At 50.1% G+C, this 56995-nt stretch carries 60 protein-coding genes, 1 tRNA gene and 5 pseudogenes (2 of these 66 cut by a window edge); 36 read left to right on the top strand and 30 right to left on the bottom strand.

The features are described from left to right. The 9 genes from atpG to KCG54_RS00815 form a co-directional block, all read right to left on the bottom strand. On the bottom strand, positions 1-629 hold the 5' portion of the coding sequence (atpG, locus tag KCG54_RS00855) for a F0F1 ATP synthase subunit gamma (protein WP_254324363.1). It extends 247 nt beyond the left edge of the window; the window shows 629 of its 876 coding nt (coding positions 1-629); its start codon is at positions 627-629; its stop codon lies off the left edge, out of view. 24 nt (positions 630-653) lie between these two features. After that, entirely contained in the window at positions 654-2201 is a 1548-nt protein-coding gene (gene atpA, locus KCG54_RS00850) for a F0F1 ATP synthase subunit alpha (protein WP_003676111.1), read from the bottom strand. A 10-nt stretch (positions 2202-2211) separates the two neighbouring features. Then, a complete protein-coding gene (locus tag KCG54_RS00845) occupies positions 2212-2745 on the bottom strand; it encodes a F0F1 ATP synthase subunit delta (protein ID WP_003683778.1) in 534 nt (177 codons plus the stop codon). A 4-nt stretch (positions 2746-2749) separates the two neighbouring features. Then, a complete protein-coding gene (locus tag KCG54_RS00840) occupies positions 2750-3220 on the bottom strand; it encodes a F0F1 ATP synthase subunit B (protein ID WP_004464459.1) in 471 nt (156 codons plus the stop codon). 73 nt (positions 3221-3293) lie between these two features. Then, positions 3294-3530, bottom strand: a complete 237-nt coding sequence (atpE, locus tag KCG54_RS00835) for a F0F1 ATP synthase subunit C (RefSeq protein ID WP_003676106.1) — start codon at positions 3528-3530, stop codon at positions 3294-3296. Between the two features lie 64 nt (positions 3531-3594). Continuing rightward, a complete protein-coding gene (atpB, locus tag KCG54_RS00830; RefSeq protein ID WP_254324362.1) occupies positions 3595-4461 on the bottom strand; it encodes a F0F1 ATP synthase subunit A in 867 nt (288 codons plus the stop codon). After that, positions 4451-4804, bottom strand: coding sequence for an ATP synthase subunit I (locus KCG54_RS00825; protein ID WP_254324361.1), 354 nt, complete (start codon positions 4802-4804; stop codon positions 4451-4453). Before KCG54_RS00825 ends, atpB begins: the two co-directional genes overlap by 11 nt. Before the next feature lie 275 nt (positions 4805-5079). Beyond that, on the bottom strand, positions 5080-5940 hold the full coding sequence (locus KCG54_RS00820) for a ParB/RepB/Spo0J family partition protein (RefSeq protein WP_039863743.1): 861 nt from the start codon (positions 5938-5940) through the stop codon (positions 5080-5082). Between the two features lie 101 nt (positions 5941-6041). After that, positions 6042-7826 carry a bifunctional chorismate-binding protein/class IV aminotransferase gene (locus tag KCG54_RS00815; RefSeq protein WP_254324360.1) on the bottom strand — a complete coding sequence of 595 codons (1785 nt, stop codon included), beginning with the start codon at positions 7824-7826 and terminating at the stop codon, positions 6042-6044. Between the two features lie 167 nt (positions 7827-7993). Between KCG54_RS00815 and ppk2 the strand changes: the two genes are divergently transcribed. Further along, the gene (gene ppk2, locus KCG54_RS00810) at positions 7994-8923 is read left to right on the top strand and encodes a polyphosphate kinase 2 (RefSeq protein ID WP_004519010.1); all 930 of its coding nucleotides are present in this window, start codon (positions 7994-7996) and stop codon (positions 8921-8923) included. 53 nt (positions 8924-8976) lie between these two features. Here ppk2 and KCG54_RS00805 read toward each other — a convergent pair whose 3' ends face one another. The 5 genes from KCG54_RS00805 to tpiA form a co-directional block, all read right to left on the bottom strand. Then, a complete protein-coding gene (locus tag KCG54_RS00805) occupies positions 8977-9411 on the bottom strand; it encodes a hypothetical protein (protein WP_254324359.1) in 435 nt (144 codons plus the stop codon). Positions 9412-9464: 53 nt separating this feature from the next. After that, entirely contained in the window at positions 9465-10022 is a 558-nt protein-coding gene (locus KCG54_RS00800) for a UbiX family flavin prenyltransferase (RefSeq protein WP_107848624.1), read from the bottom strand. Positions 10023-10112: 90 nt separating this feature from the next. Beyond that, positions 10113-10198: transfer RNA gene (locus KCG54_RS00795), tRNA-Leu, on the bottom strand. A 15-nt stretch (positions 10199-10213) separates the two neighbouring features. Next, positions 10214-10573: a preprotein translocase subunit SecG gene (secG, locus tag KCG54_RS00790; RefSeq protein ID WP_036492092.1), complete on the bottom strand. Its 360-nt coding sequence runs from the start codon at positions 10571-10573 to the stop codon at positions 10214-10216. A gap of 7 nt (positions 10574-10580) precedes the next feature. After that, positions 10581-11354: a triose-phosphate isomerase gene (gene tpiA / locus KCG54_RS00785; protein WP_254324358.1), complete on the bottom strand. Its 774-nt coding sequence runs from the start codon at positions 11352-11354 to the stop codon at positions 10581-10583. A 183-nt stretch (positions 11355-11537) separates the two neighbouring features. Between tpiA and KCG54_RS00780 the strand changes: the two genes are divergently transcribed. Together KCG54_RS00780 and KCG54_RS00775 are read left to right on the top strand one after the other, a co-directional pair. Then, the gene (locus KCG54_RS00780; protein WP_254324357.1) at positions 11538-12194 is read left to right on the top strand and encodes a protein-L-isoaspartate O-methyltransferase family protein; all 657 of its coding nucleotides are present in this window, start codon (positions 11538-11540) and stop codon (positions 12192-12194) included. Between the two features lie 52 nt (positions 12195-12246). Then, positions 12247-12576 (top strand): rhodanese-like domain-containing protein, encoded by a 330-nt coding sequence (locus tag KCG54_RS00775; RefSeq protein WP_003679997.1) that lies wholly within the window; start codon positions 12247-12249, stop codon positions 12574-12576. A gap of 66 nt (positions 12577-12642) precedes the next feature. Here the strand turns inward: KCG54_RS00775 and KCG54_RS00770 are convergent, their stop codons facing one another. The 9 genes from KCG54_RS00770 to KCG54_RS00730 all read right to left on the bottom strand — a co-directional run bounded on the left by KCG54_RS00770 (position 12643) and on the right by KCG54_RS00730 (position 22111). Then, positions 12643-14073, bottom strand: a complete 1431-nt coding sequence (locus tag KCG54_RS00770; RefSeq protein ID WP_254324356.1) for a basic amino acid/polyamine antiporter — start codon at positions 14071-14073, stop codon at positions 12643-12645. A gap of 98 nt (positions 14074-14171) precedes the next feature. Further along, positions 14172-15059: a homocysteine S-methyltransferase family protein gene (locus tag KCG54_RS00765; RefSeq protein ID WP_254324355.1), complete on the bottom strand. Its 888-nt coding sequence runs from the start codon at positions 15057-15059 to the stop codon at positions 14172-14174. Positions 15060-15200: 141 nt separating this feature from the next. After that, positions 15201-15893 (bottom strand): hypothetical protein, encoded by a 693-nt coding sequence (locus tag KCG54_RS00760; RefSeq protein WP_039861873.1) that lies wholly within the window; start codon positions 15891-15893, stop codon positions 15201-15203. A 179-nt stretch (positions 15894-16072) separates the two neighbouring features. Further along, positions 16073-17320 carry a beta-ketoacyl-ACP synthase II gene (fabF, locus tag KCG54_RS00755; protein ID WP_039861923.1) on the bottom strand — a complete coding sequence of 416 codons (1248 nt, stop codon included), beginning with the start codon at positions 17318-17320 and terminating at the stop codon, positions 16073-16075. Positions 17321-17483: 163 nt separating this feature from the next. After that, positions 17484-17720 carry an acyl carrier protein gene (acpP, locus tag KCG54_RS00750; RefSeq protein ID WP_003679644.1) on the bottom strand — a complete coding sequence of 79 codons (237 nt, stop codon included), beginning with the start codon at positions 17718-17720 and terminating at the stop codon, positions 17484-17486. 238 nt (positions 17721-17958) lie between these two features. Further along, the gene (locus KCG54_RS00745; RefSeq protein ID WP_254324354.1) at positions 17959-18324 is read right to left on the bottom strand and encodes a cupin domain-containing protein; all 366 of its coding nucleotides are present in this window, start codon (positions 18322-18324) and stop codon (positions 17959-17961) included. Between the two features lie 177 nt (positions 18325-18501). Beyond that, a complete protein-coding gene (tdfF, locus tag KCG54_RS00740; RefSeq protein WP_254324353.1) occupies positions 18502-20682 on the bottom strand; it encodes a TonB-dependent iron piracy receptor TdfF in 2181 nt (726 codons plus the stop codon). Positions 20683-20789: 107 nt separating this feature from the next. Further along, complete coding sequence (locus KCG54_RS00735) at positions 20790-21113, bottom strand: cupin domain-containing protein (protein ID WP_009425946.1); 324 nt, start codon at positions 21111-21113, stop codon at positions 20790-20792. Positions 21114-21145: 32 nt separating this feature from the next. After that, positions 21146-22111, bottom strand: coding sequence for a siderophore ABC transporter substrate-binding protein (locus tag KCG54_RS00730; RefSeq protein WP_254324352.1), 966 nt, complete (start codon positions 22109-22111; stop codon positions 21146-21148). A 235-nt stretch (positions 22112-22346) separates the two neighbouring features. Here KCG54_RS00730 and KCG54_RS00725 point away from each other — a divergent pair, with 235 nt between their 5' ends. Further along, positions 22347-23303, top strand: coding sequence for a helix-turn-helix transcriptional regulator (locus KCG54_RS00725; protein ID WP_254324351.1), 957 nt, complete (start codon positions 22347-22349; stop codon positions 23301-23303). A 62-nt stretch (positions 23304-23365) separates the two neighbouring features. Here KCG54_RS00725 and KCG54_RS12030 read toward each other — a convergent pair. Next, positions 23366-23431 (bottom strand): annotated as a pseudogene (locus KCG54_RS12030) (transposase); the annotation flags it as partial. A 44-nt stretch (positions 23432-23475) separates the two neighbouring features. Here KCG54_RS12030 and KCG54_RS00720 point away from each other — a divergent pair. Together KCG54_RS00720 and KCG54_RS00715 are read left to right on the top strand one after the other, a co-directional pair. Continuing rightward, positions 23476-24116, top strand: a pseudogene (locus KCG54_RS00720) (IS1595 family transposase). A gap of 283 nt (positions 24117-24399) precedes the next feature. Beyond that, on the top strand, positions 24400-25857 hold the full coding sequence (locus KCG54_RS00715) for a DUF389 domain-containing protein (protein WP_049335836.1): 1458 nt from the start codon (positions 24400-24402) through the stop codon (positions 25855-25857). A 44-nt stretch (positions 25858-25901) separates the two neighbouring features. Here KCG54_RS00715 and KCG54_RS00710 read toward each other — a convergent pair whose 3' ends face one another. From KCG54_RS00710 to ppk1, 3 genes are all read right to left on the bottom strand, one after another. Then, a complete protein-coding gene (locus KCG54_RS00710; protein ID WP_254324350.1) occupies positions 25902-26117 on the bottom strand; it encodes an aminotransferase class IV in 216 nt (71 codons plus the stop codon). A 420-nt stretch (positions 26118-26537) separates the two neighbouring features. Further along, complete coding sequence (locus KCG54_RS00705) at positions 26538-28553, bottom strand: prolyl oligopeptidase family serine peptidase (RefSeq protein ID WP_254324349.1); 2016 nt, start codon at positions 28551-28553, stop codon at positions 26538-26540. A gap of 102 nt (positions 28554-28655) precedes the next feature. Beyond that, entirely contained in the window at positions 28656-30713 is a 2058-nt protein-coding gene (ppk1, locus tag KCG54_RS00700; protein WP_254324348.1) for a polyphosphate kinase 1, read from the bottom strand. 208 nt (positions 30714-30921) lie between these two features. On the opposite strand from ppk1, the gene fabI reads away from it, so the two are divergent. Beyond that, complete coding sequence (gene fabI, locus KCG54_RS00695; RefSeq protein ID WP_003748060.1) at positions 30922-31710, top strand: enoyl-ACP reductase FabI; 789 nt, start codon at positions 30922-30924, stop codon at positions 31708-31710. A gap of 447 nt (positions 31711-32157) precedes the next feature. Continuing rightward, entirely contained in the window at positions 32158-32601 is a 444-nt protein-coding gene (mscL, locus tag KCG54_RS00690; protein ID WP_254324347.1) for a large conductance mechanosensitive channel protein MscL, read from the top strand. Positions 32602-32858: 257 nt separating this feature from the next. Here mscL and KCG54_RS00685 read toward each other — a convergent pair whose 3' ends face one another. After that, positions 32859-35741: an Rne/Rng family ribonuclease gene (locus tag KCG54_RS00685; RefSeq protein ID WP_254324346.1), complete on the bottom strand. Its 2883-nt coding sequence runs from the start codon at positions 35739-35741 to the stop codon at positions 32859-32861. A gap of 514 nt (positions 35742-36255) precedes the next feature. Between KCG54_RS00685 and KCG54_RS00680 the strand changes: the two genes are divergently transcribed. From KCG54_RS00680 to KCG54_RS00670, 3 genes are all read left to right on the top strand, one after another. Then, entirely contained in the window at positions 36256-37242 is a 987-nt protein-coding gene (locus tag KCG54_RS00680) for an RluA family pseudouridine synthase (RefSeq protein WP_070826669.1), read from the top strand. A 39-nt stretch (positions 37243-37281) separates the two neighbouring features. After that, positions 37282-37773 carry an SHOCT domain-containing protein gene (locus KCG54_RS00675; RefSeq protein ID WP_070826668.1) on the top strand — a complete coding sequence of 164 codons (492 nt, stop codon included), beginning with the start codon at positions 37282-37284 and terminating at the stop codon, positions 37771-37773. Positions 37774-37860: 87 nt separating this feature from the next. Beyond that, positions 37861-38511, top strand: coding sequence for an HAD-IA family hydrolase (locus KCG54_RS00670; protein WP_070826667.1), 651 nt, complete (start codon positions 37861-37863; stop codon positions 38509-38511). 66 nt (positions 38512-38577) lie between these two features. Here KCG54_RS00670 and KCG54_RS00665 read toward each other — a convergent pair whose 3' ends face one another. Then, the gene (locus KCG54_RS00665; RefSeq protein ID WP_070826666.1) at positions 38578-39384 is read right to left on the bottom strand and encodes a DNA ligase; all 807 of its coding nucleotides are present in this window, start codon (positions 39382-39384) and stop codon (positions 38578-38580) included. A gap of 111 nt (positions 39385-39495) precedes the next feature. Between KCG54_RS00665 and KCG54_RS00660 the strand changes: the two genes are divergently transcribed. From KCG54_RS00660 to KCG54_RS00620, 9 genes and pseudogenes are all read left to right on the top strand, one after another. Continuing rightward, a complete protein-coding gene (locus KCG54_RS00660) occupies positions 39496-40134 on the top strand; it encodes an MBL fold metallo-hydrolase (RefSeq protein WP_004519037.1) in 639 nt (212 codons plus the stop codon). A gap of 459 nt (positions 40135-40593) precedes the next feature. Continuing rightward, the gene (locus tag KCG54_RS00655) at positions 40594-41109 is read left to right on the top strand and encodes an outer membrane protein assembly factor BamE (protein WP_049332857.1); all 516 of its coding nucleotides are present in this window, start codon (positions 40594-40596) and stop codon (positions 41107-41109) included. Positions 41110-41117: 8 nt separating this feature from the next. After that, positions 41118-41546 carry a murein L,D-transpeptidase gene (locus KCG54_RS00650; protein ID WP_254324345.1) on the top strand — a complete coding sequence of 143 codons (429 nt, stop codon included), beginning with the start codon at positions 41118-41120 and terminating at the stop codon, positions 41544-41546. A gap of 300 nt (positions 41547-41846) precedes the next feature. Next, positions 41847-43063: pseudogene (locus KCG54_RS00645) on the top strand (MFS transporter). 164 nt (positions 43064-43227) lie between these two features. Further along, complete coding sequence (locus KCG54_RS00640) at positions 43228-43887, top strand: amino acid ABC transporter permease (RefSeq protein ID WP_003748035.1); 660 nt, start codon at positions 43228-43230, stop codon at positions 43885-43887. Further along, positions 43877-44545: an amino acid ABC transporter permease gene (locus KCG54_RS00635; protein WP_254324344.1), complete on the top strand. Its 669-nt coding sequence runs from the start codon at positions 43877-43879 to the stop codon at positions 44543-44545. Before KCG54_RS00640 ends, KCG54_RS00635 begins: the two co-directional genes overlap by 11 nt. A 1-nt stretch (position 44546) precedes the next feature. After that, positions 44547-45278, top strand: a complete 732-nt coding sequence (locus KCG54_RS00630; RefSeq protein ID WP_254324343.1) for an amino acid ABC transporter ATP-binding protein — start codon at positions 44547-44549, stop codon at positions 45276-45278. A 75-nt stretch (positions 45279-45353) separates the two neighbouring features. Beyond that, the gene (locus KCG54_RS00625) at positions 45354-46208 is read left to right on the top strand and encodes an amino acid ABC transporter substrate-binding protein (protein WP_070837101.1); all 855 of its coding nucleotides are present in this window, start codon (positions 45354-45356) and stop codon (positions 46206-46208) included. Positions 46209-46423: 215 nt separating this feature from the next. Beyond that, on the top strand, positions 46424-46879 hold the full coding sequence (locus KCG54_RS00620; RefSeq protein WP_101755769.1) for a four-helix bundle copper-binding protein: 456 nt from the start codon (positions 46424-46426) through the stop codon (positions 46877-46879). Between the two features lie 61 nt (positions 46880-46940). Here KCG54_RS00620 and KCG54_RS00615 read toward each other — a convergent pair whose 3' ends face one another. After that, on the bottom strand, positions 46941-47474 hold the full coding sequence (locus tag KCG54_RS00615) for an acyltransferase (protein ID WP_101755768.1): 534 nt from the start codon (positions 47472-47474) through the stop codon (positions 46941-46943). A gap of 281 nt (positions 47475-47755) precedes the next feature. On the opposite strand from KCG54_RS00615, the gene rpmE reads away from it, so the two are divergent. The 16 genes and pseudogenes from rpmE to KCG54_RS00545 all read left to right on the top strand — a co-directional run. Further along, complete coding sequence (gene rpmE / locus KCG54_RS00610; protein ID WP_003681847.1) at positions 47756-47971, top strand: 50S ribosomal protein L31; 216 nt, start codon at positions 47756-47758, stop codon at positions 47969-47971. Positions 47972-48206: 235 nt separating this feature from the next. Next, positions 48207-49865, top strand: coding sequence for an ArnT family glycosyltransferase (locus KCG54_RS00605; RefSeq protein ID WP_254324342.1), 1659 nt, complete (start codon positions 48207-48209; stop codon positions 49863-49865). A gap of 138 nt (positions 49866-50003) precedes the next feature. Then, positions 50004-50891 carry a hypothetical protein gene (locus KCG54_RS00600; protein WP_254324971.1) on the top strand — a complete coding sequence of 296 codons (888 nt, stop codon included), beginning with the start codon at positions 50004-50006 and terminating at the stop codon, positions 50889-50891. A 36-nt stretch (positions 50892-50927) separates the two neighbouring features. Next, positions 50928-51002 carry an HNH endonuclease gene (locus KCG54_RS12025; RefSeq protein WP_432761020.1) on the top strand — a complete coding sequence of 25 codons (75 nt, stop codon included), beginning with the start codon at positions 50928-50930 and terminating at the stop codon, positions 51000-51002. A 2-nt stretch (positions 51003-51004) separates the two neighbouring features. After that, a complete protein-coding gene (locus tag KCG54_RS00595; RefSeq protein WP_254324341.1) occupies positions 51005-51481 on the top strand; it encodes an SMI1/KNR4 family protein in 477 nt (158 codons plus the stop codon). A gap of 221 nt (positions 51482-51702) precedes the next feature. Then, a complete protein-coding gene (locus tag KCG54_RS00590; protein ID WP_254324340.1) occupies positions 51703-52098 on the top strand; it encodes a hypothetical protein in 396 nt (131 codons plus the stop codon). A 1-nt stretch (position 52099) separates the two neighbouring features. Beyond that, positions 52100-52282: pseudogene (locus tag KCG54_RS00585) on the top strand (hypothetical protein); the annotation flags it as partial. A 76-nt stretch (positions 52283-52358) separates the two neighbouring features. Further along, entirely contained in the window at positions 52359-52601 is a 243-nt protein-coding gene (locus tag KCG54_RS00580) for a hypothetical protein (protein WP_254324339.1), read from the top strand. An 11-nt stretch (positions 52602-52612) separates the two neighbouring features. Then, positions 52613-53047 carry a hypothetical protein gene (locus KCG54_RS00575; protein ID WP_254324338.1) on the top strand — a complete coding sequence of 145 codons (435 nt, stop codon included), beginning with the start codon at positions 52613-52615 and terminating at the stop codon, positions 53045-53047. Positions 53048-53311: 264 nt separating this feature from the next. After that, the gene (locus tag KCG54_RS00570; RefSeq protein WP_081456507.1) at positions 53312-53548 is read left to right on the top strand and encodes a YrhB domain-containing protein; all 237 of its coding nucleotides are present in this window, start codon (positions 53312-53314) and stop codon (positions 53546-53548) included. An 80-nt stretch (positions 53549-53628) separates the two neighbouring features. After that, positions 53629-53869 (top strand): annotated as a pseudogene (locus tag KCG54_RS11995) (hypothetical protein); the annotation flags it as partial. A 189-nt stretch (positions 53870-54058) separates the two neighbouring features. Further along, on the top strand, positions 54059-54859 hold the full coding sequence (locus KCG54_RS00565) for an ABC transporter ATP-binding protein (protein WP_254324337.1): 801 nt from the start codon (positions 54059-54061) through the stop codon (positions 54857-54859). Positions 54860-54924: 65 nt separating this feature from the next. Then, positions 54925-55701: a lipid asymmetry maintenance ABC transporter permease subunit MlaE gene (mlaE, locus tag KCG54_RS00560; RefSeq protein ID WP_107848613.1), complete on the top strand. Its 777-nt coding sequence runs from the start codon at positions 54925-54927 to the stop codon at positions 55699-55701. 49 nt (positions 55702-55750) lie between these two features. After that, complete coding sequence (gene mlaD, locus KCG54_RS00555; RefSeq protein ID WP_003681819.1) at positions 55751-56245, top strand: outer membrane lipid asymmetry maintenance protein MlaD; 495 nt, start codon at positions 55751-55753, stop codon at positions 56243-56245. A gap of 32 nt (positions 56246-56277) precedes the next feature. After that, entirely contained in the window at positions 56278-56868 is a 591-nt protein-coding gene (locus tag KCG54_RS00550) for an MlaC/ttg2D family ABC transporter substrate-binding protein (protein ID WP_049332874.1), read from the top strand. 63 nt (positions 56869-56931) lie between these two features. Further along, positions 56932-56995, top strand: the 5' end (the start) of a protein-coding gene (locus KCG54_RS00545; protein WP_036493932.1) for an STAS domain-containing protein. The gene runs 215 nt beyond the window's last position; only the first 64 of its 279 coding nucleotides appear in the window; the start codon lies at positions 56932-56934; its stop codon lies off the right edge, out of view.

The raw sequence follows: 56995 nt of genomic DNA, 5'->3' as shown, positions 1-56995 counted from the left end.
TATTCCCAAGCAAATGAAGAATGACCCGCCTCGTCGTCAATAACGTTTTCACCGATAGGCAGCAAAACTTCCATACGCGGCTCTTGGCGCATTGTATTGACGAAACGTGAGTAAACCATATGGATACGGTCTAATTCATGCTTCTCATAACGTTGGAAGATTTCGGTCAGAGGACCAAGCAGCAATTCCATTCTTGGGGTATCGCCCAAATTGGTTGCACTGGCAATAACATTCAAACCGATACTTTGGCATGCAGCCAAACCTTTACTACCCAGGCACACGACTTCGACTTCGATGCCTTGTTCCTGATACTCTTGAACTTGCGCCAAAAACTTTTTCAGTACGTTTGCGTTCAAGCCACCGCACAAACCTTTATCCGAGGTAATCAAAATGAAACCGGCACGACGCACTTCGCGGTGCGGCTCCAACAATTTGATACCATGATCGGCATGGGTCTGTGCAAGATGGCTCATCACTGTACGCACTTTTTCGGCGTACGGACGCGCTAAGCGCATCCGGTCTTGAGTCTTCCGCATTTTAGAGGTCGACACCATTTGCATCGCTTTAGTGATCTTTTGGGTATTTTGAACACTACGGATTTTGGTGAGAATCTCTTTTCCGACTGCCATTTCAGACTCCTTTCATCTCAATACTTATGCTTGGTAAGCGTAAGAAGATTTGAAAGATTTCATGGCTTCGGTCAATGCTTTTTCGCTTTCGTCAGACATTGCGCCTGATGCATTAATCGCTTCCAGAACCTCAGGATGTTGCGTACGTACGAAACTCAAGAATTCTGCTTCGAAAGCCAAGGCTTTGGATACCGGAACATCTGCGTAAGAACCGTTGTTGATCGCCCACAAAGTCAATGCCATTTCGGCAGTGTTCAATGTGCTGAATTGTTTTTGTTTCATCAATTCAGTAACCACTTCACCGTGTTGCAGCTGTTTGCGTGTTGCTTCGTCCAAATCGGAAGCAAATTGCGAGAACGCCGCCAATTCACGGTACTGTGCCAACGCCAAACGGATACCGCCACCCAATTTTTTGATGACTTTGGTTTGTGCTGCACCACCTACGCGCGATACGGAAATACCAGCATTGATTGCAGGACGGATACCGGCATTGAACAAGTCGGTTTCCAAGAAGATTTGGCCGTCTGTAATCGAAATTACGTTGGTTGGTACGAATGCGGATACGTCACCGGCTTGGGTTTCAATAATTGGCAACGCAGTCAGAGAACCGGTTTTGCCTTTTACTTCGCCATTGGTCAGTTTTTCAACTTCGTTTTCGCTGACGCGGGCCGCACGTTCCAACAGACGGGAGTGCAGATAGAATACGTCGCCAGGATATGCTTCACGGCCAGGAGGACGGCGCAACAGCAGGGAAATTTGACGGTATGCAACGGCTTGTTTAGACAAGTCATCGTATACGATCAATGCATCTTCACCACGGTCACGGAAGAATTCACCCATGGTACAACCGGAGTAAGGAGCGATGTATTGCAGTGCAGCGGCTTCAGAAGCAGTTGCAGCAACTACGATAGTGTGTTCCATCGCGCCATGCTCTTCCAATTTGCGTACTACGTTGGCAATAGAAGATGCTTTTTGACCGATAGCCACATAAATACAGATAACGCCTGTACCTTTTTGGTTAACGATGGCATCCAGTGCTACGGCAGTTTTACCGGTTTGACGGTCACCAATGATCAACTCACGTTGGCCACGACCAACCGGAACCATAGAGTCAATGGCTTTCAGGCCGGTTTGCATTGGTTGGTCAACCGATTTACGCGCAATCACACCTGGTGCAATTTTTTCGATTGGAGCAGTCAATGTTGTGTTGATTGGACCTTTACCATCGATAGGACGACCCAATGCATCAACTACGCGGCCAACCAGTTCGCGACCGATCGGCACTTCCAAAATACGGCCGGTACAGGTAACTGTATCGCCTTCTTTAATGTGTTCGTACTCACCCAACACTACGGCACCGACGGAGTCACGCTCCAAGTTCATGGCCAGACCGAAAGTGTTACCGGGGAATTCGAGCATCTCACCTTGCATCGCGTCTGACAAGCCATGAATGCGCACAATGCCGTCTGTAACAGAAACAACGGTACCACGGGTACGCACTTCTGCATTGACGGACAGATTTTCGATTTTGGCTTTAATCAAATCGCTAATTTCAGCAGGATTAAGCTGCATGAAAACTCTCCTAATTTGTCATAGTCGCATACAAAGCATTCAGTTTGCCTTGTACGGACAAATCCAAGACCTGATCACCCACTTCTACTTTGATGCCGCCAATTAATTCAGGGGCAACTTTAGTTACCACATCCAATTTGCTGTTGAAGCGTTTTGTCAGGATATCGGTAACATCGGCCAGCTGCTGAGAACTGAGTTCATACGCGCTGTAAATTACTGCCGATTTCGTATTGTTGTGTATCAAGGTCAAATCTTGATATTGGGCATAAATTTCCGGCAATACCAGCAAACGCTTTTGCTCGGCCAAAACGGTAATGAAATTTGCCAATTCGACATTTTTGATACCGACAAGACCTTTGAGCGTTTCTGCTTTTTCGGAAGCTCCCGTTTCCGGTTGCTCGATGAAAGCAATGACTTTCTCATCTTGAACAACCGCTGCGAGTTCTTTCAGTTCGCCCAACCAAGACTCGATTTGGTTTTTTTCCTGAGCCAGACTAAACAATGCTTTCGCATAAGGTCTGGCAATCGTTGCGAACTCTGCCATAAGATTACAGCTCCTGTTTTAAGGTACTGAGCAAATCTGCATGTTTGGAAGCATCAACTTCTTTACGCAAGATAGATTCCGCACCTTTAACAGCCAGTGTAGCAACCTGTTCGCGCAATACTTCGCGCGCACGGTTAACTTCTTGCTCCACGTCAGCTTTTGCTTGAGCTGCAATGCGTGCTGCTTCATGAGAAGCTTGCTCTTTGGCTTCTTCTACAATTTTTGCAGCACGTTTTTCGGCGTTGGCAACCATTTCGGTTACCTGATTACGCCCTTCGGCCATAAGTTCTGCAACTTTTTTCTCTGCCTGCTCAAAATCGCTCTTACCGCGCTCGGCAGCAGCCAAACCCTCGGCGATTTTTGCGGCACGCTCATCCAACGCTTTGGCAATCGGAGGCCATACGAATTTCATCGTAAACCAAACCAAGCCAAAGAAAACCAGGATTTGCGCAAATAAGGTTGCATTAATATTCACGTTACTTAACCTTCGTATCTGGGTTAATCAAACAGACTATAAGCCTGTATCTGAACGGATCGCTCCGTCTTGATTACGCAGCACCAAACGGGTTAACGAAGGCGAACAACAGGGCAATAGCCACACCGATCAAGAAGGCTGCGTCGATCAGACCAGCGATCAAGAACAGTTTGGTTTGCAGAGGACCGATCAGCTCAGGTTGGCGAGCAGAAGATTCCAAGTATTTAGAACCAACCATTGCGATACCGATAGAGGCACCCAATGCGCCCAAGGCAACGATCAAACCACATGCGATAGCAATCAAACCCATTTTTAAACTCCTTAAAATAGTAAAGGTTAAACTACAAAAAACAAACTACGAAAAAACTACTTGATTAGTGTGCATCATGCGCTTGTCCGATATATACGAACGCCAACGCCATGAAAATAAATGCCTGCAAGGTGATAACCAAGATGTGGAAAATCGCCCAAGCCAAACCGGCAATCAGATGGAACACAAATAAAATCGGATCCAAAGTTTCGATGCTGCCGGTTGATGCCCATGCACCGCCCAACAGAGCGATCAACAGGAACACCAGCTCACCGGCATACATATTACCAAACAACCGCATACCGTGGGATACGGTTTTGGACAAGAACTCTACCAAGTTGAGCAGGAAGTTGGCCGGAGCAAGCATTGGACCAAAAGGCGCGCTGAACAATTCGTGAATCCAACCGCCAAAGCCTTTGATTTTGATATTGTAATAAATACATACCAACAATACGCCAATTGCCAAAGCCAAAGTCGTATTCAAGTCAGCAGTCGGTACGACACGCAACAGTGCATGATGATTACCGGTAATGCCTTGCCATACCATCGGCAGCAAATCAACCGGCAACATATCCATGGCGTTCATCAGGAAAATCCAGACAAACAAGGTCAAACCCAAAGGCGCAACAGCTTTACGCGATTGTTCGTTATGGATAATGCTCTTACACATGTTATCCACGAATTCGAACAGAATTTCAACAGCTGCTTGAAAACGGCCAGGCACGCCAGCAGTTGCTTTTTTGGCACCGCGCCACAAAAGGAAGCTGCCGATTACGCCTAACAGAACAGCAAAAAAGATTGCATCAAGGTTAATGAACGAAAAATCAGCGATGTTTTTCAGTCCTTGACCCTGAGTAACATCCGACATACTGGTCAAGCTTTGCAAGTGGTGCTTGATGTAGTCGGCAGCGGTCATAGTTTCACCTGCCATAGTGTTTCACTCTCAACAATACTAAAAAAACCAAATGACTGACACTGAGTAACCCCAATAAGAATGGGAAAAATACCAGCGATTGATGCCATATCGCAAAAACGACCGACATAGATACCAGCGACAGCACTACTTTTAAAACCTCTCCACCGACAAACATTGAACTTTGCAGATCGGGATTTCGTCGGGAAAACTTTAAAAGTAAAACTGCAACCAGGGTAGGCAAAATATACGAAAATCCTCCCGCCAAAGCAGAGAGGAAGCCGGACAATCCGGAAAATAATGCACAAACAACTGAAATTATTAACAATACAATCACTTGCAATGGGACTATCTGATTCATTGTACTTCACACCCCAAAACGCAAGGCAAATTAATATAATCAAGAAGTTTGTTAACGTCAAGCAATATGTTAATCTTTGTGAACCTTTCACAGATAAATGATTAACACATATAAAACAAATCTTTGCAGGAACGGAGTTTAACACAAATTACATGTTGCTACACAGATTTTACAGAAGATTTTGATTTGTATTGTAAACATCTGTACGACCAGTCCTTTTATCAAAAACTCAGGCCGTCTGAAAATTTTTTTCAGACGGCCTGTTTATAAAACCGTTAAAACTCTTGATTGATGCCTAACTGTTTCAGCAGATATTCAAATGTTTCCGGCGTATCAAAATGCAGTACGATTTTGCCTTTTTTCTGATTGCTGGTTTTGACTTCGGCATTGACGCCCAAACGCTCGGTCAAGGCATCATTGATACGGCGAATATCCGGGCTGATGGTTTTGGCTGCTTCCGGCTTGGCTTTTTGATGAGCCAACTGGCTGCGGCGTTCTACCTCGCGCACCGACCAACCGTTTTTGACGGCTTTTTGCGCCAACTCCAACTGGTCAACCACATGCAAGGTCAGCAACGCACGGGCATGACCCATTTCCAGACGGCGTTGATAAAGCATTTCCTGAACCGGCTCAGGCAAACTCAACAGACGCAGGCTGTTGGAGATGGCACTACGGCTTTTACCGACAGCTTTTGCGATGGTTTCATGAGTCAGGCCGAATTCGTCGGCAAGGCGTTTCAAACCTTGAGCTTCTTCAATCGGATTGAGGTTTTCACGTTGCAGGTTTTCAATCAAACCCATGGCCAACGCGGTTTCGTCGCTGATGGTTTTGATAACGACGGGAATTTCGGTCAAACCGGCCAACTGGGAAGCGCGCCAACGGCGTTCGCCGGCAATCAATTCATATTGAGACAGACCACGTTCGCGTACGATAACCGGCTGGATAATGCCTTGCGCTTTAATGGAATCGGCCAATTCCTGCAAAGCTTCGTCATCAATTTGCACACGCGCCTGATAACGGCCGGGCTGAATATCGGCGATGGCAACCGTTGTCAGGCGGTCGCTACTGCTGCTGTCCACTGCATTGGAAATCAGCGAATCCAAACCGCGCCCCAATCCACCTTTTGCTTTTGCCATATTGTTTTCCCTTTCAGACGGCCTCATTGTTGAAATGACGTATTCTATCGGATATTGCTGCTTTACGACAATTTGAATCACTATGATTTGACTATTGCCATTTATTTACGGAGCGAAACCGCAAACATGCCCCTTAAAGCGTTACTCAAACGGATTTCTTCCGCATTTTCCAACATCGCGCGCGTGATGTGGGTTTCCTTGATTGTATCCACACCTAAATATAGCTGCGGCTGCTTCAATACCGCTTGGCGCATTACCCCGTTCAAAATATCCAAATCCAAAGACGGCGTGAGCCATTGTCCTTGATATTTGACGAACACATTGCTTCTTCCACCCTCTAACAAAAGGCCGTCTGAATTAAAAAACAGGCTGTCAAATGCGCCCTGCCCTTCTGCCGTTTTCCATGCTTGGTCAAAAATTTCACGGCGCGTGGTTTTGAAGCGGCGCAGATAATCGCGTTGGCTTAATGTGTGCACACTCAGGATGACGTATTGTTGCCCATCCAATTCAGAAACAGCCGCATGGCTCAATGCAAGGCCGTCTGAAAACAAAGCGGCTTTGACTCTAAATAATCCACTTGGCAACGCATCTATATAGTATTGGATTTGCTCTGCCGCATTTTCAGGCCAAGGCAGGTTGAGCGCTTGTGCCGAAATTTTTAGACGGTCTAAATGCAAATCGAGCAAACGGCATTGTTTGTCTTGCACGCGCATGGTTTCAAAAATACCGAAATCAGGCCTCAAGTCATTGAGGAAACGCGCCTTCCAACCGCACTCGCGATATTCGGCTTCAGGATCGCTATCAATCACAATCCCCGAACCGACACCATAAACACCTTGATAAAGGCCGTCTGAAACGGGCTTCAGGGATAAAGTGCGAATCACAACATTAAATACGCCTTCAAATCCCAAACCCGTATCGCACGGATGCAAAAAGCCGATGCTGCCGGTGTACAAACCGCGCGGTTCGGATTCAAGAGACTCAATAATCTGCATACTCATGCGTTTGGGCGCGCCGGTAATACTGCCGCACGGAAAGGCTGCGCGGAGAATATCGGCAACCGAAACATCAGGCAGCGCCTGCGCCTCGATGGCACTGGTCATCTGCCAAACACTGCCGAAACGGGAAACTTTAAACGGTTCAGGCACGCGTACTTTGCCCGTTTGCGCGATTTTGCCGAGATCGTTGCGCAACAAATCGACAATCATCACATTTTCGGCGCGGTTTTTCGGATCGTTTTGCAATTCAACGGCGCGGCGTTCATCTTGTCCGTCATGAAGAATCGGCGCAGTGCCTTTCATCGGCTCGGTTGTGATCAGGCCGTCTGAATCGATTTTGAGGAAAAGTTCGGGAGAAAAACACAAAGTCCACGCTTCCTGCCCTGCCCCGTCGGGCAGACAAGACAAAACGGCATACGGCACAGGCTGGCGCAAGCGGCGGTAAAGCTGAATCGGATTGCCGTAAGCTTGCAGGTGTAGGCGCTCTGTGTAATTGATTTGATAGGTATCTCCACGGCGGATGGCCTCGTGGATTTGGTTGATATGCTCGAGATAATCGGCTTCGGATACGGAGAATCGGGGAGTGGAGATACCTGCCGCCAGGCCGTCTGAATGATTGGCCAACCAGCTTTCGGCATCGATTTCAGAACAATCGGCAAACCAGTGCAAACGTAGACTGCCACTGCGGCCAGATGGAATATCCATCAGCGGCAACCCAAATTCGTAGTCTACAAACAACACTGCATGCAAACCCTTTTTCCAGCCGGCTTGCAAAATACTTGTTAACGAATCCAGTTCGTTATGATAAAACCGATGGCTTTCTACATGATTTTGATAGAGTTTTGCTCGGCCGCTCACGGCATCGTCGAACAGGGCGAAATAAGGCATGATGTATGATACAAATAGGCTGATTATACGCTGGTTTTACAAAAATTATCAAACAAGTCGGAAAAAATCGCTTATGTGTAATTTTATGTAGGCTAACACAGCATAAAGAGGTAAAATCAAGTCATACCACACCATATCATTTAAAACTTAATCGATAAGGAGACTTTATGGCAGACCACCAATTAGAACCGTTCGAGAATGTTGAACTGGGCGAGAAACAAGACCAGCTGCAAGTATTCGAAAAGGCTGTTTTGGAACACGAAGGACGCGGCACTGACGAAGATTCCAGCAGCGCACCGCTTCCTGCCAACTACCCGTACAAACAACGTATGCGCCGCTCTGTTTACGAAAAAGAAAAACAGAAGCTGCAAATCGAATTGTTGAAAGTACAAAGCTGGGTTAAAGATTCCGGTCAGCGTATCGTCAGCCTGTTTGAAGGCCGCGACGCAGCCGGTAAAGGCGGTACCATCAAACGTTTCATGGAACACCTGAATCCGCGTGGCGCGCGCGTGGTTGCTTTGGAAAAACCAACCACTACCGAACGCGGCCAATGGTATTTCCAACGCTACATCCAAAACCTGCCGACCGCAGGCGAAATGGTATTCTTCGACCGCTCATGGTACAACCGTGCCGGCGTAGAACGCGTAATGGGCTTCTGCGAACCTAACGAATACCTGCTCTTCATGCGTCAAACCCCTGAGTTGGAACGTATGCTTGTTGCCAGCGGCATCCATCTGTTCAAATTCTGGTTCTCCGTATCCCGTGAAGAACAACTCCGTCGCTTCATCTCCCGTCGTGACGACCCACTGAAACACTGGAAACTGTCTCCTGTGGATATCCAGTCGCTCGACCGCTGGGACGACTACACCGAAGCCAAAAACGCCATGTTCTTCCACACCCACACCGGCGACGCGCCTTGGGTCATCATCCGTTCCGACGACAAAAAACGTGCACGTTTGAACTGTATCCGCTACTTCCTGCACCAGCTGGACTATCCGGGCAAAGACGTGAAAGCCATCGGCAAAGTGGACGAGAAAATCGTTTTGGTTCCTGATACACGTTACAAAGACAAAACTGTCGAGCTCGGACACGATTAATTTGTAACATTACCAAAGGCCGTCTGAAATTTCATCTTTCAGACGGCCTTTTCTTAATCCTCGCGATTCCAGTACGTTTTTTGTGCGAATACCAATTTATTGTCAGTAAATTTTGCACTGTCCAAATTCAATGCCCAAACATCGCTTTTCATCACTCGAGCAGCAGGATGCGCTTTGTAGTACAAAGACTGCGCCGCTTTCAAATCCGCTTCATCCTCAATCAAAGCAGCGGTTGCCGCAAACTGAATGCCGCTGATTTTTGCGATGCTGTCAGGCTGACCGGCAATGGTACCGGCTACTTTGGCAGAACAGCTCATCATTCCGCCATGCTTCGTTTTCAAAGAAGTCAGCACAATTAGGCGGGCATTGGCCTCATCAAACACATAAAAACAACAAGCCGCCCAAATTTCGCCGTCTGCCGCAGCAGCAATACTGACGACATGATGATTGCTCAAAAACTTCACTATATTGGCAGGAATCGTTTGCATGGTTTTTATCTTCCTTCGCAGTAGACGAAATTATGCTCAGGCCGTCTGAAATATCAGCCCTGCCAGCGCGGCACATCGTTTTGAATGATGCCGAACAAGTCCAAAGCATGAGAGACGCTGTGTGTAATCATATCTTCGATGGATTCAGGCTTCTGATATAAAGCCGGCACGGGAGGAAACACAATACCGCCCATCTCTGTCACGCGGCGCATATTTTCAATGTGCGCCAAGTTTAACGGTGCTTCACGCACCATCAATACCAACTTGCGCCGCTCTTTCAACGTTACATCCGCCGCACGGCTGAGCAAATTATCGGCAAATCCATGGGCAACCGAAGCCAAGGTTTTCATTGAACACGGCGCAATTAACATTCCATCCGTCAAAAACGATCCGCTGGCAATACTTGCCCCGACATTACGGACAGAATGTACGACATCCGCCAAAGCATAAACGTCTTCTTTGGTGTAATCCGTTTCCAAAGCGCGGGTCATCTCCGCCCCTTGCGAAACCACCAAATGTGTTTCTACCTGATGCGCACGCAAAAGCTGCAAAGCCTTCACGCCATACTGAAAACCGCTGGCACCGCTGATGCCGACAACCAAACGCTTCATTGTATTTCCCTGTCTCGGCCTAAAAATAAAGGAAAGGCAGATTCTCAAGACGAAAAAATAACCGCTAAAAAGCGGTTAGATTTTCTAATGTGGTGCCGACAGCGAGATTTGAACTCGCACAGCCTACGGCCACTACCCCCTCAAGATAGCGTGTCTACCAATTCCACCATGTCGGCATAAATCAAATTGTCTTACTGCTGCTGAGGATTCGGAGCAACAGGAGTTGTATTGTTTTGTGCAGGCGTTGCAGGCTTAGGAGCCTGTTGGGTCTGCTTCACATCGCTGAAGTCTAAACCGTGCTTATTGGAGTGGGTGTGAATATACACCATTGCCATGCAGGTCGCAAAGAAAAAAGTTGCGGCAACGGCAGTCGAACGGCTGAGGAAGTTGGCATTACCGGCAGAACCGAATACGCCTTGCGCGCTACCGCTGCCGGAACCGAATGTTGCGCCGGCATCCGCACCTTTACCGTGTTGCAGCAATACTAACACGATTACGAATAGAGCGGAAATAATATTAATAATCCAGATAAGGGTTTTAAAGGCTTCCATATGTTTTCTACGAGGCTTGTGCTGCGTTGATGATGGCGGTAAAGGAGTCATATGATAATGACGCGCCACCAACCAATGCGCCGTCTACATGAGGTACTGCGAAGATGTCGGCTGCGTTATCCGCTTTCACACTTCCGCCGTAAAGAACGCGGATTTTAACATCGCTTCCGCACAAAGACAAGATTTCTTTGTAGATAAATTCGTGCATATCGGCGATTTGTTCGACGGTGGCGACTTTGCCTGTGCCGATCGCCCAAACAGGCTCGTAGGCAACGGCGATGTTTTGGGTGTTCAGACCTTGCAGGATGGAAAGCTGGTGTGCAATGACTTCGTGTTCTTTACCGGCTTCGCGCTCTTCCAGGCTTTCGCCGACGCACAACAATGGAATCAGGCCGACGTTGAGGACGTTTTCCATTTTGCGGCGTTGAATTTCGTTTTTCTCGCCGAAATAAAGGCTGCGCTCGGAGTGGCCGATGAGGACGATGTCTGTACCGATGTCGGCAAGCATTTCGGCGGACACTTCACCGGTGTACGCGCCATTATTGGGGAAACGGCTCACGTCTTGCGCACAGGTCAAGATGCGGTTGTTCAAAACAATCTGCATGGCGTTGTGCAGTTGCAACAGATAAACGGTCGGAGCGGCCAGGCCGATTAACACACGTTCTGCGGTTGGCATGACACGGAAGCGGTGCATAAGCGCATTGTTGTTTTGGAGTCGGCCGTTCATTTTCCAGTTGCCGATAACCCATTTTTGGTCCCACATTCCGATTTGGTGATACATCTTTATTGCTCCGTGTGTTGGTTGTTGCTTGCTGTAGCGTCGTGTAATGTGAAAGTTTAGTGGATATATGTGCGCTTGGCAATTATTAACGAGCCTCCGGGGCCGTCTGAAAGATGGCACACTCTCCGACAAGGATTTATAATGTATGCTTCGATAAAATTAAGAATTGAACGGAGCACAAATATGGACTTTGAAAAAGCGCGTTTCAATATGGTTGAACAGCAGATTCGTCCGTGGGATGTCTTGGACTTCGACATTTTGGATGCTTTGGAGGAGATCGAGCGCGAACATTTTGTCGGCGAGGCTTTTCAAGGTTTGGCCTATGCGGATATGGAGCTGCCGCTGACCAACGGCCATAAGATGTTGGAACCCAAAGTCGTTGCCCGCCTGGCTCAAGGCTTGAAACTGAAAAAAGACGAAACCGTCTTAGAAATCGGTACAGGCTCAGGCTATGCAACCGCCCTGCTGTCCAAACTGGCCGGCAAAGTCGTAACCGACGACATCGACGCCGAGCAGCAGCAACGCGCCAAAAAAGTTTTGGACGAATTGGGCTTTGCCAACGTCGATTATGTGCAAAACAACGGCCTGACCGAAGCATCTCAAGGCGCTCCTTTTGATGCGATTTATGTGGGCGGTGCAGTAGACCGTGTGCCTGAAATCTTAAAAGAGCAATTGAAAGACGGTGGTCGCATGGTCATCATTGTCGGCCGCAAACCGGTACAACACGCGCTTTTGCTAACGCGTAACGGCAACGAGTTTTCCGAAAAGGTATTGTTCGACACTGTCGTAGCCCACTTAGAAGATAAATCGGCCAATCCGTTCGGCGATTTCGATTTTTAAACAACAGGCCGTCTGAAAGTTCAGACGGCCTCATACTTTCATACCCAACCCTATGACCGACATCATCCAACTCTCGCCCACCGAATTGAAACAATGGCAGGACGAAGGCCGCGCATTTCATCTGCTCGACGTCCGCACCGATGAAGAACGCGCCATCTGCACCCTACCTGCCGCCATTCATATCCCGATGAACCTCATCCCCCTGCGTCAAAACGAGCTGCCCGACGACGATTTGCCCATTGTCGTTTACTGCCACCACGGCATCCGCAGCCTGCACACGGCAATGTATTTAGAAGACGCCGGATTTGAAAACCTCTACAACCTGCAAGGCGGTATTGATGCTTGGGCAATGCAGGTGGACAGCAAAATGATGCGGTACTGAATCGGTTTTATCAATAAAAGGCCGTCTGAAAATGGATTTCAGACGGCCTTTTTCAAACCTTTCTGCTTACGCTTGTAAGCTAGCGACAAACTGCTGTACGGCCGGCACAGCTAAAATCAACAGCAATACCAATACGGCTTTTTCCATACGGTTGAACTGACAATTTCCGTAGTGTTTCTTTTGCGAATAGAGAAACAGCAATACGCCGGGCAAATAGAGCAAGACTGAAAGCAGCAAATATTCCGTGCCTGCCGCATAGACAATCCAAGCCGCATAAAGCGTTGCTGCCGCGCCGATAAGACGGTATTTTGCCGCAGCCTTTTGTGTCAGCGATAATTTGAGCAGATATGCACCAATTAACAAATATGGTATCAAAATCATGGAAGTCGATACCATCAGCAAGGCAGAATAATCCTCGCCTTTTAACCACACCAGCAATAGGCAAAACTGCACGGTCAAGGTGGTAAACATCAACGAACCCTGCGGCACTTCGTTTTTATTCAACGGGATAAACGATTTTGGAAATGCGCCGTTTCTCGCACCCATGTGCGGAATCTCGGTCGCATACAGCGTCCAGCTTAAATAAGACGACAGCACAGACACAATCAGGCAGGAAGAAATCAACACTTTACCCCAAGAGCCGACCATGTGCGCCAACACGCCCGCCATAGACGGATTAGCCATTGCTGCAATATCCGCACGAGGCAAAATGCCTTGAGCCAAGACGGTAATTGCCACGTACATTGCCAGCGTCAAGCTGACTCCGATAATGGTTGCTCGACCGACATCAGCACGACTTCGCGCATGCTTGGACAAAACCGCCGCACCCTCAATACCGGTAAACACCCACAGCGTAATCAGCATTGTGTTTTTCACCTGCGTCATCAGGCTGATATCAGGATTTTCAGGCGTAGCAAGGCTCGCCCCTGTCCAATCGGACATAAACACTTCGGTTTGAAAGAAATAGGCTGCCATACCAATAAATAAAATCAGCGGAAATACTTTGACTGCCGTCGCAATCAGGTTCACTCCTGCCGCTTCTTTAATACCGCGCACTACCAACCAGTAAATCAGCCACACAATTACTGATTCTCCAACAAAAGCAGCAAATGTGTTGCCTTTGCCGAAAATCACGTTGTCCGGCGTATCGACAAATCCGCCTACTGCTTCAAACGCAACCACCAAATAGCCGACAATACCGACCGTGGTGCAAAGCCAATAGCCCCACGCCGAGAAAAAACCCATCAAATCGCCGAAGCCGTCGCGGGCGTACGTATAAATACCACCGTCCAATTCGGGCTTAAGTTTGGATAAGGCCGAAAATGACAGGCCGAGAAAGATAATGCCCACACCGGTAATCAGCCAACCCAACAGCAAAGCCTGCGAACCTGCAACGGCAGCCATATTCTGCGGCAGGCTGAAAATACCCGAACCAATCATGGAACTGATAACTAAGGCCGTCAGTGCAACCAAGCCGATTTGAGATTTTTGCGACATGTTTATTCCTGATTTTTATCATTATGTGTTTGTGAAGCGACGGCATTACCGGCTTTTTTAGCCTGTTCTAACCGTATCAAAATATTATGCAGCCACTTTCAGACGGCCTTAAATCCTTGCGCCAACGCACGGATATGTTCAGGTGCGATACCGCAGCACCCACCGATGATTTCAGCACCCAAATCCGCCCATTGTCTCGCCCACGCCAAATAATTTTCCGGCGTGGCATCAGTGCGAATCGGATCCAAACCGTCGTTAGCCTCGTTCATCTGTCCTTGTACCGGTTCAAATGCATTGGCGTAAACACCCAGTTTCAGACGGCTTTGGGCTTCATGTGCCACTTTCAAAGCTTCCGCCATTACTTCAGGCTGACTGCAATTGAACAACATTGCCGCCGCACCTATTTCTACCGCGAAATCCGCTGCCTCGTGCACGTTTTCCCCCGAACGCAACACCGGTACATCATGCGGCATCGTATCTTCCAAAGTAAACGACACCCAAAACGGCTTACCGTCATCAGGCAGACTGCTGCGCCAGAAACGCGCTTCTTCCAAGCTGGATACGGTTTCTACCAACCAAATATCAGCAAACGGCATCAAACCCGATATTAAAGGGCGAGCCAAAGCAGGTGCGACTTGTTTGTCAAACAAGTCAGGGCGGTAAGAACCGAATAACGGCGGCAGGCTTGCGGCCACTTTTGCAGAAGTCCCGCTTTGTTCCACTGCTTCACGCGCCAAACGGCCGGCCTGCCTTGCCCATTCGGCAGCTTGAGCATCAAAGCGCTCCTGCCCGATATGAAACGGTACAAGCGCATAGCTGTTGGTCGTAATCACCTGTGCGCCTGCGCGAAGAAAGTCCAAATGCGTTTCGCGTACAATCTCCGGCGCTTCCATCAAAGCCAAAGCAGACCATTCCGGCTGACGAAACGGTGCGCCGCGCCGATGCAGTTCACGCCCCATTCCGCCGTCTAAAATCGTTACCGTCATGATCGACCTCCAATGATGAATTTTTAAAATCGCCATTCTACGCTTTTTTAACTCCTTACCTTTAATCTATGAAAAACTAAACTTATGCAGTTTCGTTATATAAAAGGCCGTCTGAAGCAGGATTTCAGACGGCCTTTACAATTATTTCACAAACCGTGCATCTGCCATAAACGGCCGTGTAGCTGCCGGTTTGGCGGAATAGAAGCGGGAGAACGTGCTGTCGATTTTAGTCTGTATCGGCTTACCGTCCAATGTTGCCGATGCTTCCAATTTCACACCACCGCCACTGGTTTCGCCTAATTTCATATTTGGCAACGTCAGTTTGGCAATATTGAGTTTCACATTTCCCACTTTGGTATCGGGGGACATCAGCTGCTTACCGACCGGACGGATTTTTTCACCCTCATCATGAGGCGCAGCACCACCGTTATCGTCAACCACACCGATATTAATCAATCGGGCAGATGCCAAATCCATCTTGCCGTTTTTGACCGGAATACCGACAAACAGTTTTACGCCGCGATGAATGAACGTATTGTCCCGCCACTGAGTTTGGCCCTCTTTCGGCGGTTTGGTTTCTGCCGCCACCGAATAAGTGCGGCCCATAATCATCAATTTATAACCTGGAATTTTTTTCGAACCGAATCCATCAGTGATATCTTCGACCAGTTGCGGCGCAGTCAGGGTTTCGTTTGCCAAAATACGGGCTGAAGTTTCTGCCAGATGGGCAGGCTTGCCGTCTATGGTCAATGCCTGTTCATGGCCGAAATCAGACGCAAATGCGGGCACGGCGGCCAGTGCAGCGGCCAATGCTAGAATACGAATAGTTTTCATTGCAGACTCCTTAAAAATGTAATTGGGTTGATTACCCGATAAAATTCGGGCGATATTGATAGGAGTCGATATTTTTATATAAATGATACAGATTATCAAGAATATTTGTATTTTAAAATAAAAAAGGCCGTCTGAAACTTAGTTTCAGACGGCCTTTTCAATCTACTTAAAACCTTCTATCAGTCTTTGAAGCGTTTGAATACCAATGTGCCGTTGGTACCGCCAAAGCCGAAGGAATTGGAGATGGCAACGTCGATTTTCGCATCGCGTGCTTCGTTGGCGCAGTAGTCCAAATCGCAACCGGCTTCAACGTCTTGTTCAAAGATGTTGATGGTCGGTGGAGATTTTTGCTCGTGTACCGCCAACACGCTGTACAACGCTTCCACACCGCCGGCCGCGCCAAGCAAGTGGCCGGTCATGGATTTGGTGGAGTTAACAATGACTTTGCGCGCATGATCGCCTAAAGCGCGTTTGATGGCTTTAGTTTCGTTGGCATCGCCCAAAGGAGTCGAGGTACCGTGTGCGTTGACGTAATCTACGTCTTCAGGGTTCAGGCCAGCATCTTTCAGGGCGCGGGTAACGGCCAATGCAGGGCCTTCTTCGTTAGGCGCCGTAATGTGGTAAGCATCGGAGCTCATACCGAAACCGACGATTTCGGCGTAAATTTTCGCACCGCGTTTTTTCGCGTGTTCCAATTCTTCCAACACCAGCACGCCAGCGCCTTCGCCGATAACGAAACCGTCACGGCCTTTGTCCCACGGACGGGAAGCGGTAGCAGGGTCATCGTTTCGGGTGGAAAGTGCCTTCATGGCAGCAAAACCGCCAACACCCAAAGTGCTGATCGCGCCTTCCGCTCCGCCTGCAATCATCACATCTGCGTCGCCGTATTTAATCAATCGTGCAGAGTCACCGATAGAGTGTGCGCCGGTTGTACAAGCAGAAACCATGCCGTAGCTCGGGCCGCGGTAGCCTTTGAGGATGGTCACATGGCCGGAAATCAGGTTAATCAGCGAGCCTGGGATAAAGAAAGGATTGATTTTGCGCGCGCCGCCTTCGATGACGGCTTTACCGGTCGCTTCAATGCTCGGCAGGCCGCCGATACCGGAGCCGATATTGACACCGACGCGGTCTTTGTCGAGGGTTTCCAAATCATCCAAGCCTGAATCATTAATGGCCTGCAGGGCGGCGGCAATACCGTAGTGGATGAACACGTCCATACGGCGCGCTTCTTTCGCGCTGATGTATTGGCCGATGTCGAAATCGCGAACTTCGCCGGCGATTTGGCTGTTGATGTCGGATGCGTCAAAGCGGGTAATCCGTCCGATGCCGCTTTTGCCTGCGAGCAGATTGCTCCATGCGGTGGCGACGTCGTTGCCGACCGGTGATACTTGGCCAAGACCTGTGATGACTACTCTTCTCTGACTCATGATAATCTCGCTGTTGGTTGTCGGGATTTTCGCGGCAGCCTTGCTCTTTTTTCTTCGTGAAAACGGGCAAAACTCATGCCGTCTGAAATTTCAGGGGTTTAATAATAAGGTAAAAGCCTCTATTGCGATGGCGCAGCAGAGGCTGGATGTTTGGTGCGACCGATTAGCCTTGGTGGGCGTTGATGTAGTCGATAGCCAATTGTACGGTAGTGATTTTTTCAGCGTCTTCATCAGGGATTTCGCAGCCGAAAGCTTCTTCCAAAGCCATCACCAGTTCTACGGTGTCCAGAGAGTCAGCACCCAAATCGTCTTGGAAAGAAGATTCGTTTTTCACTTCGGCTTCGTTTACGCCCAGTTGTTCAGCAACAATTTTTTTAACTTGTTGTTCGATGTTTGACATGTCAGTCGTTCCTTTTCGCCTTGCGGCAGGTTGTTTAAGGGAAATAATTCGTCGGTATTGTACCGAATTCGGATAGAGTTTTCCATCTAATCCTGCATTTTAGCACAGATTATTCTGGAAAAACCTGTTGTTGCGCATATTAGCATAGGCTGATTTTAACCTACAAGCAGGAATTTGTTTTTGTTTGTTGTCAGACGGTTAGTATTTTTTTTGCAACCCACCCCGGCTTTTACGGATGTCATTTTCCGTTCCGACCGTTCTCTGCGTCCTTCACCAGCACAATCACCAATTCGCTGTCGTCAGTTATTTTGATGGCGACGTATTCTCTGCCGTCCGCCTTCAGAACGTTGCCCAGCCTCAATTCCTGCCTTTTTCCGCCATCAAACAAAAATACCGAGCTGCCTTTGGTTTGGGTAACCAGCAGGGTGTGGCCGGGGTGGTTGTGGCGGGGGATTTCCTTGCCTTTGGGCAGGGTTTCGCGGATGACAGTGTAGTTTTCATCTTCAAAGACTTTGCCCGTGCCTTGGGCGGTTTCGGCAGCGGGCGCGGCTGCGGCGGAGAGGCCGATGAGGACGGTGAAAAGTTGGGTTTTGATGTTTTTCATGATGGTTTTCCTTTGATTATGGACAAAATGGAGTTTCAGACGGCTTCGGGCTACCTGAAACGGCAATCGGGCAGTGTTGCTCGGCTTGCTGCCCCCACGGGGGCATTCCCAATGTGCAGGCTGCTTTTAGCTTCGCAAAAACTCCGCTTCCTTCGGAAACTCCGTTTTCAGACGACCTTATTTAAACCGATAGGTAAACGCCGCGTTCACTGTCCGCAGTGCGCCGTAACTGTGGCGGTCGGGCTGGGTGCGGTAGTGTTTTTTGAACAGGTTGTCCATGTTCAGCGACAGTTCGGCGCGCGGATTGAAGCGGTAACGCGCCATGATGTCGGCGACGGCGTAGGCTTTTTGGCGGCTGTTGTCGGCGGCGCGGGCTTTGGCGGCGGGATTTGGGATGCGGAGCGTGGCAGGGTTGGTGTGGGTTTCGCTCTGCCAGCGCACACCCGCACCGATGGTCCAGCCGCTAGGGGCTTCGGGGGCGAAGTGGTAGGCGGTGAAGAGTTTGAAGCTGCGTTCGGGCACGCTGTCGGGGTTCAGGCGGCTGCCGTCTTGGTCGCGGGTTTTGCTTTTGCTGTATCCTGCCTGTATCTGCCATTCAGGCGTGATGCGGCCGCCGACTTCGATTTCCCAGCCGTGGGTTTTGGCTTGGTTGGCGGCGCGGTAGTAGGTGTTGCCGCTCGGGTCGCGTCCTGCTGCGGTGGCGAGGTTGTTTTTACGGGAGCGGTACACGGCGGCGGATGCGTTCAGACGACCTTCAAACCATTCGCCTTTGATGCCGGCTTCTAGATTGTTGCCGATTACGGGTTTCAGGTAGCTGCCGTGTTCGTCTTTTTGCGATTGTGGGACGAACAGGCTGCTGTACGAGCCATAAAGCGACAGGTTGTCAGTCAGGTCGAACACGATGCCTGTGTAGAGGGTGAAACGGTTGGCGCGGATGGTGGGCGTACCGCCGGTGTGGCTGTCGTAGCTGCCGCCCGTGCGGTAACGGGTGTATCGTCCGCCCAAAATCAGCGAAAGGTTGTCGGCGGCGCGGAAGCGGGTGGCGAGATAGCCGCCGATTTGCCGCCTGGTGCCGTATTGCGGGATGGTTTGGGCAAACGATGCAGGCTGCGGGTAGGCACCCGTGCGGGAAAATTCGTAGGCGTTGGGGATGGCGTTGGGGATGATGCTGCGTTCGCCGTATTTGTTGCTGGCGTATTTGTAGCCGTTGATACCCGCGATTAAATCGTGTTCGCGGCCGAACAGGCGGTATTTGCCGGTCAATGACACGCTGGCGCTGTGGGTGCGCGGGTCGGCGTGCCAATAGCCGGGAATCAGGTCGGTGGCGGCAGTACTATGATCGATGGAAAGCACGCCTGCCACGCCGTAGGGCTGGCGGAAGCGGCTGCGGGTGTAGTCGTATTCGGCTTTGAGTTTCCAGTCTTGGTTGAAGCGGTGTTCAATGCCGGCGAACAGGTTGAGCGTACGGTGGCGGCTGTTCGACCAATTTGTGGCGGGGTTGTCTTTCGGGCCGAAGGCGGTGGCATAACCTTGGCTGTCGTACACGGCGTAGCTGAGCGGCGCGTCGGCGGTTTCTTTCGCCTGCTGGTAGTCCATGCCTGCGTGGACGCGGGTTGGCGGTGCGATGTCGTATTCCAAAATGCCGTAGAGTTCGGCATCGCGGCTGCGCTCGCGCTGCCGCCACAAGTCGCCGCGTTCGAAGGTGGAAACCAGGCGGCCACGCAGCGTGCCTTCGGCGTTCAGACTGCCCGATACGTCCGTGCCCAGCCCGAAATGTTTGCGGTTGCCCGCTTCGGCGCGGACTTCAAACAATGGATTGCGGGTCGGGCGTTTGCGTACCAAATTGACGGTGGCGGAAGGCTCGCCCGTGCCGTCCAGCATCCCTGCCACGCCGCGCACGACTTCCACGCGCTCATAGGCGGCGGTGTTGGCATTGCCCGTATCGGCCAGCGCGTCGGCAACGGGGATGCCGTTGATTTGGTAGTTGGCGATGCGGCTGCCGCGTGCGAACAGGTAGTTGTAGCCCGCGCGGTCGGAGCCGTAAATCTGTCGGCTGGTACCGGTCGCCTGCAACAGGGCGCGGTCGAGCGTTTTGATGTTTTGGTCGCGCATTTGTTGCGATGTGATGACGCTGACGCTCTGCGGGATTTCGCGCAGGGTCATGGGCAGCCCGAGCGGGGTGTGCGTGCCGGAAACGGTGTAGCCGTCGTTGGAACTCGCGGTGCGGTCGGCGGTAACGGTGATGGCCGGCAATTCGGTACTTTCCTGCGGTTTGGGATCGTCTGAAACAGAAACATCGGCCTGCGCGTACACGGGCAGCAGGGCGGCAAACAGCAGGGAATATTTGAAGCGTGTCATGGGATTTCCTTTGTGTTGATGTGCAGTGGAGTTGCGTTTTCGGCATATTGAAGGTGCAGGCTGCTTTTAGCTTCGCAGAAACTCAGCTTCCTTCGGAAACTTCGTTTTCAGACGGCCTCGGACGGGTCGGGCAGCTCAATCAGCACCACCGAGCAGCCGTTTTCTGAACGCGGGCGGTGCGACACCGACTTCGGCACGACCGCCATCTCGCCTTCGCGTATCGTCATGCTGCCGCCGTCGGCGAAGTCCACCGCCATGTCGCCCTCCACGGCAAACAGCACTTTGTCGCTGTATCCGTGCGTGTGCCAGCCGTAATCGCCCAAAAGTTTGACCAGGCGGAATTGGAACCCGTGGCGGTTGATGATTTCGGGCTGCCAGTATTCTTTGATGGCGGCAAGGTGCTGCTTCAGGTTGATGGTTTCGTTTTGCATGGGGTTCTCCTTGTGGTTTGTTTTGAATAAAACTACTGCACCGAAACGGGTTCTGCCTTTTCAAACGCCGCCTTCAACTGTTCTGCCGCCTGTATCAACTGCCGCACGCCGCCCGCAACGATATAATTCGCGGCAGGCATGACGATGATTTGCTTGCGTTTCCAAGCGTTCGTGCCGTGTACCAGCGCGTTATCCAATACTTCGACAGCCGCCGGCCCTTCCTGCCCAATGGCGGCGGTACGGTCGATGATGAAAATCCAGTCGGGGTTTTTCTCTTTGATATATTCGAAGGAGACGGGCTGTCCGTGCCCTTCACTGCGTAAAGATTCATCCACGGGCGGCAGGCCGATGTCGCCGTGTATCCAGCTGGCCAACCGCGACTGCGTGCCGAAGGCGTACACCTTGTTGCCCGTAACCGACAGCACCAGCCCGCGTCCTTTGCCTTTGGCGGCTTCGCGCGTTTGGGCGAACAGCGCGTCAATCTGCGCCTTCAATTCCGCCGCGCGCGCTTCCTTGCCGAAAATCCGCGCCAGGGTTTCCATCTGCTTTTCGCCGCTGATACGGATATTGCCGTTGTCCACCGTCAGATCTATGGTGGTCGCGTTTTTCGCCAACTGTTCATACGCTTCCGCGCCCGGCCCGCCGGTAATGACAAGCTGCGGATTGTAGCGGTGCAGGGCTTCGTAATCGGGCTCGAACAGCGTCCCCACCGTTACCGCCTTGTCAAATGCAGGCTGCAAATAATCCACACGCACCGGCGCGGTGGTTGCGCCCACGTTCACGCCCAATTCAGTCAGCGTATCCAATGCCGCCCAGTCGTACACGGCGACGCGTTCGGGATTCTTCGGTACAACGGCATCGCCCCGCGCGGTTGGTACGGTCAGCGTAGCGGCAGATGTGGCTTGGGATGCGGCGGATACAGTTTTTTCGGCGGCAGGTTCGGGCGAACAGGCGGCCAGCAGGATGGCGCAGGCTGCCCAATAAAAACGTGGCTTCACGGTGTGCGGTTCCTTTGTATACGAATAAGAATATTTATTATTAAACAAATAATCTGCAAAAACCATGCTGCAAAACGCAAAATTCCCGAAACGGCAAAACAAATTCCCGAAACGGCAAAGGCCGTCTGAAACACCCTTTCAGACGGCCTTTCCCGTTTCAACCAATCCTTACGCTTGATTATTGGCAATAATTCCTATTTAATCCACTTATCAGACAACCCGTTCCTATCCAAGCATGAACACCGCCGCCATCTACCGCCAATACCAAACCTATGTCCGCTCCGATAAATCCGGCTGGGCATTGGATGGCTGTTCCGACAGCGCGCTCATGGCGCAGGCAAAACAGCCCGGTTTGCATCTGGAAATGTGCATCAACCGCTTCGACTCGGGCATCACCCTGTCGCGGATGCGCGGCGGCGGAACGGGCGCGTTTCCCACCGAAATCCACAATTTCAGCCACAACTGTGCCCTGTTCGTCATGGTATCGGGGCAGAACCGGTTACAAATGGGCGGCAGGGAATACCGCCCGTCTGCCGGCGAAATCTGGTTGGTACGCGGCGAACTGGCGGACGTATCCGAAACCCTGCTGCCCGACAACGGAGGTATGTGCGCGCTGCATTTGGATTTTTCGCTGGAAAAACTGCGCCGCTGGCACGACGAAGGCTTGCTGGACGAACGCCTGTTTTCGCCACAAACGATAGGCCGATTCGCCCTGCAACGGCTGGCGCAAAACGCGGCGGCACTGACGGCGGCGGCCTGCCCCCTGCTGCAACGCCCGTTCGAATCAGACGGCTTTGGCCTGCTCGCTGACGAAGCCGCCGCACTGGAACTCTCCGCCCGATTATTGCGCTTCACCTTCCGCCGCCACGACAACGGCTACCGCCGCCGGCGCATAGACGAAGCCGCCGATATTTTGAACAGCGAATTCGCCCGCCCGCTGACCATCGCCGAAATCGCCCGCCGCGTCGGATTGAACGAATGCTACCTCAAACGCTATTTCAAAGCGCAAACCGGCGAAACCGTCGCCGGACGCCTGCGCCGTCTACGGCTGGAACACGCGCTCACCCTCATCGAATCCGGCAGCACTGTCCAATCCGCCATGCACTTTTGCGGCTACCGCCACGCGGGACGGTTTAACGAAGCGTTCAAGCGGCATTACGGATTTTTGCCTTCGGATGTGAAGAAGTGCTGATGGGGCCGGCAGCATAGATATAGTGGATTAACTTTAAACCAGTACGGCGTTGCCTCGCCTTACCGTACTATCTGTACTATCTGCGGCTTCGTCGCCTTGTCCTGATTTAAATTTAATCCACTATATTTTGATTGGGGCTGTACTAGATTAGCAGATATGTTACCCTCGAAATATGAAGATAACACACTGCAAATTAAAGAAAAAAGTACAGAAAGAACTGATCCATTTTTTTGTACTCGAAGTGACCGCCCGTTCTGCCGCCGATATTTTGGGTATCCATCCCAATTCAGCAGCACTGTTCTACCGTAAAATCCGCACGGTTATAAACTATCATTTGGCCTTGGCTGCCGATGAGGTTTTCGAGGGCCCTGTCGAGCTGGACGAAAGCTATTTCGGCGGACGGCGTAAAGGCAGACGTGGTCGCGGGCGGTAGGAAAAGTGGTTATCTTCGGCATTCTGAAACGCAACGGACGAGTCTATACCGTTGTCGTAAACAATGCCAGATCCGATACTTTGATGCCTGTTATCAAACGGAAAATTATGCCGGACAGTATTGTTTATACCGATAGTCTGAGCAGTTACGACAAGTTGGACGTGAGCGGTTTTATCCATTACCGCATCAACCATTCCAAGGAATTTGCAGACCGTCAGAACCACATTAACGGCATTGAAAATTTTTGGAATCAGGCAAAACGCGTCTTGCGAAAATACAACGGAATCGATCGCAAATCCTTCCCGCTGTTCTTGAAAGAATGCGAATTTCGATTTAATTTCGGCACACCGTCCCGGCAGCTTAAAATCCTGCAAAAATGATGTGGAATTTAGGGCTAATCTAGTACAGCCCCTTAAAAAATTTTGATGGCGGTTGCTGCTGAAAAAGTAGGAATTGGATTTGAGAGAAGGTTTTTGCATATGCTGGTTTCGTGAAGGCCTACGCAGGATCAGCGTTGTCAGCGTTTTCATGTGTATGCTAACCTTCTGCAAGGTATCTGCTTAATCATATTTGAAATCAGTATTAAAGCATAATTATCAGTATCCGAAATTCCAGTTAATTAAATATTCAGAGACAATCGTTAAGATTGATTTAAGGATGAAAATGCAAGACCAAGAAAACATTAAAAACCAAGAAGAACAAGAAAATCAGCCAAAAGAAGACAATGGTGCCATGACCAAGTTGCAAGATGTGTTCAATCTTGCGCATGACCAGGCCCATCCCGATAAAATTGATGCCGTCATCCGCGCCAATACTCGGGTGTCCGGAACCAATATGTGGGTATTGATGTTTGCCATTGCCGTGGCGAGTATCGGTCTGAATGTAAACAGCACGGCGGTAGTGATCGGCGCGATGTTGATTTCGCCGTTGATGGGGCCGATTGTCGGTATGGGTTACGGTTTGGCGGTAGGGGATACTGCGCTGATCCGTCAAGCCGTGCGCAATATTATTATATTCGTCGTCATCAGCTTGATTACCGCTACGTTGTATTTCCTGTTAACCCCGCTTAAAGAGGCGCAAAGCGAGCTTTTGGCGCGTACTCAGCCGACCCTTTGGGATGTGTTGATTGCCTTCTTCGGCGGTAGTGCGGGTATTGTGGCGCTGACTCGAAAAGAAGGAGGCAATGCCATACCGGGTGTGGCGATTGCTACCGCATTGATGCCGCCCCTGTGTACTGCGGGCTACGGACTGGCACATGGCAACTGGCACTACTTTCTCGGTGCTTCATATCTTTTTGCCATCAACTGCGTGTTCATCGCTTTTTCGACCTTGTTGTTTTCCAAGCTGCTCAAGCTGCCGCGCAGGGGGTTGGTAACGGAATCCAAACGCCGGTTGCAAAGCATCATTATTACTGCCGTCGTGTTGGCTGTGATGATTCCGAGCGGCTATATGGCATCAGGACTGGTGCGTCAGGAGATCTTCAACACCAGAGCCAATGCCGCCATTGCCACTGCGCAGCAACAGGAAGGTTTTTTCGTGCTGCGTAAGATGTTGAACCACAGAGAAAATAAAGTCGGTCTGATTGTCAATGGAACGGGCAATGCCGAGAAAATTTCCGCCTTACTGGTGAAAAGCCTTAACGCGTCGGGGGTGAAAGAGCCGAAGGTCAACGTGGTCTATGCGGGAGGGAACGATGCCAAAATCGAAGAATTGCTGGCAAGCCGAAACAACCCGGTTCAGCAGCAAAATGAGCTGAAAGAGCAGCAGGCCTATATCGATACCATACTGGCAGGCAAAGCCTCCGATATCGACGATGCAGCGGTACTCAAGGAATTAAAAGCCCAATATCCGGAAGCGGAAAAAATCGTTGTCGGACGCGGCTTGGCTTGGGATAAAGCGCAAACAACGCCTGTTTCCGAACAGTCTGAAAGCCAAAAAAACGCAGAACCGAAGACAGATACATATGACGATATCGTCGTTGTCTCTCTCGAATTGGAGCAGCCACTACCTGCCAAAGATTACGAGCGGATACAGGCGTGGTTACGCCAGCGTTATGAGGGTAAGGTAGTGAGCATATTGCAAACGCACAAGTCTCAGACAGATAAACCGTCTAACGAATAATCGCCTTCAGGCTTTATTCATTTCCGAGAAATCATTGATTGTTCCTAGTACACCAAATCCGCCTCAAACACGCCTCTCAAGGCGTTGGAGAGGCGGATTTTTTCTGCGCGTTCGAGCATGTCGCGGGTGATGTGCGTTTCGATGATGGTGTCCGCGCCCAAGTAGGTTTGCAGCTGCTGCAACACGGCTTGGCGCATGATGCCGTTGAGGATATCCAAATCCAGAGACGAGGTGAGACGGGTGTTTTTGTGCATGTTCATGTTTCAGTATTCTCCTGGAAATACTGTAAACAACGCTACTAGTTTCTACAGCACCAAGTTGATAACGTTCGCCCACACCGGCAAGGTTTTCTGCGCCAAGGACGAGTTTGAGTTTCTCAAAGTCGATTTTGTCTTCGCAAAAGACTTCGGGAAAGATTTGTTTGAGTTTTAATATATTGTTTTATTTGAAATTATTTTCTAAATCGTGTATAATTTTTCGGTTCGGTTGCCATAATTGCGTCTTCCATCAATGATCACTTACAAAGTGTCCATTTTATCGGAATATGTTGAAAGTTAAAAGAAAAGAAGGCCGTCTGAAAAACTTTAATATTCGTTTTTCAGACGGCCTTCTTTTCACTTGCCGAAACAAGAGTATTTTGTTTCTCAACTTTACAAAACGGTCAGTCCTGCTGCTTGCTTCTACCCCAAAAACTCTTTCAAAAACAGCAAGACGCAGGCGAGTTCGTCGGCGGATTCGCGTTGAGTGCCGTTGCCGGTATGGCCACCGCCGTCCGGAGCGTAGAGCCACGATTGTGCAGAGGTTTCGCGCAATTTGGCGTAGAACTTGAGCGCGTGGGCGGGATGGACGCGGTCGTCGGACAGGCTGGTGGTGATGAGCGCAGGCGGATAATTGATGCCGTCTGAAAGATTGTGATACGGCGACAATTCGCCCAACCAGCGTTTGCAGACTTCGTATTTCTGCGGATTGCCGTATTCGTCCGTCCAGCTTGAACCGGCAGACAGTAACGGATAACGGATCATGTCGGTCAGCGGCACTTCGCACACCAGCGCGCCTATGCTTTGCGGTTCGCGCACGAAGGCGGCGGCGGTAATCAGGCCGCCGTTGCTGCCGCCCTGCAAACCGATGTGTTTGGGCGAACTCATGCTGCGTTCGGACAAATCGCGCACGACTGCTAATAAATCATCAACGCTTTTGTGTTTGCTGATTCCCTGCGCCGCCTGATGCCAGCGTGGGCCGAATTCGCCGCCGCCGCGGATGTTTGCCAATACAAAGGCATTGCCCTCTTCCAGCCAATATTTACCGACGCTGCCGAGATAATGCGGCAATTCGGGAATGCCGAAACCGCCGTAGGCATAAACCAAGGTCGGCGTGTCGGGCGTGGCGTTTTTGCCGACGTGGAAATAAGGAATGCGCTCGCCGTCGGCCGAAGTCGTCCAAAACTGCTGCACGTTGATGCCGTCTGAATCGAACTGCTGCGGCTGACGGCGCATGACGGTCAGTTCCATCACGTTTAAATCCAGCGCAAACAGCGTCAGCGGCGTGGTGAAATCGCTGGCGGCAAGGTAAACCACGTCGCCGCCCCACGGCTGGTCGGTCATTTCCAGCGCACCCGAAGGCAGGCGCGGCAATTCGACTTCCTGCCATTTACCGTCGCTAAAGCGCCATGCTTTCAGACGGCCTTGTACGTTTTCCAACAGGCTCGCCACGACAAAACGCTTGGTCGTTTCCACGCTTTCCAATGCCTGCGTTTCATCGGGCGCAAACAAAAGCTGCGCCGCACCCAATTCGCCTCGGTTTAATTTTACTGCCACCAATGCGCCGCTCGGATAGCTTTGGTTCGCGCGGTTCCAGTCTTTGCGCAGTGTCAGCAAAAGATGTCCGGCCAGATAGCCGACTACGTCGCAATCGTTGGGCAGGTTTAACGGTTTCGCCTCGCCTTCAGACGACACCTGCAAATAGGTTTTGGTGTAAAAACCATCTGACGCTTCAATCAAATCAATCGGCGAACCCTGCGGATCGAGATAACGCCACGCGTTCACCATCATGCCGTCTTCGGCAATTTGATACACCGGCAGGCTTTCCTCGAAACTTTTGCCGCGTTCCACCAGCCATACTTCGCGCGGATAGCCCGATTCGGTCAACTGGCGTTCGTCCCAAGCCGGACACACCCACACGCTGTTTTCATCGCGCCACGACACATGGTTTTTGCCTGCCGGAAAGTGAAAACCGCCTTCTACCAACTCCCCTGCTTCCAAATCCACTTCCAGCGTGTACACCGTATCTCCGCCCGATTTGCTCAGTGTTAACAACGCGCGGTTGGGCTGTTCCACCAAGTGCGACACGCCGCCCAAATACACATCGTCGCCGAGCAATTCATCGAAATCCGCCACTGAAAACAGGATTTTCCACTCGGGATAGCCGGAACGGTACGTCGCCGCGGTACATACGCGGTACACGCCCTTCGGATATTCTGCGTCCTGATGGAAATGGTACATCCGCGCGCGGTGTTCCTGACAAAACGGAATCTGCCGCGTGTCCTGCAACTGCGCCAAAATGCCGTCGGACAATGCGCGCGCTTTGTCGTTTTCTAAAAAACGCGCACGCGTTTCGGCATGGGCCGCGGCGGCAAAATCTTGCGTTTCGGGAGATTCGAGGTTTTCAAAATGGAGATAGGAATCGGGGTAAGATTTCATAGGAAAAGGCCGTCTGAAAGATTGGGAAACGGAATTATAACGGCAAAATCAAAAAAGGCCGTCTGAAACCTGCGTTTCAGACGGCCTGAGACATTATTCAACTCAACGTCCGTATATTTTCCACAAACCTTCCTGCAAACCAAACGCAGGCTCGCCGTCTTGCGGCTGGGTGCGGACATAACTGCCGTCAGGCTGCATCAGCCAAGCCTGGGTATTGTCTTCCAAGGCCATTTCCAAACCTTCGCGGATCACGCGTTCTTTGAGTTCGGGCGTGGTAATCGGCGTGGCGACTTCAATGCGGCGAAAGAAGTTGCGACCCATCCAGTCGGCGCTGGAGATAAAGGTATCGTCTGCGCCGTTGTTATGGAAGCAATACACGCGCGAGTGTTCGAGTTGGCGGCCGATAATGGAGCGGACGCGGATGTTTTCGGACAAGCCTTTTACCCCCGGGCGCAAAGTACACATACCGCGCACAATCAGGTCGATTTGCACGCCTGCCGCGCTGGCCTGATACAGCGCATCAATTACGCTCGGCTCGATGAGGGAGTTCATCTTGGCGGTAATCCGTGCCGGTTTGCCTGCTTTGGCGTGTTCGGTTTCCTGCTTGATGCGGTCGATGACCATTTTGTGTAGGGTAAACGGGCTTTGATAGAGCTTGTTCAGACGGCCCGGCTTGCCCAAGCCTGTGATTTCCATAAACAACGTGTTCACATCAGCAGTAATTTGTTCGTCAGCGGTGATGATGCCGAAGTCGGTGTAAATGCGCGATGTGCCTTGGTGGTAGTTGCCGGTACCGAGGTGGGCATAACGCTTGAGCACGCCGTCTTCACGGCGGATAACCAAAGCCATTTTGGCGTGGACTTTGTAGCCGAATACGCCGTACACGACGTGCGCACCCGCCTCTTCGAGCTGTTTCGCCCAGTTGACGTTGTTGGCTTCGTCAAAACGCGCCATCAGTTCAACCACGACGGTAACTTGCTTGCCCGCCAGTGCAGCCTTCATCAATGCGCGTACAAGCTCGGAATTGCTACCGGTGCGGTAGATGGTCATTTTGACGGCCAATACATCTGGATCGGCTGCAGCCTCGCGTATCATTTGGACAACCGGATCGAAAGACTGATACGGGTGGTGCAGCAAGATAGGCGACTGTTTAACCAGTTTGAATACGGAGCCGTTTTTGCGCAAGGCTTTCAGACGGCCTGCATTGCGCGGCGGAAACTTCAAATCCGGCCTGTCCACCAAATCGGGGACGGCATTGAGGCGCACCAAATTGACCGGCCCTTTGACCTGATACAGCTCGGCAGAAGTCAGTTTGAACTGGGCAAGCAGGAAGTCGTGAATATGCGCCGGACAAGTATCCGCCACTTCCAAGCGCACGCCGTCGCCGTATTCGCGGTCGTGCAACTCGTTTTGAATCGCGGCACGCAGGTTTTTCAAATCTTCTTCATCAACCGTCAAATCGCTGTCGCGCGTGAGGCGGAACTGATGGCAGTCTTTAACCTTCATGCCGGGAAAGAGTTTGCCGACATGGGCGTGCAAAATCGAAGACAAGAACACAAAGCCTGCATCACCGCCGCAAATTTCAGACGGCATGGGGACGACGCGCGGTAAAATGCGCGGAGCCTGTACAATCGCCATTCCTGACGGACGGCCGAACGCATCCGTGCCTTCGAGTTCGACGGCGAAGTTGAGCGATTTGTTTAACGGGCGAGGAAACGGGTGTGACGGATCAAGGCCGATGGGCGTGAGAATGGGCAACAGCTCGTTGTCGAAATAGTTTTCGATCCATTTTTTCTGCGCGGCCGTCCATTTGTGGCGGCGATAGAAATGAATGCCGGCGCGGCTGAGTGCAGGCTGCAATACTTTGTTAAACAGATCGTACTGCTCGCGGATCAAGGCCTGTGCCTCTTTCGCCACCGCTTCGATGGTTTCAGCCGCGGTTTTGCCGTTGTCGAGCGGCTGATGCGGGCGCAATTTGTTTTCGCGTTTCAACCACGCCATGCGCACTTCAAAAAATTCGTCCAAATTGGAAGACACGATGCACAGGAAACGCAAACGTTCCAACAAAGGAACTTTCGTATCCTGCGCCTGAGCCAGTACACGACGGTTAAACGCCAACAGGCTGAGTTCTCGGCAAAGAATGCGGTTTTGCTCGGGCATGGTTCACTCCTGAAACATCGGTCATTAACACCATCAAGTATAACGTTTTGCTGCCGTTCCGTCAGGTTTCAGACGGCCTCCGCAGACAACCTTATCTCTATTTGAGGCAAGACAAAGGGTTATCCGTTTTTTTCTTTACCGAAACAGCGGTTTTTGCTATAATGCGCCGTTTAATGCAACCGCAATACCACTGCTAAAGGATAAGAAAATGGGCTTTTTGCAAGGCAAAAAAATTCTGATTACCGGCATGATCTCCGAGCGTTCCATCGCTTACGGCATCGCCAAAGCCTGCCGCGAACAAGGCGCGGAATTGGCATTTACTTATGTTGTCGACAAACTGGAAGAGCGCGTCCGTAAAATGGCGGCCGAACTCGGCTCCGAACTCGTGTTCCGCTGCGACGTTGCCAGCGACGACGAAATCAACCAAGTTTTCGTTGACTTGGGCAAACACTGGGACGGCTTGGACGGCTTGGTTCACTCCATCGGCTTCGCCCCTAAAGAAGCTTTGAGCGGCGACTTCCTCGACAGCATCAGCCGTGAAGCGTTCAATACCGCTCACGAAATCTCCGCATACAGCCTGCCTGCGCTGGCCAAAGCCGCCCGTCCGATGATGCAGGGCCGCAACGCCGCCATCGTTGCCCTGAGCTACTTGGGCGCCGTTCGTGCCATTCCTAACTACAACGTTATGGGCATGGCCAAAGCCAGCCTCGAAGCCGGCATCCGCTTCACTGCCGCCTGCCTGGGTAAAGAAGGCATCCGCTGCAACGGCATCTCCGCAGGCCCGATCAAAACCCTGGCTGCTTCCGGCATCGCCGATTTAAGCAAACTCTTAGGCCACGTCGCTTCCCACAACCCACTGGGCCGCAACGTGACCACCGAAGAAGTCGGCAACACCGCCGCCTTCCTCTTGTCCGACCTCGCTTCCGGCATTACCGGCGAGATTACCTACGTTGACGGCGGTTACAGCATTAACGCGCTGAATGACGAAGAGAACTAAATAGTTTTTACACAAAACGCACTTTCATCATGAAAGTGCGTTTTTTATGGCCATTACATTATGGTTTGAATGACGGCATAACCGATAAGGCCGTCTGAAATTCAAATACACGAATGAAACATAATTGTCGTACGCTTCGGCGCGTTATGTTACTAACATTACAACATTATCATTTCATCTCATTTAAAAGATGAGATAGAGCATTGATTCTAAAGATAACATTCATGTTATCTGATACTTAGCCACTAATAAAAAATGGTGTAAAAAAGTAACAGAAAAATTTCAGACGGCCTATTTTTCATACAGAAGGCATAGAAGCAGGGCATTTTTGGCATGAAATACAAAATTTAACATTATTGAATTCTTCTTAACTAATAAAGCGTTAAGATGCCTGCCGATTAATTGAATCACATCTGATTTTGACCAAACACATACAGGAGATTAATTATGTCAATCGCTTCAGAATTTAAAGAATTTGTTATGCGCGGCAATGTTATCGACCTCGCAGTCGGTATGGTTGTCGGTACAGCATTCAGCGGCATCGTCAAATCATTGGTTGACGATGTAATCATGCCTCCTATCGGTCTGTTGATCGGCGGCGTTGATTTCTCCAACCTGTTCATTACACTGAAAGACGGTGCACAAGCCGCTCCTGCAGAAGGTTACGCCAACCTGGCAGCCGCTCAAGCAGCCGGTGCCGTTACTTTGAACATCGGTCTGTTTATCAACACTGTTATCAGCTTCCTGATTATTGCCGCTGCCATCTTCTGCGTGGTTAAAGCCATCAACTCCGTGAAAAAAACCGAAGCTCCTGCTGAAGAAGCACCAGCAGAGCCTAGCGAAGAAGTTCTGTTGTTACGCGAAATCCGTGACTCTCTGAACAAAAAATAATCACAATACCTAAACATACACACACAAACCAAGGCTGTCTGAAACCATTTCAGACAGCCTTTTTTCATACCGATCTATTTATCGTCAAGCCCTTCCCATCGAAAGAATCACACTCCTCCCTTTCTCAGCAAGCTATCCTGCTTTTTTAACCATGAAGCAACGCTCATGGCAAACACAAAGAAAATGAGCAGCACAATTCCTTGCCAATAAAAAAGCCCGATGCGTTCAACATCGGGCTTTTAACTGGAAAACCAATCTTAATCTTTGCGTGTTTCCACCAAAATCATTTCGACTGCTACGTCTTCCACTTCTACTTTAGGCACATCCGAACGGCGTGTTTTAGCGACCGGTTCAGGTTGTGGCTGCGCGGCAAAAGCGGCAACAGCTTGCGGATCGGTTTCAACGAAGATCAAATCGCCCAAGCTCTCAGGCACAACGATTGCAACAGGCGCTGCTTGAGCTACGGCTTCAGCTGGTGTGGCAACAGTTTCGTCTGGTACTTCAACCGGTGCAACAGTAGCCGTTTCATTCGGAGACAATACTGCAGAAATGGCTTCTTTGACGTTGCTGACTGCAGAAGCAAGCAGGGCTTGTTCGGCATCTACGCCTTCAGTTTGCGCTACGGCAGGCTCGTCTTCGCTTTCAATCGCAAATACGAATGGCTCTGCGCTGGTCACTTCAGGCTCGGATACTACAATCACCAGTGGCTCGGCATGATCATCTTCCTGCGGCAAAGGTACATTTTCAGCTTCAACCGTTTCGTTCAAACCTAAAACATGCGCTACAGCAAAGAGGACTTTGTCGGCGGTGTCGGTAATGTTCAGGTATTGCTCGATTTTTGCTGAAGACGGAATATTGCGTTTTTTGCTGTTGGAACGGCGGTCGTTGCGATTGTTGCGCTGACGGTTGTTGCAGTCTCGTCCTTGACGGCCATTGTTTTTCACGCCCTCTTCGTTGCGGGCGTTGTCGTCCGCTTCGACTTGCGCCTGTTTGCCATCGGCTTGAACGTTCACGTCCTCAACACGGTTTTCCGCAGATTGATTACGGTTGCGCTCGTTGCGACTGTTGTTGCGGCGGCGTTTATTGCCGTTTTGTTCCGCTTGGTTTTCAGACGGCATCTCAGCCAGTGCAGCCACTTCTTGAACGTTTACGTCCTCAACCACTTCCTCAACACGGTTGCGCTCATTGTTGCGATCATCGCGGCGGTTGTTACGGTTGCGGTTGCGGCGGGTGTCTTTACGCTCGTCGTTGCGGCTTTCGTTTGATTTGTTTTCTTCAAACTTGCTGTCGGCAGCTTCGGCATTCACTTCGCGCACTTCGACTTTACTGCCGTCATGTTTGTTGTTGCGGCGTGGATTTTGACGGCGGCTGTTTGAACGGCGGTTGCTGTTTTGGTTGCGGTTGTTTGCCGTACGTTTTTCAACAGGCTCTTGAGCAACTGCGGCAGGTGCAGGCTCGCCGCCGAAAATGCGTTTCAACCAAGCTTTGAAGCTGTCCCACCAAGAGGCTTTTTTCTCAGGGGCGACAGTCGGTGCAGGCTGGGTATGGCGTACGCCTTTGACAGCTGGCTCAGGACGGGAAGCTTTGGCTTTTTCGCTGCCGAAAGGTTTGGCGGATTCGTCTTCTTCCGGCTCGGCGACGCGTTTGTAGCTCGGTTCGCCGTCTTCTTCTACGTCATCAATGCGGATGCGGTTGATTTCGTAGTGCGGATTTTCCAAGTGGATGTTTGGAATCAGGACGACGTTGACATCCAAACGCTCTTCCATCGCAAACAGCTCGGCGCGTTTTTCGTTCAACAGGAAGGTGGCAACATCGACAGGCACTTGTGCGTGTACTTCGCCGGTGTTGTCTTTCATCGCTTCTTCTTGAATAATGCGCAAAACGTGCAGGGCGGTGGATTCGATGCCGCGGATAACGCCGGTACCGGCACAGCGCGGACACGCAACATGGCTGCTTTCGCCCAGAGCCGGTTTCAAACGTTGACGGCTCAATTCCAAAAGGCCGAAACGCGAAAGTTTGCCCATTTGCACGCGTGCGCGGTCTTTTTTGAGCGCGTCGCGCAGGACGTTTTCAACATCGCGTTGGTGTTTCGGATTTTCCATGTCGATGAAGTCGATGACGACCAAACCGCCCAAGTCGCGCAGGCGCATTTGACGGGCGACCTCTTCGGCGGCTTCCATATTGGTTTTGAACGCGGTGTCTTCAATGTCAGAGCCGCGTGTGGCACGCGCAGAGTTGACGTCGATGGAAACCAGGGCTTCGGTGTGGTCGATCACAATCGCGCCGCCGGAAGGCAGGCTGACGCTGCGTGAGAACGCACTTTCGATTTGGTGTTCGATTTGGAAACGGGAGAACAGCGGCGTGTGGTCTTGATAGAGTTTCAGACGGCCTACATTGCTCGGCATGACATAGCTCATGAACTCGGCAACTTGGTCATAAACTTCTTGATTATCCACCAGAATCTCGCCGATGTCGGGACGGAAATAGTCGCGAATCGCACGAATCAGCAACGAGCTTTCCATAAAGAGCAGGTAAGGATCGTGGTGTGCTTTGCCTGCTTCTTCAATGGCTTGCCAGAGTTGTTTGAGGTAGTTCAAGTCCCATTCCAACTCTTCCGCGCTGCGGCCGATGCCGGCAGTACGGGCAATGATGCTCATGCCGTTTGGAATATCGAGTTCGGCCATAGCGGCTTTCAACTCTTGGCGCTCTTCGCCTTCGATACGGCGGGATACGCCGCCGCCGCGCGGGTTGTTCGGCATCAATACCAAATAGCGGCCGGCCAGGCTGATGAAAGTGGTCAGCGCCGCGCCTTTGTTGCCGCGCTCGTCTTTTTCGACTTGGACGATGACTTCCATGCCCTCTTTGAGCACGTCCTGAATACGCGCTCTGCCGCCTTCGTAGTCGCGGAAATATGAACGCGATACTTCCTTAAACGGCAAAAAGCCGTGGCGGTCGGTTCCGTAATCGACGAAACACGCTTCCAGCGACGGCTCAATGCGGGTAATGATACCTTTGTAGATATTGCCTTTACGCTGTTCTTTGCCCAGCGTTTCGATGTCCAAGTCCAAAAGGTTTTGGCCATCGACAATGGCAACGCGCAGCTCTTCGGCCTGCGTTGCGTTGAATAACATTCTTTTCATAGTCACCTCGTGAACAGCGGCCGTTTGATTTGTGAATATCTTTTTCAGACGGCCTGTCTGTCCGGTTGGCACTCTTCAAAGGCAAGATGGGAAAATCCCCGTGTAACCAGTATTTGATTTGAAATCCGCAAGGTTGCATGCTTGAACTCAAGCCATGTGCGGACGGATTCGGATAAAGAAGGAAATAAAGAACAATGCGGCGGAAAGGTTGATGGTTCCGCTGCCGTCCGAATGCTGATGCTTCGGACAAAATAAGGCAGCCTACATCTTCTTATTATCGTAGCGCCGGTAATTTCGGACGGTGCTGCGCGAACTGCGTCTTACGCCCGGCCGGACGGCAGGTTCAATTCAAACTTAATTACGGGATTGCGTTTGCCGGCTTTGAACAAACACAAGGAAATGCTTTGCGGAGTGCGTTTTTAATATAAAATCTCGTTTTAACAATAAATCCGTTTCAGACGGCCTGCGACGGCAGGTTCGGGTCCAGAAACGGACGTTTGGGATTATAGAGAAAATGCACGCAATACGCAAAGATTCAGTCAGCCTGATTGCCGTTGCCGAACACGAGGAAGGCCAACGCCTTGATAACTATCTGATAAAAATCCTCAAAGGCGTCCCGAAAAGCCATATCCACCGCATTATCCGCGCCGGCGAAGTGCGGCTGAACAAAAAACGCTGCAAACCCGACAACCGCATTCAGGCAGGCGATACCGTCCGCATTCCGCCGATACGCACCGCTGAAAAACAAAGGCCGTCTGAAAGCCAGGCCGCGCCTGCGCGCGAATTTGACATCATTTACGAAGACGATGCGCTTTTGGTCATCAACAAACCGTCCGGTGTTGCCGTCCACGGCGGCAGCGGCGTGAGCTTCGGCGTCATCGAACAAATCCGCCGCGCCCGTCCCGAAGCGCGTTATCTCGAACTCGTCCACCGCCTCGACAAAGACACCAGCGGCCTTTTGATGATTGCCAAAAAGCGCAGCGCCTTAGTGAAGCTGCACGAAGCCATCCGCAATGACCATCCGAAAAAAATCTATCTCGCACTGGGTGTCGGCAGGCTGCCGAACGACCGCTTCCACGTCAAGCTCCCCCTGTTCAAATACACCGGCGCACAAGGCGAAAAAATGGTGCGCGTCAGCGAAGACGGCCAATCCGCCCACACCATCTTCCGCGTGTTAAACCGTTTTTCAGACGGCCTTTTGCACCAAGTCGGCCTATCCGACCTGACCCTTGTCGAAGCCACCCTAAAAACCGGTCGCACCCACCAAATCCGCGTCCATCTGCAATCGCAAGACTGCCCCATTGCCGGCGACGAACGCTACGGCGACTATCAAGCCAACAAACGCCTGCAGAAACTCGGTTTGAAAAGAATGTTCCTGCACGCCTCCGAGCTGCACCTTGCCCATCCGCTGACCGGCGAAAAACTGATCCTGAAAGCCTCCCTGCCGCAAGAATTGGCGCAATTCATTGTAATGTTGGAAAATCAGGAAAAGGCCGTCTGAAATCAAATAGATTTACTTAACCCAAAATAAGGAAACGTCATGTCTAAATTTTATCTTCTATTAGCATTAATTTTAGCTGGTTGTACAACTGCATCGGGAATCCAAATCGTTGAAAAGGGCAACTCGGGTTTTGATACAGCAATCATTTACAAAGGCAAAGAAACTATTTTAGATGTTAATGAAAATAATGAACAAGAATATCGCATATTCCACCAAGGAGCATCAGGATTTACTCCTTCAACTGCTGTGAGACACAGTGCCGAAAAAAGAGCACAGGCTTTCTGCAAACAAAAAAATAAAAGTATGAAAGCAATTAGAGAAAGAGCATCTACTCCTCCTCACATCTTAGGGAATTGGCCTAGGATTGAAATTATTTTTATCTGCACAGAGACAAAACAAGTAGATATTGATAATTCAAGCAACAACAAAAAATATGATCAATTAGTAAATTTAAAGAAATTATTAGATCAAGGTATTCTTTCCGAACAAGAATTCAATCAAGAAAAAGTTAAAATATTAAGTAACCCATAGTTCTATTCGTGTATTTTGGTGAATTCAGCCACACCAAAATACACTTTTAAAATAATAAGTTATTCAAGGCCGTCTGAAAGGAAACCCATGAAACCCAAACTCATCATTTTCGACTGGGACGGCACGCTTGCCGACACCACCAACCCCATCATCCACACCTTCCAGCAAAGCTTTGCCGATTGCGGCCTACCCGTTCCCGAAGCCGACCAAATCCGCCCGCTCATCGGATACAGCCTCTCCGGCATCATCCGCCGCCTTGCCCACAACGTCAGCGAACACGTTCAGGAAACCCTGATTGAGACCTATGCCGCGCACTACCTCAATCCCAACAACCACAACATGACTCTGTTCCCCGAAGCCCTGCCCTGCCTGCAACGCTTGAAGCAACAAGGCTATTGGCTTGCCGTAGCGACCGGAAAAGGCCGCAGCGGACTGGATAGGTCCATCGAGCAAACCGGCACCCAAGCCTTCTGGCTGGAAACTGCCTGCGCTAGCGAATATCCGTCCAAACCCGCGCCCGATATGGTACTCGCCCTCTGCGACCGACTGGGTGTTGAGCCGGAAGAGGCCGTCGTCGTCGGCGACACCACCCACGACCTAGAAATGGCCGCCAATGCCAAAATCCGCGCCATCGCTGTCACCACCGGCGCACATACCGCCCAACAGCTTTCCTCCATGCCCCATGTCGCCATGCTCAACAGCTTGGCCAAATTGCCTGATGTATTGGAAACCTTATAAAAGGCTATGCAACATCTATATTGAAAGGCCGTCTGAAACCTATTTTCAGACGGCCTTTAATTTGTTTTATCGATCCGAACGCACTCTGACAAATGTTGCAAATTTCGGCGTTCCTTTTTGCGTAAAACCACGATAACGGTAAGTAATCAGCGCACCGATTTTCGGGGGATGGTCGCGGTCCTTATCCTTAAAACCGCTGCCGATACGAAACTCGCCATATTGGTTTTTGCATCCTACCGCACCCAAACGCCCGACATTGCGCCCTTTGCCCTCATAATGACGCGTTACCGTACATTCATCATCATATTCACTTTTCAGCTTCAACAGCTGCCCATTTCTACCACTTGCATAACGGGCTTCAGGTTGACGCAGCATCACCCCTTCCCCACCCAGCGCTTCAACTTGTTTCAAAAAATCCAAAGCATGCTGTTTGTCGCGCACCTTGACTTGCGGAATAACCGTAAACCGTGCCGACGGGTGTGATTTCAGCCATTTCGAAGCCGTTTCCAGCCGCTGATACAGATTGCCCTGCGCCTGCGGCACATCAAAAACATGCAAACGAATGCCGTCCCAATTTCCCGAGGCAGAACGCACCGTCGCGGAAATTTGCTCAAACCGCCCTCGTCCGCTGTACAACTCGCCATCCATCGGAAACGACGGAAAACCTGCTGTAAAACCTTTGGGCGGTGTAAACGCATAGCCCTGACGACTGATCAGCTGCCTGCCGTCCCAATACGCGCGTACGCCATCCAACTTTTCACTCATGGCCCAACCGGCAATATCTTGATTTTTATATTCCTGCGCCAACAACAAATCTGCACCAAACGCCGCAGAGATGAAAGAAGCCGCAAAAATCGGTATCATGGTTCGCATTACATTATTCATAAGACACTCTTCCAGACTTGCTTTTTATTATATATGCATAATAACAAAAGACCGTCTGAAACGCAAACAACATTAAATAAGCATTTCCCAGGAACACCCATGGCACTCCAATTTGAAATCAACGCCGTTACCCCCTTCCGTCAAAACTGCACGCTGATTTGGGATGACGAAACCAAAGAAGCCGTTTTGACCGATGTCGGCGGCGACGTACCCTATTTATTGCAACAAGTCCAAAACAAAGGCCTCAAGCTGACTGCCATTTGGCTGACCCACGGCCATCTTGACCACGCAGGCGGCGTGGTTGAACTTTTGAAAACCTGCGACGTACCCGTTCTCGGCCCGCACAAAGACGACGAATTCCTGCTCCAAGCCCTTCCGCAAACGACGGCGCAATATGGTTTCCCCGTTTCTCCGTCATTCACGCCGACACGCTGGCTGGAAGAAGGGGAAACGCTCAAGGTCGGCAATCACAGCTTCCAAGTCCTCCACATTCCCGGCCACACTCCCGGCCAAGTCGTTTTTTACAACGCCGAAAACGGTCTTTTAGTCGCAGGCGATGTTTTATTTTATGAAACCGTTGGTCGCACAGATTTTCCGCGCGGCAATCATGATGACCTCATAAACAATATCTGCGCTAAACTATTAACCCTACCCGAAACCACGCAAGTGATAGCCGGACACGGCCGCATGACCAGTATCGGGCATGAGAAAAGGTACAATCCGTTTCTGGTTCGTTAATATGAATGTTGTATAAAGCCAACATTCTGGCATACACAGATTATGCGCACAAAGGGAAACTGGCATACAATTTGCAGGGATAACACCCGAAAGATTAAGTACCTAATCTCCGACAAATGCCAAAATGAACTAAAGCACAAAGATAACAAGGTATTACGCAATACAACCTGATTTATCAAAAACCGGAAATCTCTAAACCCCAAGCCTTACTCGAAGTGAAATTGTTACAAAGTGACAATAAATGTCAGTCAGGTCGTCTGAACGGTTCTGCCGACTCAGGCGGATACAACGGAGATGAGGCGCAATGCCCTGCCGGAATGTGCCGATGTTCTGTTTGTCAAACCGTCGGGTACATCTTTAAGAAGCACAACATTATTTGGGTAAACCGGCAAACTCGCTGCCGGCACTAACAGGCCGTCTGAAAAGTTCGGCCGGTAAAATCAATAAAAGGATTATCAAATGAAAAAAATCGCAAAAGTAGGCTTCGTCCTGCTGGCTACCGGCCTGCTGGCCGCCTGTGCTACTAAGAGCAAAATCACTCCTGAAGGCACTACAGACGAGCCACGCTTCCCTAAACCTTACTCCCTGACCTTCAACAAAGACCGCGGTACATTCCCGACTTTTGACGAGCTGGATCAAATGCGTCCTGGCCTGACCAAAGACGACATCTACAAAATCCTCGGCCGTCCTCACTACGACGAAGGCATGGTTGGCGTGCGTGAATGGGACTACTTGTTCCACTTCTACACCCCAGGCGTAGGCGTTGACCCTGAAAACACTTCCGGCGTTGAAGGCATCACTACTTGCCAATACAAAGTGATCTTCGACAAAGACAAATTTGCACGCAGCTTCTTCTGGAATCCAGTATTCCCTAAAGATGCCGTATGTCCTCCTCCAGCACCTACACCTAAACAAGAGCCTCAAGTGATCATCCGCGAGATCATTAAAGAAGCTCCTAAACGCATCCGTCAATAAGGACAAATTTGAAACGGATCCTATTGGGTATAGCCTTGGCAGTAGGTCTAAATTCTTTGGCCGCTGCCGATGCTGTCAGCGACTATATCCAGCGTAAAAAAGTTGTGGTCAATACAGCTAAGGCGGAGCTTTGCTTTGCCGATGACGGTCAGTGCCATCCGGTACTGATTGGCAAGACCACTCCGAAAGGCAAATTCAATATGACGCCGATGATGACCAGCAAACCGGGTTACGGTGGCGAGGTTATCGGCTTCAAAGAAGAAAATGACTTTCTGTTTGCGTTACACAGGGTATGGACGCTCAAGCCGCAGGAAAGACGCATGGAACGCATCGCCTCCCCTCAAGTGGCCGACCGCATCATAACCAATGGTTGTATCAACGTACAAAATGATGTGTACGAAAAACTGCGTCAGTATTTCATTCTGGAAATCATCTGATGTAAGTCAGTCAAACAAAGGCCGTCTGAAACTTTTCAGACGGCCTTTCTTCTCAAACGAAAATTCAACGGCAATTTGCTTGCTCCGTCAGTACCAAACGAAGAATATTTAACCGCTTCATCCTCAATTCATCCTCAAAGCCATATCACTTTTTACCATATCCAAAGAACCAACGGTTATTTATGCCGTTTCTCGCCCAATGCTAGAATCGCGCGTTTATATATCGGCTCGCCGAGAAACCAAATAAATAATATAGTGGCAGGAATAGCTTTTATTCCCTGCCCCTTACACACAAACATCATGACTGATTCTTCTGCCAAATTACCCAATTTGTGGCTGCTGATTGCCGCTGCTGCCTCCATCCTGCTGATTACCATCGGCATGAGGATGACTTTAGGGCTTTTTGTCCTGCCCGTCGTCAACTCGACCGAATTGAGCATGACCCAGTTCAGCCTGATTATTGCCGTTTTCCAATTGATGTGGGGCATATCGCAACCCTTGTCCGGCGCGTTGGCCGACCGTTTCGGCGCGTTTAAGGTTTTAGCCGGCGGTACGGTTCTATTGATTGCCGCCTGTCTGATGGTTCCGCAAATGCCGACTTATTGGGGCTGATGCTGGGTATCGGTTTATTGTTGGCATTCGGTACGGGTTCGGGCGGATTTTCCATCATTATGGGACAGGTCACCGCCAAAACGCCGCCTCATCGGCGCGGCTTGGTTTCCGGCTTGGTCAATGCAGGCGGGTCCGCAGGGCAATTTTTGTTCGCGCCGCTGGTTCAAGGTTTAATTGCCCTGCCCCACATCGGCTGGACGGGGACATTTTACGTTTGGGCAGTCATTGCCATCTTGATTTTGCCGATTTCTTGGTGGCTGGCCGGCGGCAAACATGCTTCTCATACCGTCCATACCGACGACGGCGGCCAAACCCTGAAGCAGGCCGTCTGCAAGGCTTTCGCCAACCGCAGCTATATCTTGCTGCATTTGGGTTTCTTTACCTGCGGTTTCCACATCGCCTTTTTGGTTACCCACCTACCGACCGAAATTTCACTTTGCGGCCTCCCCACTACGGTCGCTTCGACTTCCATTGCCATTATTGGTTTGGCAAACATCGCCGGCTGTATTTTTTCAGGCTGGTGTACCGGCAGATTTTTGGGCAAATACGTCCTCTTCGGTTTATATGCTTCGCGTGTCGCCATGATATTGATTTATCTGGCCGCACCCAAAACCGATTTGAACTTCTATCTTTTCGCCGCCGGACTCGGTTTCACTTGGCTGGCAACCGTCGCCCCCACCGCCGCCATTACCGGCAAACTTTTCGGCACGCGCTACTTGGCCACCCTCTTCGGGTTGACCATGTTGAGCCACCAAATCGGCGGCTTTTTGGGTTCGTACATCGGCGGCATCGTCATCACGCGCTTCAACGATTACGGCTGGATGTGGTACGCCGACGCAGTCTTGGCAGGCGCGGCCGCCCTGTTGAATTTACTGATTCATGAACGGAAAGCGGCTGCCGCCTGATGCGGAAACCTTGACATTTCAAGGCCGTCTGAAACGTTTCAGACGTCCTTTGCCTTATTCCATTTTTTGTGTTTTATCCACAATCGATATTCCTATCCATTATTTAACACTCTCTTACAAACCCGTTAAAATACTGCCTTTATCATGCTGATTGTCTGACTCTGATGAACTGGTCTTATCTGATCGATGCCATCCCTAAATTTGTCGATGCGGCAAAGCTGACGCTGGAATTGTCGGTATATGGCGTCGTTTTGTCGTTGCTGTTCGGCCTGCCCGTTGCCGTGGTTACGGCATACCGCATCCGCCCCTTCTACGCATTGGCACGCGCCTATATCGAGCTGTCGCGCAATACGCCACTGCTGATCCAATTGTTTTTCCTGTATTACGGCCTGCCGAAAATGGGCATTAAATGGGACGGTTTCACCTGCGGCGTGATCGCACTGGTTTTCTTAGGCGCAAGCTACATGGCGGAAGCCATCCGCGCCGGTATTTTGGCCGTCCCCAAAGGGCAGATCGAAGCGGGCAAGGCCATCGGTTTGAGCCGCTTTCAAGTGTTCCGCTATGTCGAATTGCCTCAGGCATGGGCGGTCGCCGTTCCCGCCATCGGCGCAAACGTATTGTTTTTGATGAAAGAAACATCTATCGTCAGCGCGGTCGGCATTGCAGAATTGTTGTTCGTTACCAAAGACATCATCGGCATGGACTATAAAACTAACGAGGCATTGTTCCTGCTGTTTGCCAGCTACCTGATTATCCTTCTGCCCGTTTCGCTTCTGGCGCGCTGGGCCGAAAACCGCGTACGGAGTGCAAAATATGGTGTTTGACTGGCTGTTTGAAGGACAAAATGCTGCACGCTTGGGCGAAGGCCTGTTGCTGACGGCGCAGATTTCCCTGGCCTCCGTTGCCACCTCCTGCGTATTGGGTACGCTGTTCGGCTTGGTTTTGCGTTCGCGCAACCGGCTCATCCGCTTTATCGGACGGTTTTATCTCGAAACCATCCGAATCGTACCGATTTTGGTGTGGCTGTTCGGCCTGTATTTCGGCCTATCCGTCTGGACAGGCATCCACATCGACGGATTTTGGGTCTGTGTCTGGGTATTTACCATGTGGGGCATCGCCGAAATGGGCGATTTGGTCCGCGGCGCATTGGAATCGATTGAAAAACACCAGGTCGAATCAGGCCTGGCACTCGGCTTGAGCCGCGGGCAGGTATTCCGCTACATCGAGCTGCCGCAAAGCATCCGCCGCGTATTGCCCGGTGCCGTCAATCTGTTTACGCGCATGATCAAAACCAGCTCGCTCGCCTCCCTTATCGGCGTCATCGAAGTCGTCAAAGTCGGCCAGCAAATCATCGAAAACTCGCTGCTGACGCAACCCAATGCTTCATTTTGGGTTTACGGCCTGATTTTTATGCTGTATTTCTTCTGTTGCTGGCCGCTGTCGCTGCTGGCGGCAAAACTTGAACAAAAATGGGAACACTGACATGGCTTTACTGAGCATCCGCAACCTGCACAAACAATACGGCAACGTAACCGCCATTCAATCCTTAGACTTGGACTTGGAAAAAGGCGAAGTCATCGTACTGCTGGGCCCGTCCGGCTGCGGCAAATCCACCCTCCTGCGCTGCGTAAACGGTTTGGAGCCGCACCAAGGCGGCAGCATCGTGATGGATAGAGTCGGCGAATTCGGCAAAGACGTTTCCTGGCAAACCGCCCGGCAAAAAGTTGGCATGGTCTTTCAAAGCTATGAACTGTTTGCCCACATGACCGTCATCGAAAACATCCTCTTAGGCCCGGTGAAAGTACAAAACCGCAACCGTGCCGAAGCAGAGGCACAAGCCGACAAACTGCTGGAACGCGTCGGCCTGCTCGACCGCAAAAACGCCTATCCGCGCGAACTCTCCGGCGGCCAGAAACAACGCATCGCCATTGTCCGCGCCCTGTGCCTGAATCCGGAAGTCATCCTGCTGGACGAAATCACCGCCGCACTCGACCCCGAAATGGTGCGCGAAGTCTTGGAAGTGGTTTTAGAACTCGCCCATGAAGGCATGAGCATGCTCATCGTAACCCATGAAATGGGGTTTGCCCGCAAAGTTGCCGACCGCATCGTCTTCATGGACAAAGGCGGCATCGTCGAATCGTCCGACCCCGAAACCTTCTTCTCCGCCCCCAAAAGCGAACGCGCCCGCCAATTCTTGGCAGGCATGGACTACTGATTTTATTTTCAGGCCGTCCAAACCCTTTTTCAGACGGCCTCCACTTTCAACCAAACATTTGAAAAGGAAATACTCATGCAATTGAATGCTAAATTCAAAGCCCTCCTCGCCTCCGCCGCCATCGCCGTCGGCCTGACTGCTTGCGGAGGCGGCTCCGGCGATGCCCAATCTTCACAAAGCAGCGGCGCGGCGACCGTTGCCTCCATCAAAGAAAAAGGCGTCATCCGTATCGGTGTATTCGGCGACAAGCCTCCATTCGGCTATGTTGACGCCAACGGCAAAAACCAAGGCTTTGACGTTGAAATCGCCAAAGACCTGGCCAAAGACCTGCTCGGCAGCCCCGACAAAGTCGAATTCGTCCTGACCGAGGCCGCAAACCGCGTCGAATACGTCCGTTCCGGCAAAGTTGACCTCATCCTCGCCAACTTCACCAAAACACCCGAACGCGCCGAAGCCGTCGATTTCGCCGATCCTTACATGAAAGTGGCCTTGGGCGTAGTTTCCCCCAAAGACAAACCGATTACCGACGTTGCGCAATTGAAAGACCAAACCCTTCTGGTCAACAAAGGCACCACCGCCGACGCCTTCTTCACCAAAAACCATCCTGAAGTCAAACTGCTGAAATTCGACCAAAATACCGAAACCTTCGACGCACTGAAAGACGGCCGCGGCGTAGCACTCGCCCACGACAACGCCCTGCTGTGGGCATGGGCAAAAGAAAACCCAAATTTTGAAGTTGCCATCGGCAACCTCGGCCCTGCCGAATTCATCGCCCCGGCTGTTCAAAAAGGCAACACCGACCTCCTGAACTGGGTCAACGGCGAAATCGCCGCCATGAAAAAAGACGGCCGTCTGAAAGCCGCCTATGAAAAAACCCTCTTGCCTGTGTATGGCGAGAAAGTCAAACCGGAAGAATTGTTGGCGGAATAAACCGACTATTTTCTCGGCAAAAAGTCACTTTCCCGTATTTCAGCCATCCGATTTGTGATTAATTTAAACAAATATCATATCTAACAACAGGCCGTCTGAACGTGTTATCGATACCTTCAGACGGCCCATTGTTTAAAAACGAATAACATGATAACCTTTTAATAACGGATGAAATAATTCGTCCGATATTTCTACAAAGCAAAAAGGAAACTATGATGAACCGTCGTCAATTTATCGGCAGCGCCGCTGCTGTCTCTCTCACCGCCGCCGCTTCTTTTGCCCGTGCTCACGACCATGCACACCACGCCGGTCATGCTGGTCACGCGCACTCTGCACCGCGCGCCTACGAAGCTGCGCGCAAAGCAGCCGCACATTGCGTTGAAGCCGGCCAAATCTGCTTGGCGCACTGCATTGCCCTGTTGAGCTCCGGCGATACTTCCATGAAAGACTGCGCAACCGGCGTTAACCAAATGTTGGCACTGTGTGGCACATTGCAAAACCTCGCTGCCCAAAATTCACGCCTGACCCCGTCTTTGGCAAAAGTGTGCATCGAAGCCTGCAAACAATGTGCTGCCGCCTGCAAAGAACACGCCGGCCACCACGCTGAATGCAAAGCCTGCTACGAATCTTGCTTGGCTTGCATTAAAGAATGCGAAAAAATTGCTGCTTAATCAATATTAAAAAAGGCCGTCTGAATTTCAGACGGCCTTTTATTTTGCTATTTTGTTTACGCTATTCGGCTGCAAGCTCTTGCTCATCCAGCAGTTTTTTCCGAACAATCGCAGGGTTGCCCGCAGCCACGCAATAAGGCGGCACATCTTTGGTAACCACCGAACCTGCGCCGATTACCGCGCCCTTACCGATGGTAACGCCGCCCATGATAATCGCACGCCGACCAATCCAGACATCGTCTTCAATCACAATCGGGTGGATGTCTGTATAGCCTTCAAAGCGGCGGGTTTCAGGGTTGAATTTGTGGTTGGTCGAATAAAACAGGCATTCCGGCCCCATCATCACGTTCTTGCCGAGGGTCAGGCCGTGACAGATTTCGCAATTGACGCCGATACCCGAATTGTCGCCGATTACCGTATCCGGAAAAACATATCCGCCTTTTTCAATATTGACGTTTTTGCCGATGTTTGGGGAAATACACGCAGCCAAAGCGGCACGGAATTTTTGCGCAATTCTGCCGAATGGTTTGCAATAAGACGGAGGCAACATTCCTCCCCAAACACGCAAAATGCACGTCAATATCCTTTTCCACATTAATTCCGTCTCCTGTTCGTACAAGCGTAAATATTATTCAGACTATTATTCTTCTTAAAGTTTCACATCTAGAGGAGGTTTTACATCCTCTTTTCAGTTAGATTACAGCCCGATTACACAACATTTGGTTTGAAACTCTATTCTAAACTGTTCTCGCCTGTTGCGAAACTGCCCGCTACGCAAAATATCCGCTTGACGAAACAACCAAAAATAGCGAAAATTCCACTCTTAACTGAAGTACAGGCAAAACCCCTGTGCCCGCTTAATCGAAAGGAAATCAAATGAAACAAGGTATTCACCCGAACTACCACGAAATCAACGTTACCTGCTCTTGCGGCAACAAATTCGTGACCAAATCCGCAATGGAAAAAGACAGCTTCAACGTTGAGGTTTGCTCTCTGTGCCACCCTTTCTACACCGGTACTCAAAAAATCGTCGACACTACCGGTCGCGTGGACAAATTCAACAACAAATTCGGCAACCTGTTCAAACGCTAATCGCCGCTTTGTCAAAAAGACTGCTTCGTGCAGTCTTTTTTGCATTCAGGCCGTCTGAAACTTTTCTTTCAGACGGCCTGAGCTTTTTGTCGTCAACCAAATGCCATATCCTTCCAAACACCCGATAAAAACGAGCCATAAGCATTATTTTACAAAGCTCTCCGGTCCGGCATATCGCGCAAACCCGTCAAACCCTGTACCATTGCTATTCAAACCAACCGTTTTTTGACCTTCCATGCTGACTTACACACCGCCCGATCCGCACCGCCCCCAAAAAACCCATGAAAAACCATGGCTTCTGCTGCTGATGGCCTTTGCCTGGCTGTGGCCGGGCGTGTTCTCGCATGACTTGTGGAATCCTGCCGAACCCTCCCTCTTTACCGCCTCCGAGTCCATGAAAAACGGCGGCAGCCTGTTGGTTGCACAAATCTTCGGCCAACCCGATTTCACCATCTCCCCTGCTTTTTTGTGGGCGGCAACCGCATTCCAAACCCTGTTTTCGCCTTGGGCGGCCGATACCTATGATGCCTCACGTTTTGCCGGCGTGGTATTCACCGCCATCGGACTGACCGCCTGCGGTTTTGCCGGTTTCAACTTTCTCGGCAGACACCATGGCCGCAGCGTTGTCTTAATCCTTATCGGCAGCATCGGTTTGCTGCCCATCGCCCACTTTCTCAACCCCATGTCGGCTGCTTTTGCCGCATTTGGATTGATTCTGTGCGGCTTTTCACTGGCACGCCGCCGCGTCATTATTGCCATTTTGCTGTTGTGCGGCGGCTGGGTTTTACTCTCCCTATCCTCAGGCTATCTGCTGACTGCGGCCATGATTTTTTTGGCACTTGCCCTATCGTTCCATTCCACTTGGCAGAGCAAACGCTATTTACTGACCCTGATTGGCGCCATCGTCGTTTCCCTGCCCCTGCTGATTCTGTATCCGCTGGTTTTATCAAAAACCAATCCCGAATGGTTTGATATTTGGTTCAACCATTATTCCTTAGGCGTATTCGGCGGCCTCCATCAGATTCAGACGGCCTTCAACCTGCCCTATTATCTGAAAAACCTGCTGTGGTTTGTCTTACCTGCTTGGCCGCTGGCGGCATGGACGCTCAGCCGCACGCGTATCCACGATAAAAACTGGGGTATTCTGAGCCTGTCGTGGCTGGTTATCATGACAGCCCTGCTCGCCATCAATCCTCAACGCCTGCAAGACAACCTCGTTTGGCTGCTGCCGCCGCTCGCCCTGCTCGGCGCGGCACAACTGGACGGCCTGCGTCGCGGCGCAGCGGCATTTATCAACTGGTTCGGCATTATGGCATTCGGTCTGATTGCCGTGTTCCTGTGGCTGGGCTTCTTCGCCATGAACTACGGCTGGCCTGCCAAACTGGCCGAACGCGCCACCTATTTCAGCCCGTACTACGTCCCCGACATCGACCCGATTCCGATGGCCGTCGCCCTGCTGTTTACCCCGTTATGGCTTTGGGCGATTACGCGTAAAAACATCCGCGGCCGCCAAGCCGTAACCAACTGGGCAGCCGGCGTTACCTTGGCCTGGGCCTTGCTGATGACTCTGTTTTTACCGTGGCTCAACGCCGCCAAAAGCCATGCGCCGGTAGTACACCAAATGGAAGCCGCGCTTTCTTCCGAATTGAAACAGAAACTTTCAGACGGCCTCGAATGTATCAGCATCGACGGCCAAGACCAGCGCACACGAATCGCATGGACACAATACAGCCATATTAAAACCACGACCAACAACCCGTCCTGCCGCTACCGCCTCATCCGCCAAGCCGCTAATGTCGACGCACCTTCGGGTTGGCAAACCTTGTGGCAAGGCGCAAGACCGCGTAACAAAGCCGAGACTTTCCTATTGCTGGAAAAAACTGCGACGCAATAAATCACACCAGCCTCAAAACTGAATATTCCCAGTTCAACAAAGGCCGTCTGAAAGAACTTTTATCCTTTCAGACGGCCTTTGACTCACTTTAACATCGCTTCCCGTACAATGGCTCTTTTCCCTTATCTGCCTAAAAATATGAAACCCAACCGCCTTTTGCCCCTTGTCCTCTTATTGACCGCCCTCTCCGCCCATGCCAAAGATTTCATTATCTACGACCGCATGGACTACGTCAGCAAACCCGACCTTACTGCCGACAAACTCTCCAAAGTGTTCTTGGTTTACGAAAGCGAGCTGGTCAAACCCGATCCGACGGGCAAACGCAAACACGGCGTACTCAACGAAGCGCGCATCCGTGAATTGGCCAAACAATCGCGCCGCGAAGGCTACCGCACCATTTCCACCGACATCGAAAGCTGGTTTGCCGAAAAAGACGGCCAGCTGCTGACACCCGATGAATTGAAAACCGACTTCGCACGAATGTACCAAATCTTCAGAGAAGAAAACCCGCGCGCCGTCATCAGCAACTACGGCATGCCTTCCGAACACCTGCACGGCATCCGCCACTACCGCCCCAACGTTGACAACGAAACCATCTTGGCCAAATGGCGGCAAGTCAGCAAACGCCGTGCGCCCACCGCCGCCATCAGCGACTATGCCAATCCCGTGTTCTACATCACTTCCCCCGATTTGGTGCAATGGGAAAAAGACGTGAAAACCGCCGTCGACGACATCCATCAACGCTTTCCCAACAAAAAAATCATCGGCTACATCTGGCCGCAATATTATTCGGCCACCAACAGCCCTTATTTCAAACAATTCATCGACCCCGTCCGCTGGCGCAAAATGCTCGAAATCAGCAAAAAATACACCGACGGCGTGATCATCTGGTCGGATAAGCGCGATGAAAACAACCAAATCGTGCGTTGGAACGATCCGCGCATTCAAGCCACGATGAAAGCAACTCAAGCCTTCATCCATGCCAATGCCAAAGAAATCAAGGTGGAAGGTTTGCAGAAATATTAAAAACAAGGCGGGCATATTTGCCCGCCTCTTTATAATATGCAGTTAATTCCTAATAGTATTCATAAAGCTGTTAGGCATACTGGTCAAAAATCGTTAAATAAAGGTCGGTAAAAATGAGAAAACTATCAATATTATCAGATGAGGGATTGGTTCCAATAAGAACAATTCAACAATTTGCTGAAGATGTAGGGGTCGTTTTTCCTGTTTCATATGTATCACTTCTTAGCAAACATGATCATTTATACCCTAAAGAAAATATTTTCAATTTTATCAATCAATACGGTGAAAATGATGAAAGGGACATTTCATTTTTAGGGTATAAGCAAAATTTAGGCTATGAAGATATTTATAGCTATTCATGTATTGATGATGAATATGGGTATGCAAAAAAAGTGATTGCTTTTGGGATTTCAGCTAATGGCGATTATATCTGTTTTGATTACAGAAAATGCAATGAAAATCCATGTATCATTCTGATGTATCATGATGATTTTTATGAAGATGTGAATGGAGATACGAAAATGGTAACTAACCATATTGCAGATAGTTTTGATGCCTTTTTAGATATGCTATATGAACTTTCAGATTAAGTGTGTAGGTTGAGTTGAAAACCCAACTAAATTAAAAAGATCGTCTAAAATCAGCGGCCTTAAAGAAGGACGAACAGACAGCTCTTAAAATTTATTCCGTCATAAAAGAGCAAGTCAAGCATGAATGCAGTTCCAAAGGAAGAATTACCGAATGTCGTCAAAATGTAGGACGCATCATCGAATTTATCCAAGATAAACACTTTGACAGTCGGTTTAAGGACTTGAAAAACGAATCCATAGGCTATCTAAACCGACATCCCGATTGGGTGACCGACTACCTGAAGGCCGAATATGAAAAGCTGGATGCGGAAGACAAAAGCATCCTACACCGCTACGTCAAACCCGGAGCTGAAATCGTTTCGGGCAGTTTGGGGGTTGTTCTTTCAGGAGTAGCCGGAGGCGGATCTTGTGCCGAGACTTTCGGCTTAGGCTGTGCCGCCACTTTGGTTGGTGTAACGTCTTCCTACGATCATGTCATTACTGGGACGAAAAACTTCGGAAAAAAAAACCAGCGAGCAACGACCGACGATTACGGTCCAGACCTTGAAGCAGTTGGGGTTGTCGGAGCAGGCTGCGAAATATGTTCAGTTCTCTATAGATTTGTTCAGTGTGGGTAAATCGGGGGCCAGTATGCCTAAGGCTAAGCCTGTGTCTGATGCAAAACCGAGATGGGAGGTTGATAGGAAGCTTAATAAATTGACAACTCGTGGGCAGGGGGAGAAAAATGTTCAGGAAATAAGAAACGGAAATAAAAACAGCAACTTTAACCAACATACTCAAATAAAAAAAGAAATTAAGCAGAGGTCCATCTGGGCTAATCGGAAAAGAATTTGAAGATTGGTTAGTTAAATTTCATGGAGGAAATGGAAGCTTTAAAATGGGAGGGAGAGAGTTTGATGGTGCTATTACAATCAATCGTTGGTATGAAGCCAAATCTGGTAATTTCTGGAGAGATCACACTTCTACACCTCAAAAATTCGAAAGATTTAAATCAGATATGGGTGATAGACTGAAAATTGCAACAAAAAATGGAGCAACATATGAATTACATTCAAATACACCAATCCCCAAACATGTTAAAGAATTTTTGAACAAAAAAGGTATTAAATATTTTGTATAGGAGATTTAAAAATGTCAAGAAGTGTAAATTTAGATATTGATTTATCCATGAATAATAAAAAATTTTCTCGTTATGAAATACTAGAATGCTTATTGTATGGAGGTTGGAGTTTTCTAGATGATGGAAATTTTGTTTACTTGCCACTTGGCGATAAAGACTATGATTGGAATTCAGCTTCTATGTCAGAAAAAGAAATTTTAAATTTTTTAAGAATAAAAAGCAATTTAGATGAAGTAATCGGATTTTCAATAACCTGGGCTGACACCAATATTGGTGGACAAGTTTTATTTTTCCCTAATTTTGAATTCTCATTTAGCATCACCATTAATATTAAAAATTTTGATAAAGACATAGTTGATGTTAACTGGTATTTGATTAAATTATTACCTATTTTTAATAAGAATGGTATTTTATATAATTCTATTAGATATCAGGAATATAGATAAATCATAAATTAGTAAGCCGTAGCCCATATGAAATCTAAACTCAACAAGTAGGATGTGCATGGAACGCACGCATACGGTTTTCAAGGTTTGAGCTAAGAGGCCGTCTGAAAACAGAAAAACCGTTTCAGACGGCCTTTGTTTAACGCCATCGATCCAGCAGGCCATAAAGTGCAATTATCCAAAAAGGTATATTGATGGGCAAATACAAAAAGGAGGAGAAGTCAATTTTACTATCTTCAAACATTTTCAATTTGGGGTATTTCCATGGTCATTACTTATCAAGAAGCAAAGAAAATCGCAGTATCTTTTTTAAGTCAAATAGAGCAAGAAATGGGAATTTCATTGTTAATAGTTGAATCTCATGTACGAGAAAATGATGATGGGTGGGTTTTCCCATATCAGTCAAAAGAATATTTAGAAACAATGGATATAAACAAATCTATTATTGGAAATTGGCCTATATTTGTTTCTAAAAATGGAGGAGTTCCTTCTATTCGTTGATTCAAGCCCATTAGCTAAGTCCGTATCCCACTAAACTTAAAACTATATGGATGAAAATAGACTCATAACGGGTGAAATATATGGACCAACAGGACGCTTTAGGCGTGGAGCAAATAACAAAATTAAAGAAATATATTATTCTACAAGAGAGAGGAAAGAAGATTTATCGATGTTTTATTCTTTCTTTTCACAAAGAATTCAATAGATATTGGATTAGCTGTGTCCTGTATAAGCGCCCCCAAAAAAAGTATTGATATTTGATGATAAAAATATTTTTATTGGATTTGATTCAGTTGTTTTTTTTGTATTTCTATACAAAATATACCTACACAGCCGTCTGTATGTTTGACACAACACGCAACAAAACGACCGTACCACCAACGCTTCTGCATTCTTTCACACGTTTTTACCCGTTATTCCTAAGCGCAGGCCGTCTGAAAATTGCCCGAATATCCAATACCCTTTACAATACCCGTAATTAAAATACATTTTTTGACACCCCTCTCCTGCATGAGTTCCACACCCTTCATCGAAATGAAAGACGTTGCCTTCGCATATGGCGACCGTCCTATTCTGAACAACATCAACTTCAGCATTCCACAAGGCAATTTCGCCGCCGTAATGGGTGGTTCGGGCAGCGGTAAAACCACGCTGATGCGCCTGATTACGGGTCAAATTCACCCACAATCGGGAAAAGTGCTGATTGAAGGGCGCGATTTGGCCGCATTTTCGGCGCAGGAACTGTACGAACACCGCCGCCGCATGGGCGTTTTGTTCCAACACGGCGCATTGTTCACCGACTTATCCGTCTTCGACAACATCGCCTTCCCTATGCGCGAGCTGACAGATTTGCCCGAAGCGGTCATCCGCGATTTGGTGGTGTTAAAACTGAATGCAGTCGGTTTGCGCGGTGTTGAAAACCTGATGCCTTCCGAGCTTTCCGGCGGTATGTCGCGCCGCGTCGCCCTCGCGCGTACGATTGCGCTCGACCCTGAAATCATGCTGTATGACGAGCCTTTCACCGGCCTCGACCCGATTTCGTTGGGCGTCATCGCCCACCTCATCAGCCGTGCCAACAAAGCCCTGCGCTCCACCAGCGTGATGGTAACGCATGATATTGAAAGGTCATTGGAAATTGTCAATCAAGTCATTTTCTTGGCACACGGCGAAATCATGTTCTCCGGCTCGCCCGAAGAAATGCGCGAACTCGACTCGCCTTGGGTGCGCCAGTTTGTCGGCGGTTTGGCAGACGGTCCTGTCGCCTACCGCTATCCGGCGCAAACGACTTTAAAACAAGACTTGCTGGGCTGATGTTCAGACGGCCTGAAACTTAAACAAGGCCGTCTGAAAACCATTTAACCAATCAACTGAAACCTATGAATTTTATCCGTTCCGTCGGGGCAAAAACCCTCGGCTTCATCCAATCGCTGGGCAGCATTACGCTGTTTTTCCTGCAGATCCTGGCCAAATCAGGTACGGCGTTTACCCGCCCGCGCCTGAGCATCCGCCAGGTTTACTTTGCAGGCGTGTTGTCTGTCCTGATTGTTGCCGTCTCCGGCCTGTTTGTCGGCATGGTATTGGGCTTGCAAGGCTATACGCAGCTGGCAAAATTCAAATCCGCCGATATTTTGGGCTATATGGTTGCCGCATCCCTGTTGCGCGAATTGGGTCCCGTATTGGCGGCTATTCTGTTTGCCAGCAGCGCGGGCGGTGCCATGACCAGCGAAATCGGTTTGATGAAAACCACCGAGCAGCTTGAAGCAATGAACGTGATGGCGGTCGACCCCGTGGCACGCGTGGTTGCGCCGCGCTTTTGGGCGGGCGTGTTTTCCATGCCTTTGCTGGCGTCGATTTTCAACGTTGCCGGCATTTACGGCGCGTATTTGGTCGGCGTTGAATGGCTGGGTTTGGACGGCGGTATTTTCTGGTCGCAAATGCAAAACAACATTACCTTCCATTACGACGTACTCAACGGCTTAATCAAATCCGCCGCTTTCGGCGTAGCCGTTACGCTGATCGCCGTACATCAGGGTTTCCACTGCGTACCGACCTCCGAAGGTATTTTGCGCGCCAGTACACGCACGGTAGTGTCTTCCGCCCTGACCATCCTCGCTGTCGACTTCATGTTGACTGCGTGGATGTTTACCGACTAAAGGCCGTCTGAAACGGCACTTAAAAAGAATGAAACAAGGACAATAGCACATGAAAAAAAATGCTTTGGAATTTTGGGTAGGACTGTTTGTCTTACTGGGCGCAGCCGCTATCGGCTTTCTCGCCTTCCGCGCCGCCGGCGGACAATCGTTCGGCAAATCCTCTCAAACCTACACCGTCTATGCCGATTTCAGCGACATCGGCGGCTTAAAAACCAACGCTCCGGTCAAATCCGCAGGCGTACTGGTGGGACGTGTTGCCTCCATTCAGCTCGACCCTAAATCCTATCAGGCAAAAGTCGCCCTCAATCTGGACAGCCAATATCAGTTCAGCAGCGACGTTTCCGCACAAATCCTGACTTCAGGCTTGTTGGGCGAACAATACATCGGCCTGCAACAAGGCGGCGATACTGATTCTTTGGCGGCAGGCGACACCATTACTGTTACCAGCTCCGCCATGGTTTTGGAAAACCTTATCGGCAAATTCATGACCAGCTTTGCCGAAAAAAACGCAGACAGTGAATCTGCCGGTCAAAACGAACAATAAACACATATCAACCCAATATTCAGGACACTCCCATGAAAAAAACTTCCTTCATCAGCGCATTGAGCATCGGCGTATTGAGCATCAGCATGGCCTTTGCCTCTCCTGCCGACGCAGTCAACCAAGTCCGTGAAAACTCCGTTCAAGTGCTGAAAATCCTCAACAGCGGCGACGCCAACACTGCACGCCAAAAAGCCGAAGCTTACGCCATCCCTTACTTCGACTTCCAACGCATGACCGCTTTGGCCGTCGGCAACCCATGGCGCACTGCGACTGACGCACAAAAACAAGCGTTGACCAAAGAGTTCCAAACCCTGCTGATCCGCACCTACTCCGGCACCATGCTGAAATTCAAAAACGCCAAGGTCAACATCAAAGACAACCCGGTCGTAAACAAAGGCGGTAAAGAAATCGTTGTCCGCGCCGAAATCAACGTTTCCGGCCAAAAACCGGTCAACATGGACTTCACCACCTACCAAAGTGGCAGCAGATACCGCGCATACAATGTCGCAGTCGAAGGCGCAAGCTTGGTTACCGTATACCGCAACCAATTCGGCGAAACCATCAAAGCCAAAGGTATTGATGGTCTGATTGCCGACTTGAAAGCCAAAAACGGCGGTAAATAATCCACCCCCGCACCATGCCGCCTGATGTTCAGACGGCATGGTGCCTTACATCATAAAGACACCATGCAAACAGAAATCCGCAACGGCACGCTCTACATCAGCGGCGACGTTACCGTCAAAACCCTGA

Origin of the sequence: Neisseria subflava, assembly GCF_024205705.1 — a bacterium.
GTDB lineage: Bacteria > Pseudomonadota > Gammaproteobacteria > Burkholderiales > Neisseriaceae > Neisseria > Neisseria subflava_D.
The sequence above is the reverse complement of the archived record's forward strand: the minus strand, read 5'-3'. Positions and strand labels throughout refer to the sequence as shown.

Coding starts and splice junctions, on each gene's coding strand:
- atpB (WP_254324362.1), bottom strand. CDS start 4,461: ATGGCAGGTGAAACTATGACCGCTGCCGACTACATCAAGCACCACTTG.
- KCG54_RS00800 (WP_107848624.1), bottom strand. CDS start 10,022: ATGAAGCGTTTGGTTGTCGGCATCAGCGGTGCCAGCGGTTTTCAGTAT.
- KCG54_RS00635 (WP_254324344.1), top strand. CDS start 43,877: ATGGTGTTTGACTGGCTGTTTGAAGGACAAAATGCTGCACGCTTGGGC.
- fabF (WP_039861923.1), bottom strand. CDS start 17,320: ATGAGTCAGAGAAGAGTAGTCATCACAGGTCTTGGCCAAGTATCACCG.
- KCG54_RS00580 (WP_254324339.1), top strand. CDS start 52,359: ATGGGAGGGAGAGAGTTTGATGGTGCTATTACAATCAATCGTTGGTAT.
- KCG54_RS00615 (WP_101755768.1), bottom strand. CDS start 47,474: ATGTGGAAAAGGATATTGACGTGCATTTTGCGTGTTTGGGGAGGAATG.
- KCG54_RS00775 (WP_003679997.1), top strand. CDS start 12,247: ATGACCGACATCATCCAACTCTCGCCCACCGAATTGAAACAATGGCAG.
- mlaE (WP_107848613.1), top strand. CDS start 54,925: ATGAATTTTATCCGTTCCGTCGGGGCAAAAACCCTCGGCTTCATCCAA.
- atpA (WP_003676111.1), bottom strand. CDS start 2,201: ATGCAGCTTAATCCTGCTGAAATTAGCGATTTGATTAAAGCCAAAATC.
- KCG54_RS00770 (WP_254324356.1), bottom strand. CDS start 14,073: ATGTCGCAAAAATCTCAAATCGGCTTGGTTGCACTGACGGCCTTAGTT.
- acpP (WP_003679644.1), bottom strand. CDS start 17,720: ATGTCAAACATCGAACAACAAGTTAAAAAAATTGTTGCTGAACAACTG.
- KCG54_RS00660 (WP_004519037.1), top strand. CDS start 39,496: ATGGCACTCCAATTTGAAATCAACGCCGTTACCCCCTTCCGTCAAAAC.
- KCG54_RS00630 (WP_254324343.1), top strand. CDS start 44,547: ATGGCTTTACTGAGCATCCGCAACCTGCACAAACAATACGGCAACGTA.
- rpmE (WP_003681847.1), top strand. CDS start 47,756: ATGAAACAAGGTATTCACCCGAACTACCACGAAATCAACGTTACCTGC.
- mlaD (WP_003681819.1), top strand. CDS start 55,751: ATGAAAAAAAATGCTTTGGAATTTTGGGTAGGACTGTTTGTCTTACTG.
- KCG54_RS00655 (WP_049332857.1), top strand. CDS start 40,594: ATGAAAAAAATCGCAAAAGTAGGCTTCGTCCTGCTGGCTACCGGCCTG.
- KCG54_RS00575 (WP_254324338.1), top strand. CDS start 52,613: ATGTCAAGAAGTGTAAATTTAGATATTGATTTATCCATGAATAATAAA.
- secG (WP_036492092.1), bottom strand. CDS start 10,573: ATGGAAGCCTTTAAAACCCTTATCTGGATTATTAATATTATTTCCGCT.
- KCG54_RS00825 (WP_254324361.1), bottom strand. CDS start 4,804: ATGAATCAGATAGTCCCATTGCAAGTGATTGTATTGTTAATAATTTCA.
- KCG54_RS00565 (WP_254324337.1), top strand. CDS start 54,059: ATGAGTTCCACACCCTTCATCGAAATGAAAGACGTTGCCTTCGCATAT.
- KCG54_RS00735 (WP_009425946.1), bottom strand. CDS start 21,113: ATGCAAAACGAAACCATCAACCTGAAGCAGCACCTTGCCGCCATCAAA.
- KCG54_RS00815 (WP_254324360.1), bottom strand. CDS start 7,826: ATGCCTTATTTCGCCCTGTTCGACGATGCCGTGAGCGGCCGAGCAAAA.
- KCG54_RS00670 (WP_070826667.1), top strand. CDS start 37,861: ATGAAACCCAAACTCATCATTTTCGACTGGGACGGCACGCTTGCCGAC.
- KCG54_RS00820 (WP_039863743.1), bottom strand. CDS start 5,940: ATGGCAAAAGCAAAAGGTGGATTGGGGCGCGGTTTGGATTCGCTGATT.
- tpiA (WP_254324358.1), bottom strand. CDS start 11,354: ATGTATCACCAAATCGGAATGTGGGACCAAAAATGGGTTATCGGCAAC.
- KCG54_RS00595 (WP_254324341.1), top strand. CDS start 51,005: ATGAGAAAACTATCAATATTATCAGATGAGGGATTGGTTCCAATAAGA.
- KCG54_RS00710 (WP_254324350.1), bottom strand. CDS start 26,117: ATGAACATGCACAAAAACACCCGTCTCACCTCGTCTCTGGATTTGGAT.
- KCG54_RS00550 (WP_049332874.1), top strand. CDS start 56,278: ATGAAAAAAACTTCCTTCATCAGCGCATTGAGCATCGGCGTATTGAGC.
- KCG54_RS00605 (WP_254324342.1), top strand. CDS start 48,207: ATGCTGACTTACACACCGCCCGATCCGCACCGCCCCCAAAAAACCCAT.
- KCG54_RS00745 (WP_254324354.1), bottom strand. CDS start 18,324: ATGAAAAACATCAAAACCCAACTTTTCACCGTCCTCATCGGCCTCTCC.
- KCG54_RS00715 (WP_049335836.1), top strand. CDS start 24,400: ATGCAAGACCAAGAAAACATTAAAAACCAAGAAGAACAAGAAAATCAG.
- KCG54_RS00600 (WP_254324971.1), top strand. CDS start 50,004: ATGAAACCCAACCGCCTTTTGCCCCTTGTCCTCTTATTGACCGCCCTC.
- KCG54_RS00760 (WP_039861873.1), bottom strand. CDS start 15,893: ATGAAAACTATTCGTATTCTAGCATTGGCCGCTGCACTGGCCGCCGTG.
- KCG54_RS00805 (WP_254324359.1), bottom strand. CDS start 9,411: ATGCAAACGATTCCTGCCAATATAGTGAAGTTTTTGAGCAATCATCAT.
- ppk2 (WP_004519010.1), top strand. CDS start 7,994: ATGGCAGACCACCAATTAGAACCGTTCGAGAATGTTGAACTGGGCGAG.
- KCG54_RS00640 (WP_003748035.1), top strand. CDS start 43,228: ATGAACTGGTCTTATCTGATCGATGCCATCCCTAAATTTGTCGATGCG.
- KCG54_RS00675 (WP_070826668.1), top strand. CDS start 37,282: ATGTCTAAATTTTATCTTCTATTAGCATTAATTTTAGCTGGTTGTACA.
- mscL (WP_254324347.1), top strand. CDS start 32,158: ATGTCAATCGCTTCAGAATTTAAAGAATTTGTTATGCGCGGCAATGTT.
- KCG54_RS00765 (WP_254324355.1), bottom strand. CDS start 15,059: ATGACGGTAACGATTTTAGACGGCGGAATGGGGCGTGAACTGCATCGG.
- KCG54_RS00725 (WP_254324351.1), top strand. CDS start 22,347: ATGAACACCGCCGCCATCTACCGCCAATACCAAACCTATGTCCGCTCC.
- KCG54_RS00685 (WP_254324346.1), bottom strand. CDS start 35,741: ATGAAAAGAATGTTATTCAACGCAACGCAGGCCGAAGAGCTGCGCGTT.
- KCG54_RS00680 (WP_070826669.1), top strand. CDS start 36,256: ATGCACGCAATACGCAAAGATTCAGTCAGCCTGATTGCCGTTGCCGAA.
- KCG54_RS00570 (WP_081456507.1), top strand. CDS start 53,312: ATGGTCATTACTTATCAAGAAGCAAAGAAAATCGCAGTATCTTTTTTA.
- KCG54_RS00845 (WP_003683778.1), bottom strand. CDS start 2,745: ATGGCAGAGTTCGCAACGATTGCCAGACCTTATGCGAAAGCATTGTTT.
- fabI (WP_003748060.1), top strand. CDS start 30,922: ATGGGCTTTTTGCAAGGCAAAAAAATTCTGATTACCGGCATGATCTCC.
- KCG54_RS00625 (WP_070837101.1), top strand. CDS start 45,354: ATGCAATTGAATGCTAAATTCAAAGCCCTCCTCGCCTCCGCCGCCATC.
- KCG54_RS00780 (WP_254324357.1), top strand. CDS start 11,538: ATGGACTTTGAAAAAGCGCGTTTCAATATGGTTGAACAGCAGATTCGT.
- ppk1 (WP_254324348.1), bottom strand. CDS start 30,713: ATGCCCGAGCAAAACCGCATTCTTTGCCGAGAACTCAGCCTGTTGGCG.
- atpE (WP_003676106.1), bottom strand. CDS start 3,530: ATGGGTTTGATTGCTATCGCATGTGGTTTGATCGTTGCCTTGGGCGCA.
- tdfF (WP_254324353.1), bottom strand. CDS start 20,682: ATGACACGCTTCAAATATTCCCTGCTGTTTGCCGCCCTGCTGCCCGTG.
- KCG54_RS00620 (WP_101755769.1), top strand. CDS start 46,424: ATGAACCGTCGTCAATTTATCGGCAGCGCCGCTGCTGTCTCTCTCACC.
- KCG54_RS00665 (WP_070826666.1), bottom strand. CDS start 39,384: ATGCGAACCATGATACCGATTTTTGCGGCTTCTTTCATCTCTGCGGCG.
- KCG54_RS00705 (WP_254324349.1), bottom strand. CDS start 28,553: ATGAAATCTTACCCCGATTCCTATCTCCATTTTGAAAACCTCGAATCT.